The following is a 55418-nucleotide window of genomic DNA, read 5'->3' as shown; positions in this document are numbered from 1 at the left end:
GTGGATGTCATAAAGATCCCACAGGCTATCATCGCTCAGTGTCGCGGTGGCTGCCAGTTGGCTGGCAACGTCATTGGCCGCGTCAGCGTTGAGTGCTAGCAGCCAGCGCAGGGAGTCAATCTTGACCGCAGTACCACCTTGGATTGCACGGACATCGCCTTCGCCACCAAACAGCTGGGTGACTTGGGCGTCTGCATCGCTACCTGCAATACCCAGTAGAATATCAGTACTGGCTTCGATATCGACTTTGGAAAAAATGGCGTATTTCTTCAACTCAGGTAGTTGGGTATCCATAATGCTGCGGCGCTGCAAGAAACCATAGCCATCATTGTGGTGGAACAAACGAAATACGGTACGCAATTTACCTTTAGCATCACAATGACCGGCAAGGGTGCTTTGCTCTGCGGCAAGGCCCACCACATCACAGGTCACCTGACCTTGTAAGTACGATTTTTTGTCGTCGCCGATCAGGGTTACCAGCGCCCAGTTGGCAAGATCGACCAAGGCAAGAGATGGTAGGGCATCGCCGGTTGCTAGGGAAAGGCGATCAAAATTGAGGTTTTCAGACCAGTTGCTCATGGGACGTCCAGTTGAGAAATCATTTATGTCTATGTTAAAGCGCGGATTGTGATTTGTCAGCAATATTACTTGAGGAAGTTGGTCAGATATTGTCGTTCGTGTTTGCTTGCCATAACCTGCGCAGCAAAATAGATCCTAGCTCTCAACTCGGGGCAATGTTTGTGCTACCTCATGGTCGCTGGCAATACGGGCTGCTAGTATGGTGAGCATTGTTAACATCCGGGGCTACCTTCATCGGTTTAGGTCTTTTTACGGTCGCTCCGGGATCCAATCATGAGGTTGTAAAATGTTAAGTGCAGACGAAAAAGCACGGGTTAAGTGGGCTTGCCGCCGTGGCATGCTGGAGTTGGATGTGCTCATCATGCCGTTTTTCGACGAGTGTTTTGATGATCTCCCCGAGCAAGAGCAGCAGGATTTTATCTCGCTGCTGACGTGTGACGATCCCGATCTGTTTACTTGGATGATGCAGCATGGCCGCAGTGAAAACCCGGCACATGCAGCAATGGTCGATAAGATTGTTGCCCACAACAACAGCAAACTTCGCTGATCTTACCCTTACACCATCCTACCGCTTAATGTGCGCACTGGCATCGCTGTATGCCTGTGCGCTTGTTCTGTTATTGCTTTGTACCTTCCTCTCGCCTTTTCCCTGGCCTGTTTTTTTCGTTGTTGGCTGGTGGCTGTTTAATGAGTGGGAGCGGCGCTTTGCCGATATTTGCCAATTGGCTGGCCGGCTGCAGATCTCCAATCAAGGGGATATTCGCTGGCAGAAAAAGCAGTGGCGGCTAAAGACCGCACGAATCCGCACTGGCCTAATTCTTGTTTGGCACCTTGAAGGAGTCAGTGGCCAAATGATTTGGTTGCCGATATGTCCAGACGCATGCTCTGGTGCCTCCTACCGTAGCCTAGCGCTGTATTCCCATCATCACCGAACACTCTCTGGTTAACCCTGGTAAATAATTAATTCATACATTGGGTCAAAACTGGTCTATTTTTGCGTGTTTTGATGGCTTTTCGTGTGAACTGTTTCTCTTGGTCATGAAAGCGTCATCTTTTGTTTCAGAGAATAGCTATCGGGCCGATTAACATGAGTGGGTGCTGGTGAATCAGTGTTGAAACGCGGTGGAAAGGGTAATGAAAATAAAATTAAAATTGTTGGGGCTGACCCTGATTTCAGTCGTGGCATTGGGCGCTGTACTGTTGATCGGTCAGGTGGCGGGTGAGCGGGTGGTTCGTCTCAACCAAGCCAAGGTGACAGTCACAGAGATGGAAGTCGCGCTATTGAACCTACGCCGAAATGAAAAAGATTTCATGATGCGGATGGACATGAAATACCGTTCAACATTCGAGAGTAACTATACCCGTTACCAGGACTTGCAGGCAGAGCTGGCTAGTCAAGCTCAGTACTTGTCATTGTCTATTACGCAGTTGGAGCAATTTTCTGGCGTGATGGCCAAGTATCGCGAGGGGATGTTGGCATTGATGACTGGCTATCAACAGCTTGGGCTATCCAAAGATGAGGGGATGCTAGGCGAGTACTTTGCTGCAACGGATGCGCTTATCCATACTGCCAGCGTGCAAGGGGAAGGCCTTGGCCCGTTATTTTCGCTGGTAATGGCTAGCAAGGTGATGGTGCTGGAAGGAAACCAAGACAGTGTGGCGGATTATTTAGCATTGAAGCAGGCTCATGAAATGCAGCTGTCTGTGCTATTTGGCCAGAACTTTCAGCGCTACCAACAGGCTGCTGAGCAGGCTCGTTTGCAGTTGACACAGATTGGCCTGAGCCATAATCAAGGGTTGCTAGGTGATATGCGCAGCCAGGCCCACCAGGTTGAACAGATGTTTTCGACAGTCAAGCAGCAGTTGGATAAGACCGTGGCAGATGATCAGCAGCAGCTAACTGCGGTCTTGTCGGTAACCGTTGTACTGGTTGTGTTGGCCCTGTTGGGGTTGTCTGGGTGGATTAGCCAGTCCATCCACCGCCGCTTGGCAGGGATGAGCCAGCTGATGGCAGAAATTGCAACCAGCCATGATCTGACCCGCACCGCAGATCAGGTTGGTAACGATGAGATGGCGGAGATGGCGGTTAATTTTAACTATCTGCTGGCGAGCTTGCGCCAATTGGTGGGGGAGGTACAGGTAGCGGTTTCCGAATTGGGCGGTGCCTCGAATCAGCTTCAGCAACGGAGTAACGAGTCCGAACAAGCTCTACGTCAACAGCAAAGCGAGACCGAGTCTGTTGCCACGGCGGTGACGGAAATGGGGGCGACAATCCGCGACATTGCTGATAACACAGAAGTGGCCGCAGGGCATGCCGAGCGTAGCTTTCAGGGGGCGACCGATGGATTGCAGGAAGTGACGAATACCAAACATAAGATCGATACGCTGTCTGACGATTTAGCCAGCACCAGCGAGCAAGTGTCTAGCCTGTCTAACCTGTCGACTAATATTGGCTCGGTGCTGGATGTGATTAAAGATATTGCCGAGCAAACCAACTTGTTGGCTCTAAATGCGGCTATTGAAGCCGCCCGGGCCGGTGAACAGGGGCGCGGTTTTGCTGTGGTTGCTGATGAGGTCCGGACCTTGGCATTACGTACCCGTCAGTCGACGGAAGAAATTACGACTATTATTGGCTCCCTACAGGGGCAGACCGAACAAGTGGTGGAGCATATTAGTCATTGCCGCGAGCTGGGTGGCCAGAGTGTGACTCAGGCGGAAAGTGCGGAGCGACAAATCAACCATATCATGGCGAATATGCAGCAGATAATGGACACCAGTCACCAGATCGCCGCGGCGGTTGAGCAGCAGAGCTTAGTGTCGGGTGAAGTTGGGCAGAATGTCTCAGCTATCAGCGATTTGACTATACTCAACACCCAGGTCGCCCATGACAACGTACAAGCCGCTCAGGCTGTGGCCCAACAAGCAAAAGGGCTAGAACAAGCAATTGCCGGATTCCGGGTCTAACGAGCGCCAAATCACAATAAAGAAAAGCGAGGGCCAAATGGCCCTCGCTTTTTTGTTTTTGTTTTTCTGATATTACTGCTGGTCAGGGATCAGCACGGTTGGCTTGGCTTGCTCAACAGCTTCGGGGTAGTCGAGGGTATAGTGCAGGCCGATGCTTTCTTTCCGCTCGAGAGCGCAGCGAACCATGAGTTCGGCAACTTGGAGCAGGTTGCGCAGCTCCAGCAGGTTGTTCGAAACTTTGAAGTTGCTGTAGTACTCATCGGTTTCGTCTTTTAGCAGCTGGATCCGGCGCATCGCTCGTTCAAGACGCTTGGTGGTGCGGACAATGCCCACGTAGTCCCACATAAACAAGCGCAGCTCGTGCCAGTTGTGCTGGATCACGACTTCTTCATCAGAGCAGCTGACTTGGCTTTCGTCCCAGAAAGGCAGCGAAGGTGGAAGCTCGACGCTCTCCATTTTCTCGGCAATGCTTTCAGCGGCTGCCCAGGCGTAGACCACACACTCCAACAGGGAGTTAGAGGCCATACGGTTGGCCCCGTGCAGGCCGGTGTAGCTGACCTCGCCGATAGCATAAAGGCCATCGAGATCGGTCAAGCCTTGTTTGTCGACGACTACGCCACCACAGGTATAGTGAGCGGCTGGGACAATCGGGATCGGCTCTTGGGTGATATCAATACCGAACGTCAGCAATTTCTCGTAAATGGTTGGGAAGTGTTTGGTGACAAAGTCTGCTGGCTTGTGGCTGATATCGAGATACATGCAATCGGCACCGAGACGCTTCATTTCAAAGTCGATAGCCCGGGCAACAACATCACGCGGTGCCAACTCGCCTCGCTCATCGAAATCTTTCATAAACCGTGAGCCATCAGGGCGGCGCAGATACGCACCTTCGCCACGCAGGGCTTCGGTCAGTAGGAAGTTACGTGCATCAGGATGGAACAGGCAAGTAGGGTGGAACTGGTTGAACTCTAGGTTCGCGACCCGGCAGCCAGCGCGCCATGCCATCGCAATCCCGTCACCGGAGGAGACATCCGGGTTCGAGGTATACTGGTAAACTTTAGAAGCACCACCGGTTGCCAGCACCACAAACTTGGCGCGAACGGTTTCGACCGCTTCAAGGTTTCGGTTCCAGATGTAAGCACCTTGGATCCGGTTTGGCTGTTCGGTATCACCCAATTTGTGTGAAGTGATGAGATCCAATGCATTATGGCGCTCGAGTACTTCGATATTCGGGTGGTTGTGAACATTGTCTTGCAATGAGTTTTGCACAGCCATGCCGGTAGCATCGGCGGCGTGGAGGATACGGCGGTGGCTGTGTCCCCCCTCGCGGGTCAGGTGATAGCGTGGGGCTTCGTCGGTGTCGCTTTCTTCGCGGTCAAACGGCACACCGCCATCGATCAGCCACTGGACACAGTGCTTGGCATTTTCAGCGATGAAGCGGACGACGTCTTCATCACACAGGTGGGCACCGGCAATCTGGGTATCCTCGATGTGGGAATCAACACTGTCTGATTCATCAAAAACGGCGGCGATCCCGCCTTGGGCATAGAAGGTTGCTCCCTCGCTGCGCGGTCCCTTGCTCAGGACGATCACTTTACCCATGGGTGCGAGTCTAAGGGCCAATGACAGTCCTGCTGCACCACTACCGACAACAAGCACATCGCATTGATGTTCACGGTTTTCATTCATAATGATTTCATATCCCTGTGGTAATCCCGCTATATTACCAAATTCCGTTGGTTTTGTTCATTTTTGACGGATGGTTCACAAATCTCCCGCCTTAAACTATATAATGCACAAATCAGCGTGACCAAAGCGTGCATACAGCAGACATACTGCTTTAATACAATGGAAAAATCGCGCACTATTATTGAGAAATAATTTTTTCCTTGGGAACTTTGCCAGTTCCCCTAGGTCTTAAATAGTGCTCACGCTCATACATTTTTATCATACTGTTTTGATTGAGCATACTCGTCATAGCTAGGCGAGTTCGGCACAAGGTATACCAGCAAAAAGAGTTTGTTTTTGAGGGCCAGCCGGAACAACAGATAAAAATGCGGGTGAATTTGATATAGGAGTACACGCTCGAATGAGCGAGCAGCAAACTGATCAGGTATTAATTGAGCGGGTACAGCGTGGTGATAAGCAGGCATTCAATTTACTGGTAGTGAAATACCAGAATAAAGTCTGCAACTTAGTTGCCAGATATGTCAGCAACTCCGGCGATGTACCGGATGTCGCTCAGGAAGCATTTATTAAGGCGTACCGGGCACTGCCGACTTTTCGGGGTGAGAGTGCGTTTTATACATGGTTATATCGAATCGCTGTTAACACGGCGAAAAACTATTTGGTGGCTCAGGGACGTCGCCCGCCCGCGTCGGATGTGGATGCGGAGGATGCGGAATATTATGAAAGTGGTAGTGCACTGAAAGAAATTTCGAACCCTGAGAACCAAATGTTGTCTGATGAATTAAGGCGGGTAGTTTTCAGTACCATTGAAGGATTACCGGATGATCTTAAAACTGCGATCACCTTGCGCGAGCTGGAAGGCTTGAGCTATGAGGAAATTGCAGAGGTCATGGGTTGTCCGGTCGGTACAGTACGCTCCCGTATATTTCGAGCGCGAGAGGCGGTTGAAAAACGTATTCGACCTCTTACACAGCGATAGTGTTGGGCCAAACGGTGAAAAAGATGGCTGATAAAGAAAAAATCTCGTCATTGCTTGATGGCGAAGAGCTGGATCAGAGCATTATTAATGCATTGGCTGTCGATGACGATAGTCAGCAGACCTGGCAGAACTTCAACCTCATAGGTGATGTGATGCGCGGGGAAGCACCGCAAAACAAGGAATGGGACATTGCGGCTAAGGTAGCACTGGCGCTGGAGGATGAACCTGTTCATACGGGAATCGTACAGACAGAGCCTGCCTCTGTGGTCTCTATTGCAGCGGCGCGTGAGGCGCAGGTTGAAGAATCTCAGCCTACACCTCAGCAAGCCAAACGCAAGATGCCAGCTTGGCTTACCCAGTTTGGACAGGTAGCGGTCGCCGCTTCCGTGTCTTTGGCTGTGATTGTGGGCGTCCAGCAATACAATGGTGGTGAGAGTTCACTAACCACGTCATCTGGAGATGCACAGTTACCTGTACTGGAAACCATCCCATTTGCGGGAACGGCTGAACCAGTGAGTTTGACTCGTGATTCTGTACGTTCGAGCCGCCATACAGGTCCGAGCGAAGAGCAGGTGATGGAACAGCGTCGCCGCATCAATGCCATGCTGCAAGATTATGAATTACAGCTTCGCCTCAATGCTGAAGACGGCTCAATTGACCGTACAATGCTCGACGTGAATTAATCGATGGCGGAAAAATGAAGAGACTTCTGGTCGGTGTATTGACACTGGTCAGCCTCGCGAGCACGTCCCATCGAGATGAAGTCGTAATAGCCTGCCAACTCATTGATGTCGGTTTTCATTATTGGCGGCAGTGGGGCCACCATTTTATTGCTATCGATGGTAAACGGATCCAACCCCGGCTCGAAGTAGCTCACTTCATCACCACGCTGAATCACCTCTCGCGGAGGACCGCTGAGGTAAACAAGATGTGCAAAGGTCTCACCATCTTCCAGTGCATGACGATAGCGCAGCGGTTCAATACTGTTTTTCTTGATTAAGATATATGACAACTCATAACTGAGCTTTCGGCTCGCCTCGTCCATTTGATGCAACAAAGCCTCGGCAGAAGAAACCGGTTCTTCAGCAGAGGCTTGGTACGGCATCGCGAGGCTGACCAGTGTCAATACACCGACCAGAAGTCTCTTCATTTTTCCGCCATCGATTAATTCACGTCGAGCATTGTACGGTCAATTGAGCCGTCTTCAGCATTGAGGCGAAGCTGTAATTCATAATCTTGCAGCATGGCATTGATGCGGCGACGCTGTTCCATCACCTGCTCTTCGCTCGGACCTGTATGGCGGCTCGAACGTACAGAATCACGAGTCAAACTCACTGGTTCAGCCGTTCCCGCAAATGGGATGGTTTCCAGTACAGGTAACTGTGCATCTCCAGATGACGTGGTTAGTGAACTCTCACCACCATTGTATTGCTGGACGCCCACAATCACAGCCAAAGACACGGAAGCGGCGACCGCTACCTGTCCAAACTGGGTAAGCCAAGCTGGCATCTTGCGTTTGGCTTGCTGAGGTGTAGGCTGAGATTCTTCAACCTGCGCCTCACGCGCCGCTGCAATAGAGACCACAGAGGCAGGCTCTGTCTGTACGATTCCCGTATGAACAGGTTCATCCTCCAGCGCCAGTGCTACCTTAGCCGCAATGTCCCATTCCTTGTTTTGCGGTGCTTCCCCGCGCATCACATCACCTATGAGGTTGAAGTTCTGCCAGGTCTGCTGACTATCGTCATCGACAGCCAATGCATTAATAATGCTCTGATCCAGCTCTTCGCCATCAAGCAATGACGAGATTTTTTCTTTATCAGCCATCTTTTTCACCGTTTGGCCCAACACTATCGCTGTGTAAGAGGTCGAATACGTTTTTCAACCGCCTCTCGCGCTCGAAATATACGGGAGCGTACTGTACCGACCGGACAACCCATGACCTCTGCAATTTCCTCATAGCTCAAGCCTTCCAGCTCGCGCAAGGTGATCGCAGTTTTAAGATCATCCGGTAATCCTTCAATGGTACTGAAAACTACCCGCCTTAATTCATCAGACAACATTTGGTTCTCAGGGTTCGAAATTTCTTTCAGTGCACTACCACTTTCATAATATTCCGCATCCTCCGCATCCACATCCGACGCGGGCGGGCGACGTCCCTGAGCCACCAAATAGTTTTTCGCCGTGTTAACAGCGATTCGATATAACCATGTATAAAACGCACTCTCACCCCGAAAAGTCGGCAGTGCCCGGTACGCCTTAATAAATGCTTCCTGAGCGACATCCGGTACATCGCCGGAGTTGCTGACATATCTGGCAACTAAGTTGCAGACTTTATTCTGGTATTTCACTACCAGTAAATTGAATGCCTGCTTATCACCACGCTGTACCCGCTCAATTAATACCTGATCAGTTTGCTGCTCGCTCATTCGAGCGTGTACTCCTATATCAAATTCACCCGCATTTTTATCTGTTGTTCCGGCTGGCCCTCAAAAACAAACTCTTTTTGCTGGTATACCTTGTGCCGAACTCGCCTAGCTATGACGAGTATGCTCAATCAAAACAGTATGATAAAAATGTATGAGCGTGAGCACTATTTAAGACCTAGGGGAACTGGCAAAGTTCCCAAGGAAAAAATTATTTCTCAATAATAGTGCGCGATTTTTCCATTGTATTAAAGCAGTATGTCTGCTGTATGCACGCTTTGGTCACGCTGATTTGTGCATTATATAGTTTAAGGCGGGAGATTTGTGAACCATCCGTCAAAAATGAACAAAACCAACGGAATTTGGTAATATAGCGGGATTACCACAGGGATATGAAATCATTATGAATGAAAACCGTGAACATCAATGCGATGTGCTTGTTGTCGGTAGTGGTGCAGCAGGACTGTCATTGGCCCTTAGACTCGCACCCATGGGTAAAGTGATCGTCCTGAGCAAGGGACCGCGCAGCGAGGGAGCAACCTTCTATGCCCAAGGCGGGATCGCCGCCGTTTTTGATGAATCAGACAGTGTTGATTCCCACATCGAGGATACCCAGATTGCCGGTGCCCACCTGTGTGATGAAGACGTCGTCCGCTTCATCGCTGAAAATGCCAAGCACTGTGTCCAGTGGCTGATCGATGGCGGTGTGCCGTTTGACCGCGAAGAAAGCGACACCGACGAAGCCCCACGCTATCACCTGACCCGCGAGGGGGGACACAGCCACCGCCGTATCCTCCACGCCGCCGATGCTACCGGCATGGCTGTGCAAAACTCATTGCAAGACAATGTTCACAACCACCCGAATATCGAAGTACTCGAGCGCCATAATGCATTGGATCTCATCACTTCACACAAATTGGGTGATACCGAACAGCCAAACCGGATCCAAGGTGCTTACATCTGGAACCGAAACCTTGAAGCGGTCGAAACCGTTCGCGCCAAGTTTGTGGTGCTGGCAACCGGTGGTGCTTCTAAAGTTTACCAGTATACCTCGAACCCGGATGTCTCCTCCGGTGACGGGATTGCGATGGCATGGCGCGCTGGCTGCCGGGTCGCGAACCTAGAGTTCAACCAGTTCCACCCTACTTGCCTGTTCCATCCTGATGCACGTAACTTCCTACTGACCGAAGCCCTGCGTGGCGAAGGTGCGTATCTGCGCCGCCCTGATGGCTCACGGTTTATGAAAGATTTCGATGAGCGAGGCGAGTTGGCACCGCGTGATGTTGTTGCCCGGGCTATCGACTTTGAAATGAAGCGTCTCGGTGCCGATTGCATGTATCTCGATATCAGCCACAAGCCAGCAGACTTTGTCACCAAACACTTCCCAACCATTTACGAGAAATTGCTGACGTTCGGTATTGATATCACCCAAGAGCCGATCCCGATTGTCCCAGCCGCTCACTATACCTGTGGTGGCGTAGTCGTCGACAAACAAGGCTTGACCGATCTCGATGGCCTTTATGCTATCGGCGAGGTCAGCTACACCGGCCTGCACGGGGCCAACCGTATGGCCTCTAACTCCCTGTTGGAGTGTGTGGTCTACGCCTGGGCAGCCGCTGAAAGCATTGCCGAGAAAATGGAGAGCGTCGAGCTTCCACCTTCGCTGCCTTTCTGGGACGAAAGCCAAGTCAGCTGCTCTGATGAAGAAGTCGTGATCCAGCACAACTGGCACGAGCTGCGCTTGTTTATGTGGGACTACGTGGGCATTGTCCGCACCACCAAGCGTCTTGAACGAGCGATGCGCCGGATCCAGCTGCTAAAAGACGAAACCGATGAGTACTACAGCAACTTCAAAGTTTCGAACAACCTGCTGGAGCTGCGCAACCTGCTCCAAGTTGCCGAACTCATGGTTCGCTGCGCTCTCGAGCGGAAAGAAAGCATCGGCCTGCACTATACCCTCGACTACCCCGAAGCTGTTGAGCAAGCCAAGCCAACCGTGCTGATCCCTGACCAGCAGTAATATCAGAAAAACAAAAACAAAAAAGCGAGGGCCATTTGGCCCTCGCTTTTCTTTATTGTGATTTGGCGCTCGTTAGACCCGGAATCCGGCAATTGCTTGTTCTAGCCCTTTTGCTTGTTGGGCCACAGCCTGAGCGGCTTGTACGTTGTCATGGGCGACCTGGGTGTTGAGTATAGTCAAATCGCTGATAGCTGAGACATTCTGCCCAACTTCACCCGACACTAAGCTCTGCTGCTCAACCGCCGCGGCGATCTGGTGACTGGTGTCCATTATCTGCTGCATATTCGCCATGATATGGTTGATTTGTCGCTCCGCACTTTCCGCCTGAGTCACACTCTGGCCACCCAGCTCGCGGCAATGACTAATATGCTCCACCACTTGTTCGGTCTGCCCCTGTAGGGAGCCAATAATAGTCGTAATTTCTTCCGTCGACTGACGGGTACGTAATGCCAAGGTCCGGACCTCATCAGCAACCACAGCAAAACCGCGCCCCTGTTCACCGGCCCGGGCGGCTTCAATAGCCGCATTTAGAGCCAACAAGTTGGTTTGCTCGGCAATATCTTTAATCACATCCAGCACCGAGCCAATATTAGTCGACAGGTTAGACAGGCTAGACACTTGCTCGCTGGTGCTGGCTAAATCGTCAGACAGCGTATCGATCTTATGTTTGGTATTCGTCACTTCCTGCAATCCATCGGTCGCCCCCTGAAAGCTACGCTCGGCATGCCCTGCGGCCACTTCTGTGTTATCAGCAATGTCGCGGATTGTCGCCCCCATTTCCGTCACCGCCGTGGCAACAGACTCGGTCTCGCTTTGCTGTTGACGTAGAGCTTGTTCGGACTCGTTACTCCGTTGCTGAAGCTGATTCGAGGCACCGCCCAATTCGGAAACCGCTACCTGTACCTCCCCCACCAATTGGCGCAAGCTCGCCAGCAGATAGTTAAAATTAACCGCCATCTCCGCCATCTCATCGTTACCAACCTGATCTGCGGTGCGGGTCAGATCATGGCTGGTTGCAATTTCTGCCATCAGCTGGCTCATCCCTGCCAAGCGGCGGTGGATGGACTGGCTAATCCACCCAGACAACCCCAACAGGGCCAACACAACCAGTACAACGGTTACCGACAAGACCGCAGTTAGCTGCTGCTGATCATCTGCCACGGTCTTATCCAACTGCTGCTTGACTGTCGAAAACATCTGTTCAACCTGGTGGGCCTGGCTGCGCATATCACCTAGCAACCCTTGATTATGGCTCAGGCCAATCTGTGTCAACTGCAAACGAGCCTGCTCAGCAGCCTGTTGGTAGCGCTGAAAGTTCTGGCCAAATAGCACAGACAGCTGCATTTCATGAGCCTGCTTCAATGCTAAATAATCCGCCACACTGTCTTGGTTTCCTTCCAGCACCATCACCTTGCTAGCCATTACCAGCGAAAATAACGGGCCAAGGCCTTCCCCTTGCACGCTGGCAGTATGGATAAGCGCATCCGTTGCAGCAAAGTACTCGCCTAGCATCCCCTCATCTTTGGATAGCCCAAGCTGTTGATAGCCAGTCATCAATGCCAACATCCCCTCGCGATACTTGGCCATCACGCCAGAAAATTGCTCCAACTGCGTAATAGACAATGACAAGTACTGAGCTTGACTAGCCAGCTCTGCCTGCAAGTCCTGGTAACGGGTATAGTTACTCTCGAATGTTGAACGGTATTTCATGTCCATCCGCATCATGAAATCTTTTTCATTTCGGCGTAGGTTCAATAGCGCGACTTCCATCTCTGTGACTGTCACCTTGGCTTGGTTGAGACGAACCACCCGCTCACCCGCCACCTGACCGATCAACAGTACAGCGCCCAATGCCACGACTGAAATCAGGGTCAGCCCCAACAATTTTAATTTTATTTTCATTACCCTTTCCACCGCGTTTCAACACTGATTCACCAGCACCCACTCATGTTAATCGGCCCGATAGCTATTCTCTGAAACAAAAGATGACGCTTTCATGACCAAGAGAAACAGTTCACACGAAAAGCCATCAAAACACGCAAAAATAGACCAGTTTTGACCCAATGTATGAATTAATTATTTACCAGGGTTAACCAGAGAGTGTTCGGTGATGATGGGAATACAGCGCTAGGCTACGGTAGGAGGCACCAGAGCATGCGTCTGGACATATCGGCAACCAAATCATTTGGCCACTGACTCCTTCAAGGTGCCAAACAAGAATTAGGCCAGTGCGGATTCGTGCGGTCTTTAGCCGCCACTGCTTTTTCTGCCAGCGAATATCCCCTTGATTGGAGATCTGCAGCCGGCCAGCCAATTGGCAAATATCGGCAAAGCGCCGCTCCCACTCATTAAACAGCCACCAGCCAACAACGAAAAAAACAGGCCAGGGAAAAGGCGAGAGGAAGGTACAAAGCAATAACAGAACAAGCGCACAGGCATACAGCGATGCCAGTGCGCACATTAAGCGGTAGGATGGTGTAAGGGTAAGATCAGCGAAGTTTGCTGTTGTTGTGGGCAACAATCTTATCGACCATTGCTGCATGTGCCGGGTTTTCACTGCGGCCATGCTGCATCATCCAAGTAAACAGATCGGGATCGTCACACGTCAGCAGCGAGATAAAATCCTGCTGCTCTTGCTCGGGGAGATCATCAAAACACTCGTCGAAAAACGGCATGATGAGCACATCCAACTCCAGCATGCCACGGCGGCAAGCCCACTTAACCCGTGCTTTTTCGTCTGCACTTAACATTTTACAACCTCATGATTGGATCCCGGAGCGACCGTAAAAAGACCTAAACCGATGAAGGTAGCCCCGGATGTTAACAATGCTCACCATACTAGCAGCCCGTATTGCCAGCGACCATGAGGTAGCACAAACATTGCCCCGAGTTGAGAGCTAGGATCTATTTTGCTGCGCAGGTTATGGCAAGCAAACACGAACGACAATATCTGACCAACTTCCTCAAGTAATATTGCTGACAAATCACAATCCGCGCTTTAACATAGACATAAATGATTTCTCAACTGGACGTCCCATGAGCAACTGGTCTGAAAACCTCAATTTTGATCGCCTTTCCCTAGCAACCGGCGATGCCCTACCATCTCTTGCCTTGGTCGATCTTGCCAACTGGGCGCTGGTAACCCTGATCGGCGACGACAAAAAATCGTACTTACAAGGTCAGGTGACCTGTGATGTGGTGGGCCTTGCCGCAGAGCAAAGCACCCTTGCCGGTCATTGTGATGCTAAAGGTAAATTGCGTACCGTATTTCGTTTGTTCCACCACAATGATGGCTATGGTTTCTTGCAGCGCCGCAGCATTATGGATACCCAACTACCTGAGTTGAAGAAATACGCCATTTTTTCCAAAGTCGATATCGAAGCCAGTACTGATATTCTACTGGGTATTGCAGGTAGCGATGCAGACGCCCAAGTCACCCAGCTGTTTGGTGGCGAAGGCGATGTCCGTGCAATCCAAGGTGGTACTGCGGTCAAGATTGACTCCCTGCGCTGGCTGCTAGCACTCAACGCTGACGCGGCCAATGACGTTGCCAGCCAACTGGCAGCCACCGCGACACTGAGCGATGATAGCCTGTGGGATCTTTATGACATCCACGCTGCCATCCCGAGCATCAATGCGGCAACCGAGCTAGAATTCATCCCACAGGCGGTCAACCTTCAGGCCTTGGGTGGGATCAGCTTTACCAAAGGCTGCTATACCGGTCAGGAAACCGTGGCACGCGCCAAGTACCGCGGTATCAACAAGCGTGCGATGTACATTGTCAGCGGCCCAGCAAATCAATGCCCGCAAGCTGGCGACAGTCTAGAGCGCAGCGTAGGCGAAAACTGGCGCAAGGGCGGCACCATCGTCGCCGGTTACCAATTCGGCGATGGCCAAGCAACCGCATTAGTCGTATTGCCAAACGATCTGGACGAAGGTACGGCTTTCCGTCTGGCTGGTACCGAAGGTGTATGGCATCAGCAAGCGCTTCCGTACTCACTGGACGACAACAGCTAAGCCATGAATACCCCGGTTACCCATTACTTAGACAACGAAGGCGTGGAATATCGCCTTCTTCATCATAGCCAGCCGGCCAAAACCATAGAGGAAGCCGCCCGCGAAAGGGGGGTTGATCCCGAGCAGATGGTAAAATCCATCTTGCTCAGAGATATGGGAGGATTCCATGTGCTGGCGTGCGTGCCCGGCCCGGCCCAAGTTGATCCCAAAAAGGTCCGAGCGATGTTCGGCTGCCGTCGCATGACATGCGCCGATCCCAGTGATGTCGAAAAAGTCACAGGGCTGGTGATAGGAACAGTCGCACCGATCGGACTCAAGCGTCCTCTTCCGGTTATTTTCGATCACCAGATCACCGCCCACACTTGGGTCAATATCAGTAGTGGCGACCGAATGGCCGGCGTCGAATTAGCAACCGATGATCTGTTGGTACTGTGTGATCCTATGTTTGCCGATATCTGCCGTTAAATGGGAGCTGCATGAACAATATCAACTGGCGAGGCATTGACCTCAACCTGCTGGTCGCCTTTTCGGCTCTGATGGAAACTCGCAGTGTCACCAAAGCTGCCGCTAAGCTGTCCATCGGCCAATCAGCCATGAGCCATAACCTGTCACGGTTACGCGCCTTGCTTGATGATCCGCTGTTCGAACGCCGCGGCCACCAGATGATAGCCACCGAGAAAGCGATTGAGCTCACCCCGGTGGTCGAGCATATCCTCCAGCTGATCACCAGCGAAATCCTCCAGCCGGATAAGTTCTCCGCCGAAGACTATCAAGGCACTCTGAGGATCGGCCTGACCGACTATGCCGAATTGCTGTTCGCCCCAGCGTTGTTCGATGCTCTCCGCAAGGCGGCGCCGCACAGCCAACTCAGCTTCTGCAATGTTGACCGCAACAATTACCAGCAAGCAACCGAAAGCCAGAAAATCGACCTTATCATCGGCTCGATGACCAACTTACCCCATGAGTTCGATAGCCAGTACCTGTATACCGAAGACCATGTCTGTCTATTCGATGCTAAAGCGACCGGTTTATCCTCACCAATTGATCTGGCTAGGTATATCCAAACACCGCAGGCCTTGGTCTCCCCAGATGGCAAACTGATAACCAATATCGACAACCAGTTACAACAGCAGGGTTTCCAGCGCCATATTGCAGTAGGCTCCAGCAGCTTTCTGACCATCCGTCACCTGCTTAGTGGACGAAACTTGCTATGCGTGGTGTCGACCCTGATGGCCAGGCTTGATGTATTCAATGATGAGCTGAGCCAATGCCGTCCGCCGGTCGATATTCCCGACTTCGATATCAACATGCTATGGCTACGCCGCAATACCAACCACCCTCGTTTGGAATGGCTGCGCCAATGCGTCGGCGACGCCGTCACCCAACGGATTGAAGAGCTGCGTAAAGCTCATTGATATCGAGGAGCAACAGCGAAAGAGTGATACAAAAAAGCGCAGATGGGTATCTGCGCTTTTTCTTTACAACAGCGACTACAAGTTAGCGTTTTGATTCCGGCTCGCTGATTTGATAAAGCTTGTGCTCATCACAGGGCTCCTTACAGCCACACTCCTTGTCGACCCCGACATTGGCAAGCCCGCCACAGCTCCCCTGGATGGCTTTTTTGCGAAAGATCCAGCCAATAGCCATCGCCCCAATCACCAGCACAAAAATTAATACCGTCAACAAATAGGTCATAGCTTAAACCCTCCAATCTTGGTCAGCCCCTGCACATTGGCATTACCACTGGCTGTCATACCTATTTTAGCGGGCTTCACTGTTTTTTTGCTGCCGCAACCACAGCCACAGCCGCCTTTCTCGCGCTTGCACGGCCGCCCCTGCTCGGCAGTCAGCAACGGTTCACGGCCAACGCTGCCATCCAATACATCTTGCACCGCCGCACGGTTGGGAACCCTAAACACTGAAAAGCCCGCTCGTAGCAAGCGGGCTAGCGAACGCTGGCCGACATTGCCAAGCAATAACGTCTTAACATTATGCTCTGCCAATTGCGCCTGAAGCTGCTTTTTATGCTTGCATCCTACTTCTTTGCGGCCTTGGTTAATCAATTCGGCAATCAATTGTCCTTGTTCATCGTAAACAACAAAGCCGGCAGCTTTTCCGAAATGCCCTGCCACTTCATGATGTGGTGTGACGGCGATGGCTATTGACATGATGGCTCCTTTTCATTGTTTGGCTGGACAATAGTATCCAGCTCTAGTGCCATACCCTTGACCAAGGCGCTCGCCACTTTATGCCTTGCCGCAGCAACGATATTGCCCAAGGTCTGGCGGGATACCCCAAGCTCCTGCGCAGCAGCCTGCTGGCTGAGCCCATTGAGATCGACAAGTCTTAAAGCCTCTAATTCATCAGCTGCAAGCGAAAGGGAGGCGAGTTCAGACATTGGCACCCCATTGGGCTTGAAACAGCTATAAGCTGGGCGACAACGGATCCGCCGCTGGATTTTCGGTCTAGGCATAGTTCACTAATAATCTAATCGCTAAAAACACCATTATTGGCATATGCTAATAATAATCTTTGATCAAAAACAGTTTTCGAGCAGATCCGTCCAGTCGGGACAATCAGCATTTTCATCTGTTTAGCACAGCCTGCTACTTTTCAATTGGTTTATTTATGAACGATTTAGCTATTGGGATCTCCGCACTGGTTTTCCTTTTTAGGTCAGAATCAATATCTAAGTGACTAAAATCGTTTAACTAAATGCAAATCATGCAAAAAACAATGAATAATATGCCAGAGCGATAACTTAATTCACGATATAAAACAAAAGTATAAAACTCCATCCAACGCGCCAAGGGTAAAAGAAATAGTAGTTATTAAGTTATTTAACATCACTATTATGCTGAAGACATCACAAAAGCATAATGCGCATTGTTTTATAATTCCTGCCGTCAAATACAAAAGGAAAGGTTGGCTAACTATGCGGATGTTCAAACGCTACGTGCCGAAAATGATCGCAAAGCACGTAAGTCGTTTATTCAGTGGAAGGATCTACATTGATGGTCGAGGCGGCTATGAGTTCAACAACGGTCAATTGTTGGTGCCAGTGAAGGCCCAACATCGCCATTACCAAACGGTAAGTGAAATTAATCAGGAAATTCGTCGCCTTAAAGACTGCTAATCTCGCAGAAAAAGAAAAGCCCATTACGGGCTTTTCTTTTATCAAGGCATAGAAAGCTAATCAGGTCTTAGTCACTGTCTTCATCAACCAAGTCCGAGTAGCTATCAGCATCGAGCAAATCGGCAAACTCTCCCTCATCTTCGACCTTTATCTGGAACAACCAACCGTCACCATAAGGGTCACTATTGACCAGCTCTGGTGAACCTTCCAAGTCTTCATTGATGGCAATCACAAATCCGGATAACGGCGCATAAATATCAGACGCCGCCTTCACCGACTCTGCGACCGCACAATCTTCACCCGCTTCCGTTACGGCATCAATTTCCGGCAGATCAACAAACACCATATCACCCAGCAATGATTGGGCATGATCGGTAATACCCACCGTATATACCCCATCACCTTCGGGACGGATCCATTCATGGGTATTGGTAAACTTCAACTCAGAGGGAATATCGCTCATAGTGAAACTTCCTTATGAAAGCCTGCCTATCGCACTCTCAATGCGGCCAGCAGAATCAGTTATCGCAGGGAGAGCAAAAGCCAGTATTTGTTCGGCTAACAAGATGAAATCTAACGCCTGGGCCAGTTACTGCCAGCTCTGTTTTTTTCCTGATATTTAATGTAGGAGAAAATCACCAAATTGGATAACAATTTTTTGTCATTTCCGTGAATCCCCACCTTTCACCACGCTTTGTTTCCGAGCTGACTTCCTTAAGAGAACCAATGAATACAAAAAAGCCGCCCGTTTGAACTGGCGGCTCTTGGCTTGACTCGGCTGTTGGATATTAACTTAGTAGCGGGCTAACTCTGGTAGTTCACCACTGAGTCCCAAGGCCCGGCGCATAAACTCGTCCTTCACACCCGGCGCCTTGTCGGCAAACAGCATACCCAAATCGCGGACCAGCTTTTTGGCCGGATGACTGCCGTCGAACAGATCCCTGAAGCCCTGCATCGCCACGAGCATTTTCGCCGCTTCAGCTTTACGCCAACGCTCATAGTGGCGCAGGTGACTCTGACGACCGATATCTTTCTCTTCCAGCCACAGTTGCTTGAGCTCTTGCGCCAAGCTCGCCGCATCCAACAAGCCAAGGTTGACTCCCTGACCGGCAAGCGGGTGGACCGTATGGGCAGCATCCCCGACCAGAGCGACACGCTCACGGACAAAGTCACGGGCATAGCGCATCTTCAGCGGGAAGGCCTGTCGCTCACCTTCAACAGAACACAAGCCAAGGCGGTTATCAAACGCAGCGGTCAGATGTTTGTTGAACTCCGGCTCTGGCATTTCACACAACTGGTTTGCCTCTTCAGGCGGTAATGACCAAACAATCGAGCACAGATCCGGCTCAGCCAACGGCAAGAAAGCCAATGGCCCTTCAGGGCGAAAGATCTGGCGCGCCGTGTCTTGGTGCGGTTCACTGCATCGAATATTGGCAACAATAGCACTGTGGCCATAGTCCCAGTGAGTCAATGGTATATCTAGCTGCTGGCGCAACCAGGAATTGGCGCCGTCGGCACCGACCACCAGCTTAGCGGTCAAGTTACGGCCTGACTCTAAACTCAACCAAGCCTCACTCTCGCCAAAAGCAATGCTCTGGCAACGCTCCGGCGCCAGCAGAGTGACATTTGGCAGTTGCTTAACACAATCCATCAACGATAACTGAATGACCCGGTTTTCAACAATATGTCCCAAATCAGGCTGGGCCAGTCGTGCTGCATCAAAGGCAATATTGGCAAAGCTGTCCTGCTCCCATACCTGCATCTTGCTGTACGGCGCCATTCGGCGGGCAGCAATACCCTCCCAGGCACCCACTCGGCGCAGGATACGTTCACTGGCCCGACTCAGTGCCGAGACCCGGACATCCGGTAGCGGAGCAAGCTCCGTATCAGGTAACTTACCTTCAATCACCGCAACCCGTAGTTCGGTATCAGCAAAAGCAGCAGCCAAAGTAAGGCCGACCATACCGCCGCCAATAATAGCGACATCAACACTTTGCATCATGATTATCTATCTACCTGTCCCATCGCCCGCCGTACCAGCGGGGCTTTCAATACATCGACACATTCCATCGCCATCAAACCAAGGTTACGGCCGGCAACAAAAGGTATGCTATCGTTGGCAAAAATACCGACCAAGCCCGCGGTCATGCCAATCGTCGCTTCACGATCCGGCTCCCGACGCTGGCGGTAATGGCTCAATACCCGAGAGTGTCCAGCATCACCGGTGCGAGCCCACTCACGGCAGATTTCCTCGGCCAGACTCATCACATCACGCAAGCCAAGGTTGAACCCCTGACCAGCAATCGGATGCAGCGTCTGCGCCGCATTTCCCACCACGGCGACCCGATGAGAGGCTAGGCGAAGAGATTGGCGCAATAACAATGGATAGGCATGGCGTACACCGGCGTGGCTCAAGCGGCCGAGGCGCCAACCGAAGGCCTGCTGAAGCTTGGCAAGAAACGTCTCGTCACTCCAACCCATCACTTCAGCTTGATCGTCAGGGCGAATACACCACACCAATGAACTCCGACCTTCCGACATTGGCAGCAAAGCAACCGGCCCATGCGGGGTAAAACGTTCAAACGCTCTGCCCTGATGCGCCTCATCTGTAGTTACATTGGCGATCACCGCCACCTGTTCGAAGTCATATTCACTACGACCTAGACCCAGCATGTCGCCAACAGATGACTGGGCACCATCGGCGGCAACCACCAAACGGCAGTGCAATTGGTCGCCATTGTCCAAGATCAAATCAACACCATGCTGATGTCGTTCGATCTCAGCGATCTTGGCTGGACAAATCAGATCAATACGATCCAACTTTGCCAACTTGTGATGGAAGGCCCGTCCGGCATCAGTCAATTCAACCACGTAACCCAAAGCATCCACCGCCCGCTCACGGGCATCAAGGTGGACCATACCGGCGTGGCCACGATCTGAAACATGGATCTGGGAAATGGCGGTTGCCACACCAGAAAGTGCCTGCCAGCATCCGATACTGTCGAGCTGCTGGACCGAGCCTAGAGAAATGGCAATGCTTCGCGCGTCATAGCCGGGGTGCAGATCCAGCTTCGGCTCTACCGCTTCGACGACAGCAATACGAAGCTTTCCGGCCCCCAGTTTATCCAATGCAATTGCCAAGGTTGCGCCGGCCATTGCACCACCGGCTATCACGACATCGTACTGCTTCACATCTGTCCCTTAACTGAAAGTACTGTACTTAGTGAAGAACTGGCTTAGTGAAGAGTTGGCTTGTCAGCTAGGTCAGCCGTTTCATCTTCAGCTTCACCGCGCTGGCTCAGACCGATCAGGCACGTCAATACGCACTCCGGCACATAAGCCACCACGTTATCAAATAGCATCGCCTGCTCTTGCATATCTTCGTCTTCATCAACGCCAAGCTGGGCAATTTCTTCCAACGCAGCCACCGCCTCGGTGACATCGTCAGACAACTGCTGCTTATTCATCCCCATCAGACCGAGGCCAGAAATAAAATTGGTCACCCATTCACTCAGAGCCTCGGCACGGAGCATCAGCTCAGCGTCTTCGCCAGGAAGCAGCAATTCAACCGTGAAATCAACGTCAGCCAGTTCGGCAGCCGTCGAGGTGAAAAGGGTTTGGGTCAAGCCGCCCAGCTCGCGAGCTGCCGCGTCAAACACCGAGCGCACAACCGTTTTGGCACCATCGGTCATCGCGTCGCCCTGATTGGCATAGTCGCAAACTGGTGCCAGCCACTGTTCACCGTCAACAGCCATACCACCGCAAATCATCCCGCAGATCAGGCCATGCAGCTCTGACGGGGTAACGGCTAGGCCTTGCTCTTTCAGCATTGGCTCTAGGGTTTCATAGGCAGGAAGTTTTGGGTCGCTCATGGGCTATTCACCTTATTGTCATGGGGCTAAATCGTCTTTATGGTATGCTACCACTTATACAAAAGATCAGTCACTCGCCATTTCCCGTCTAATTTACCTCAATCTGGTTAATATCTGATTAATTAGACAGATTTAGGTCTAAAGCATGACGGGCTCACTTGCATGTTGATAGGGCTTTTTCTATATTGGGCCTCCTAGCGCATATCGCAGCGGAATGCCAAATTGGACGATCTGGCACGGAGCAGATTAAACATTTATGAGTAACCAGGCAGTAGAAATTCAGGTATATGGCCGCAGCTTCAAGGTGAACTGCCCAGCAGGCCAGGAAGACGCCCTGCGTGCAGCAGCCGCCGATTTTGATCAGCGCTTAAAAGATCTTGCCGAGCGAACCAAAATCACTAACGCCGAACAGCTGCTGATGTTTACCGGTCTAAACATTTGTAACGAGTTGCATAGCGAGCGCCAAGAACAACAGCGCAATGCTGAAAAACTATCCAATAGAATCAATGAGATGGAAGATTTATTGGAGAAAGCATTGCAATATCAGCCAAAGCGTTGATAATGAATTGACCCTGGGGTGTGCGTCAGCGGATTAACGTCCCCGAGCCGATAAGCAAAAACCCAGGATCAGCTTTGATTAGCTATTGAGCAAGCTCGGCCCGTACCGAGAAGCCTGCGGTTAATGTTGCTGATCCACCTTGAACATCTGGTTCAAGGGCCACAATGCGCAACGGCACCTTGGGGCATACCTTTTCAGATGCGCTTACGCAGCAAGTACTGCTGACAGCCATCGCCCTCTATTCCTCAGAACCTTTTGTCATTGGACGACCTATGAGATCTGCGGTACCTGCATCAGCCACCCGGCAGCAACTTCGCAAGCGAACCCGTGAACATCGACGTCAGTTAACATCCGTTCAGCAGACAGATGCCGCGCGCGATTTACTCGAACACTGCAAGCAGGCCAGCAGCCTACTACAAGCTCAGCATATTGCCCTCTATCTCGCCAACGATGGTGAGCTCGATACCACTCCTGTGATCGAATGGTTGTGGCAGCAAGGAAAAGAGGTCTACCTACCGGTACTCCACCCATTTAGCAAAGGCCATTTGCTGTTCCTCCACTACACGCCAACAACGAGGATGAACCGCAACTGCTATGGCATTCAAGAGCCAGTTTTGGATATCCGACTCGTCAAACCAGTCATTGAGCTCGATACTATCTGCACTCCTCTGGTTGCGTTCGACAATACCGGCCAGCGCCTAGGGATGGGAGGGGGGTATTACGACCGAACCTTGAGCCTGTGGCACAATGAACGACGTGGTCCGCGCCCCGTTGGTTTGGCCCATGATTGCCAACAAGTCGACAGCCTGCCGTTTGAAGCCTGGGATGTCCCGCTCCCCGAGATCATCACCCCGTCGTACCATTTTCACTGGTAAGTACCGATAAACAAGGCTTAAAAGCGGTGATATTGACAAAAAACCACCACCTAGACGCAATCGTTTGTCTTTTCTGTGCCACACCCCCCACCTTAAGCTTATGTTATTAATAGAATTGTCTTTTTCCTCCAACTTAGGTTGCATTTATCCGGCCAGATAAGGACTGACGCCAGACCGCTATTTGGCTATAATCAGCGCTCCGCGCAACGTTTGTCATCACTAGGAGATAAGCATGACACAAGATGAAATGAAGAAAGCTGCTGGCTGGGCTGCTCTAGAGTACGTAAAGAAAGGCAGCATTGTAGGTGTCGGTACTGGCTCGACGGTTAATCACTTCATCGATGCTTTGGCTACCCGCAAAGAAGAAATCAAAGGTGCAGTATCAAGTTCTGTCGCGTCTACCGAGCGTCTTGAGCAAATCGGTATCCCTGTATTTGATGCCAACGAAGTCTCTAGCCTAGATATTTATGTTGATGGTGCTGACGAAATCAACGGCGAATACGACATGATCAAAGGCGGCGGCGCAGCCCTGACCCGTGAAAAAATCGTGGCCGCGATTGCCAAACAGTTTATCTGTATTGTTGATGACACCAAGCAAGTTGATGTACTTGGTCAATTCCCGCTACCGGTTGAAGTGATCCCGATGGCGCGCTCATACATCGGCCGCGAATTAGTTAAACTTGGTGGTGATCCCGAGTACCGCGAAGGCTGTGTCACCGACAACGGCAATATGATCCTAGATGTCCACAACATGGCCATCACCGATCCGAAAGCAATGGAAGACTCAATCAACGCCCTACCGGGTGTCGTGACTGTTGGTCTATTTGCCCACCGCGGTGCTGATGTCCTGCTTGTCGGCAGCCCTGAAGGCGTGAAAAAATTCGAAAAGTAATCATCTAGCGCTTTTTTAGCTTGGTCTATAAGAAAAAAGGCGCTTTAAGCGTTACTCACTTTCAAAACGGCATAATATATGCCGTTTTTTATTATCAATCCTGTAATATTCTTACCCATTCTGGTCAATTTTTGATAACTTAACTGGCAGCATGTAAGCAAACCGAATGTGGTGCTCATGGATTGCCCGTATACAGGAAATCTATTCCTTCCTTTTCCTGCCTCTACCCAGCTCCCATGAGCCCCTCTGCCACCAGCGTTAAGGATGAGTATCAATGGCTAAAATTTCACTGGAAAAAGACAAAATAAAGATCCTGCTGTTAGAAGGCGTCCACCCTTCTGCAATTGAGGTACTACAGCAGGCTGGTTACAGCAACATCGAATACCACAAAGGCTCCCTTTCCGGTGACGAGCTGCTTGCCGCCATTGCCGACGCCCATTTCGTAGGCATCCGCTCCCGTACCCAGCTGACAGAAGAAGTCTTCAGTGCCGCACAAAAGCTGATTGCCGTCGGCTGTTTCTGTATTGGCACCAACCAGGTTGAACTGAGTGCCGCCGCCAAACGCGGGATCCCGGTCTTCAACGCCCCGTTCTCTAACACCCGGAGCGTGGCTGAGCTGGTACTGGGGGAGATCCTGTTACTGCTTCGCGGTATTCCTGAAAAAAATGCCAAGGCCCACCGTGGCGAGTGGTTCAAATCAGCTGACCAGTCTTTCGAAGCCCGTGGCAAGCGCCTCGGTATTATCGGTTATGGCCATATCGGTACCCAACTTGGGATCTTAGCTGAAAACCTCGGTATGAAGGTGTACTTCTACGACATCGAAAACAAGCTGTCACTGGGTAATGCGACCCAAATACCATCGATGACCGAACTGCTCAACAAATGTGATGTAATCAGCCTGCACGTGCCGGAAACCCCAGAAACCCAAGACATGATGGGGGTCGAGGAATTCGCTCGCATGAAACCAGGTTCTATTTTCATCAACGCAGCCCGTGGTACCGTGGTCGATATCGACTCACTGTGCAGCGCGCTGGAAAGCAACCATATTGCCGGCGCGGCAATCGATGTGTTCCCGGTTGAACCGAAAACCAACAACGATCCGTTCGAAAGCCCATTGGCCAAATTCGACAACGTATTGCTGACACCGCACATCGGTGGCTCAACCCAGGAAGCACAAGCGAATATTGGTATTGAAGTAGCAGGCAAGATGGCCAAGTACTCAGACAACGGCTCGACCCTGTCAGCGGTTGGTTTCCCAGAAGTATCCCTGCCTGAGCACAGAGAATGCTCGCGCTTGCTGCACATTCACGAAAACCGCCCGGGGATCCTCAACCAGATCACCACCATCTTTGCTGAAGAAGGGATCAACATCGCCGCCCAGTACCTGCAGACAGGCCCTGAGATCGGCTATGTGGTTATTGATGTCGAGACCGAACGATCGGAAGAAGCCCTGTCGAAGCTAAAACTGATCGACGGCACTATCCGCGCCCGTATCCTGCACTAATCACAAACGGTTACCAAGATCGAAAAAGGAGAGCTCAACGCTCTCCTTTTTACATCAAATCCTAGATGCGAGATCCTGGTTCCTAGGCGTAATATTCTAGGATCCAGACTCTAGGTTCTTTTACTCTTCCAGCTTAAACACCACTTCGACCCGGTCACGAATAATGATCTGGGTATCCTGGTAGCTGACGGCATTCTCCGGTGCAGCGTCCATCGCCATACGCATCATCATCGGGCGTGGTTGGCTTGCTTGATAAGAGATCTGCCATACCCCATCCAAGGATTCACCAAATCCTTTAGCCAGCGATTCCGCCTTGGCAATGGCATCTTTGATTGCCGCCTGGCGCGCTTGCTCCATATACTCGTTTTCGTTGCTAACCTTAAGCTCAATATTATTGATGCGGTTGATACCGTCGCCTAGAGCACTATCAAGATAGGTATTGAGGTTATCCAACGTATTAACCGTTACTGTCACATGGCGGCTGGCACGGTAGCCCTTGAGCTCCGGCTCTTTGTCTTTCGGATAGCGATACTGAGGTTGCAGGCTGATATTGGCGCTTTGGATTTGATTGCGATCCAGGCCCTGCTCAAGCAAGCGCGCCACAAATGCTTCAACGGCTTTATCCACTGCTTGCTTGGCGTCTTTTGCCGTTGGACGGATCTCTTCGACAGCAACGGCAAACACGGCCATATCAGGCTGTGCAGTGACCTCGCCGTTACCGGTTGTCTGCAAATGCGGAACACTCACCGTAGCTGCAGCCATGCCACTGGTACCCAACAAACCCAACCCTAACATTACTGTGACAAGTTGTTTTTTCATCTGGCCTATTCCTATTTTATTAATCTATTTTTTCATGCGTTGTCCATATGACAACGGTCAGAGACAAAAGATTCCCTTCTTTAGAATCTTTTTGTACATTGTTTTATATTTTATTGCGGCAAAACCTTCGCGGCGTACTGGGTCATCTGCTCAGATAAGTCAGACAATACCCCACTCTCCAATGCCCAGTGATGCCAGTACATTCTGCGGGTCAGGAAAATATCCGGAGTCAGGTTAACCAATGTACCAACATCAAGCTCCTGCTGGATTTGGATCCGAGGAATAAGACAATAGGCAATGCCTTCCACCGCCATCCTGACAAAGGCCTCCGACGAGCGTACCGTGTGCTTCATAACGCTGCCAAAAGGCAGATTGAAATGCTGATGGATAAATCGCTCGTGCATATCATCGTGATAATCGAATGCAACACCGGGTGCAGCCAGCAAGGTGTCACGGTTTACCCCTTGGGCAAAATACTTATTGGCAAAAGACGGGCTGGCCACACAGAGAAAATCCACCCTGCCAAGATAATCAGCCACACATCCCGGCATCGGGGTAGATTCCATACTGATCGCCCCAACCACCTCGCCACCGCGCAGTTTATCCAGTGTTCGGGATTCGTCTTCGATCATCAGGTTGAGCTCAATCCGCCTTGAGCGTAACAAAGGGCTCAGTGCCGGCAGCAGCCAAGTGGCCAGACTGTCGGCGTTGGTCGCGATAGACACCGACAATGGCTGACTGCTGTCATCCGGTGTCAGCTCGGGTAACAGCTCTTGCTCGAGCAGGCGCACCCGGCGATAAAGCCCCAGCATTTTCTGTCCAGCCGCCGTTGGCCGTGGCGGCTGCTCTCTGACCAGCATGGGTTGGGCCATCAACTTTTCCAACTGCTTGATCCGCTGTGACACCGCCGATTGGGTAATACATAAGTACTCTGCTGCCCGCTCAAATCCCCGTTGGGATATCACCGCATCAAGCGCTTCAATCCATCGATAATCCAGTCCTCGCATCTTTTTTTCACCTGCTTTGTATCTGCATCGCACGCTTATTAGAAAGTCTAATATTACATAAATCTTATTAGTTGTACTTAACAATAGCGGCAGGAGTATGCTTGCGCCAACACTTTCAACCCGGCCTCCCAGATACAGGGAGAAACCGAAATATTAATAAATAAGGTAAGCAGTAAAATGAGCATTTGGGCGTTATTACAAGGATTTGGACTCGGCGCATCGATGATTATTCCAATCGGAGCACAGAACGCCTTTGTCCTCAACCAAGGGATCAAGCGTAACCACCATCTCACTACGGCCACCGTCTGCAGCGTGCTTGATACCTTGTTTATCAGCTTAGGTATCTTCGGCGGCGGTGCTTTGCTATCCAGCAATGAAACCTTGCTGGCCAGTGTTACTGTCGGCGGGATCTTGTTCCTGACCTTTTATGGCTGCCTGTCATTAAGTAGTGCCCTGCGCAAGCCTTCCGAACAAGAGCAGAGCAAAGCGGTGTTGGCCCGCGGCCGCCGTGCAGTGATCCTCGGAGCACTGGCTGTCACCGTGCTTAACCCACACATGTACCTCGACACAGTGGTCATTCTGGGCTCTATCGGCGGCCAATTTGAAGGCAATGACCGAGTAGCCTTTGCCATCGGTACCATCTTGGCATCATTTGCCTGGTTCTATACGCTATCGCTGGGTGCCGCTAAATTAGGGCCGACATTGTCAAAACCCAAAGTAAAACGCGGAATCGACCTCGCCGTTGCCGCTATGATGTTCTTCATCGCCAGCCATCTGGTACAGGGATTATGGAGCCAATATGCAGTTTGAGAAGTTAGAACAAATTTACCTGAGTAATCTGGCCTTGTTTGGGCAAACCAGTGTCAGCTACCAACAATGGCAGCATGAAGCCATTTTGGATTATGAGACCGATGAGAAGATTGCTAACGAGCTTGGCTGGACAGCCGCTCCGACCAAGAGTCTGTTCATGCGCCTCAAGGGCGGTGGCCACAGCTTGTTGCTGACTCACCGCGACAGCCGGCTCGACAGCAAACTGGTCAAGCAGGTACTGGGAAAGAAAGTGTCAGTGTGCAGTCATGAAGAAATGGCTGAGGTGATAGGCTGTGTACCCGGCGCAGTCTGTCCGTTCGGCCTGCCAGAAGAGATCTCACTCTTGATAGATCCGATTCTTTACCAGCATGATGAACTGATGTTTACCCCGGGTAAACCGGAGCTAACCTTTGCTTTTGCCAGCCGCGATCTCGACAAACTGCTGGCGGCACTGCCCAATACAGTGATCCCATTGCCGACCGCTAAGATCGGATAAAAAATGGAGCCTTACGGCTCCATTTTTTATTGGTATCGATATTACTGCTCAAGGGCCTTGTTGAGGTGGACATCCATCTGCGGATACGGGATCCCGATGTTTTCTTTATCCAGTTCTTCTTTGATAGCCTGCATCAAATCGAAGTATACCGCCCAGTAATCAGCCGTATTCACCCAAGGGCGTACCGCGAAATTAACTGAGGAATCAGCCAGTGCCAATACACCAACCGTTGGCTCAGGATCTTTCAAGATACGCGCATCGGCTTCTATCACCCGAGTCAGCACCGCTTTGGTATGTTTGAGATCAGCATCGTAAGAAACACCTATCACCAAGTCGATTCGACGGGTGTTATGGCGTGAATAGTTGGTGATTGGGCCACCAATGACCCCCGCATTCGGTACTACCACCATTTTATTGTCTGGGGTTTTCAAGATGGTAGAGAACACTTGGATCGATTCAACCGACCCAGATACCCCACCAATCTCAACAAAATCCCCCGACTTAAACGGACGGAAAGCTACGATAAGTACACCGGCAGCAAAGTTTGACAGCGAGCCCTGCAAGGCCAAGCCAACGGCTAAACCAGCGGCACCGATCACAGCAACGACAGATGCCGTCTGTACACCGACACGGCCCAAAGCAGCAATCAGTACAATCACAAACAACAGATAGCGTACGAGCGATTGAAGGAATTCAACAACCGCCTCGTCCATATCTTTTCTGCGCAGCATTTTTGCCACGCCATTAGCAATACTCTTGGTGATGATATTACCAATAAACAGGATCAACAACGCAGACAGGATATTCACCCCGTACTGGATCAGTAATTCCTGATTGTCAGCGACCCAAGTGCCAGCACTGAGTACGCCATTGGTCAGATCATTATCTTTGATGGTATCCACTACCGTATCCGCAACATCTGTGACGGTATCCGTTACGGTATCTGTAACACTACTCTCACTCATACCTTTCTCTTCCTGCAAATATTATTTCCTTTCCCACAAAAAATAGCAGCGGGAGCACAAATAATCATAGGCTTAATTATGTAAATTACTTATGCAATCATCACTATAACAGTGATTTTCTATGAATAGGCCAGAATAACAGCCTTTTTTCGCGGCAAGATAATACTCCGGAGACTAAAAAAACACCAACAAAAATTTGCAGGCAAGCAAGCGTGAATGACAGGCACAAAAAAACCCGCCGAAGCGGGTTTTTTCTTAACTTAGCGCAGGACGTAAAATTAAAGTACGTCGATAGCGTTAAGGTCAGAGAATGCTTTCTCTAGGCGAGCAACCATTGAAGACTGACCAGCACGTAGCCATACGCGTGGATCGTAGTACTTCTTGTTTGGCGCAGCTTCACCAGTTGGGTTACCAATCTGGCCTTGTAGGAAGTCACGGTTTGCAGCTTCGTATTGACGAACGCCATCCCAGTTAGCCCACTGAGTATCAGTATCGATGTTCATTTTGATAACACCGTAACCGATAGACTCTTGGATTTCTGCTTCAGAAGAACCAGAACCACCGTGGAATACGAAGTTTAGTGCGTTACCAGCAATGCCGAACTTCTCTGCACAGTATGCCTGAGAGTCACGTAGGATAGTTGGAGTAAGAACAACGTTACCCGCTTGGTAAACACCGTGTACGTTACCGAAAGAAGCAGCGATAGTGAAACGAGGGCTGATAGCAACTAGTTTCTCGTATGCGTAAGCTACGTCTTCAGGAGAAGTGTACAGCTCAGATGCGTCCATATCAGAGTTATCAACGCCGTCTTCTTCACCACCAGTACAACCTAGTTCGATTTCTAGTGTCATACCCATCTTAGCCATACGCTCTAGGTACTTACCAGAGATCTCGATGTTCTCTTCTAGAGACTCTTCAGAAAGGTCAATCATGTGAGAAGAGAATAGAGGCTTACCAGTTTGTGCGAAGAATTCTTCACCCGCGTCTAGTAGACCGTCGATCCATGGAAGAAGTTTCTTAGCAGCATGGTCAGTGTGAAGAATTACTGGCACACCGTAAGCTTCAGCTACAGCGTGTACGTATTTAGCACCAGCAACAGCACCTTTAATCTGTGCTTCTTGACCTTCTAGCTTCAGGCCTTTACCAGCGAAGAATGCAGCACCGCCGTTAGAGAACTGAACAACAACTGGTGCTTTAACTTTTGCAGCAGCTTCTAGAACAGCGTTTACAGAGTCAGTGTTAACAACGTTAACCGCTGGAAGTGCGAACTTGTGCTCTTTAGCAATTTCAAAAACTTTCTGTACGTCGTCGCCAGAAATAACACCAGGTTTTACAAAATCGAAGATCTTAGACATAACAATAGTCCTATTTGCCTTGTTGTCTTATATAAACAAAAAACTGTGCAATCGTTTGCGAAGCGCCCATATTCTACAAAAACATGACATTATTCACAAACGATTAGTGCGGAAGTGCTTTGCCGGAACTCCCGCCCTCAAATTACTTAAGCTTTTGCACGCTCTTCTAGCATAGCAACAGCAGGAAGTACTTTACCTTCAACGAACTCAAGGAATGCACCGCCACCTGTAGAGATGTAAGAAACGTCAGCTTTGATACCGAACTTGTCGATAGCTGCTAGCGTGTCACCACCACCGGCTACAGAGAAACCTGCAGATTCAGCGATTGCTTTAGAAATACCAGCTGTACCCGCTTCGAAGTTCTTGAATTCGAATACGCCTACAGGGCCGTTCCAAAGGATAGTTTTTGCGTTGCCGATGATTTCAGCAAGAGCAGCTGTAGAATCTGGGCCAAGGTCGAAGATCATGTCGTCGTCTTGAACTTCAGAAACGTGCTTGATTTCAGCTTCGGCGTTTTCGTCGAATGCTTTTGCACATGCAACGTCAGTTGCTACTGGGATAGCACATTCTTTCATTAGTTTCTGAGCAGTTTCAACTAGGTCAGCTTCGTATAGAGACTTACCTACGTTATGGCCTTCAGCTGCGATGAATGTGTTCGCGATACCACCACCAACAACAAGTTGGTCAGCAATTTTAGATAGCGACTCAAGTACAGTTAGCTTAGTAGAAACTTTAGAACCACCAACGATAGCCACTAGCGGACGCTCTGGATTGTCCATTGCTTTGCCTAGTGCTTCTAGCTCAGCCGCTAGAAGAGGACCTGCACATGCTACTGGCGCGTGAGTACCTACACCGTGTGTAGATGCTTGCGCACGGTGAGCAGTACCGAATGCGTCCATTACGAAGATGTCACAAAGAGCAGCGTACTGCTTAGAAAGTGCTTCTTCGTTCTTCTTCTCGCCTTTGTTAAAGCGAACATTTTCAAGAACAACTAGCTCACCTGCGTTCAGCTCAAGGCCGTTCAGGTAGTCTTTTGCTAGTTTAACGTCGCAGTCAAGTGCGTCGTTTAGGTAGTTAACAACAGGCTGTAGAGAGAACTCTTCCGCGTACTCGCCTTCAGTTGGACGACCCAGGTGAGAAGTAACCATTACTTTAGCGCCAGCTTCTAGGCACTGCTTGATAGTTGGAAGCGATGCAAGGATACGCGCATCAGAAGTTACTTTACCGTCTTTCACAGGAACGTTTAGGTCAGCACGGATGAATACGCGTTTACCCGCAAGTTCCAGATCAGTCATCTTGATTACAGACATGGTTTGTCCTCTCAACATTAATTAATTTAAAATCAAAGTTTTTGTCGGCCCAGCGTCACTGCTAGGCCCTAATAATTCTTTATTGCTTATCGCAAACCGCTGAACTTTCCTCAATAACCACTTGGGTGGTTTCGGTCGCGTTCATTGCCAAGGCGGTGTCTAGCATCCGATTGGCAAATCCCCATTCATTATCACACCAGACCAACAGTTTAATCAGATGCTGGTTACTTACTCGGGTCTGAGTACCGTCGACAATCGCGCTATGGGGATCGTGATTGAAGTCTACCGAGACAAGCGGCACTTCGGTGTAATCCACTATGCCATCTAATGTACAACGAGATGCCTCGGCCAGTGATTGATTTACGTCATTAACTTTCACATTTGTTTTTACAGTGACACTCAAATCCATTGCGGTAACGTTAATTGTCGGTACGCGCACAGAGATCGCTTCAAATTTGTCAGAAAATTTCGGAAAGATACGACCAATACCCAGATGAAGTTTAGTATCAACAGGAATAATTGACTGGCTGGCAGCTCGAGTACGGCGTAAATCGCTGTGGTAAGCATCGATGACCTGCTGGTCATTCATCGCCGAGTGGATAGTAGTAATAGTACCGGATTCAATGCCGAAGGCGTCATCCAACACTTTAATAACAGGGACAATACAGTTGGTGGTGCAAGAGCCATTGGAGACAATATTGTGCTCAGGCTTGAGCGAGTCGTGGTTCACACCATAGATAATGGTATTGTCGATATCATTTGCAGCAGGATGGGAAAACAACACTTTTTTGGCGCCCGCTTTGATATGGGCTTCGCCGTCGGCGCGACTGCCAAAGATACCGGTGCAATCCAAGACAATGTCGACGTCTAGATCCTTCCAGGGCAGCAAGTGGATTTCGTTTTGGTGAAGAATACGGATACTGTCTTTCTCGCCGTTCCCATGAGCAATAAAAAGGTGCTCCTGGTCATGACTGACAGGCTTAAAAAAGCGTCCATGGCTAGTGTCATACTGGAGCAAATGAGCCATACCTTCAGGCTCAGCCAGTTCGTTGACCGCCACGACTTTGATGTGATGATCTTTACCGCTTTCGTACAGTGCCCGAAGCACACTGCGACCAATACGGCCAAATCCATTAATTGCGACTTTTAGTGTCATATCCGTGCTACAAAATTAATAAGCCGCGTTAGTGTATAACAAGCATCTCTGATAATCACCATAAATGTGAGCAGAGTCACCCATACCATTCATAATCTTTAATTTCAGAAGCTTAGTATCAAAACCTTGCAATTCAGCTGGTCATTACCAATAACCCTCAGCGTGACAAAGATCTCATTTCATATAAAAAAAGACCCCTGTTCGGGGTCTTTTTTTTAGCCTTCAAAATAAATCGCTACATGAACAGCACTCAGCGACTTAATTCTAATCAAGCTTATGCCAACACTTCTTTCGCCGTGTTAACCACGTTCTCGGTAGTGAAGCCGAACATCTTGAATAGCTCACCTGCAGGTGCAGATTCACCGAATGTCGTCATACCGATGATCTTGCCACCAAAGCCAACATACTTGTACCAGAAGTCAGCAATACCCGCTTCAACAGCAACACGTGCCGTTACGTCAGATGGCAATACTGCTTCACGGTAAGCCGCATCTTGCTTGTCGAACAAGTCTGTAGATGGCATCGACACTACGCGTACGTTCTTACCTTCAGCTGTCAGCTGGGCTGCAGCTTCAACCGCTAGCTCAACTTCAGAACCGGTTGCGATAAGGATAAGCTCCGGCTTGCCTTCACAATCTTTCAGGATGTAACCACCCTTGGCGATGTCAGCAACCTGTACATCTGTACGCTCTTGCTGTGCCAGGTTCTGACGCGAGAAGATCAGCGATGTTGGACCGTCTTTACGCTCGATAGCCAGTTTCCAAGCTACTGCAGATTCAACCTGATCACATGGACGCCATGTGCTCATGTTCGGCGTCAGGCGTAGAGAGGCAATTTGCTCAACCGGCTGGTGAGTCGGACCATCTTCACCCAGACCGATAGAGTCGTGCGTGTAAACCTGAATGTTCTGCACTTTCATCAGTGCCGCCATACGCATTGCGTTACGCGCGTACTCCATGAACATTAGGAAAGTTGCACCGTATGGTACGAAACCACCGTGTAGTGCAATACCGTTCATGATTGCGGTCATGCCGAATTCACGTACACCGTAGTGAATGTAGTTACCAGAGAAGTCATTTGCTTCTAGCGACTTAGAACCAGACCACATAGTCAGGTTAGAAGGCGCAAGGTCAGCAGAGCCGCCCATGAACTCAGGTAGCATCTGACCAAACGCTTCAAGCGCGTTTTGAGAGGCTTTACGTGATGCGATGTTGGCAGGGTTAGCTTGCAGATCAGCGATGATTGCGTTCGCTTTCTCTTCCCACTGTGCAGGTAGATCGCCATTCACACGGCGCTTGTACTCTGCAGCAAGCTCAGGGTGAGCCGCTTCATAAGCGGCGAACTTGTCGTTCCAAGCCGCTTCTTTCGCTGCGCCTGCTTCTTTAGCATCCCACTCAGCGGCAATGTTTGCAGGGATCTCAAATGGACCATGCTCCCAGCCAAGTGCAGCTTTCGTCGCGGCAATTTCTTCTGCGCCAAGCGGTGCACCGTGACAGTCATGCGTACCCGCTTTGTTCGGTGAACCGAAGCCGATAATCGTCTTGGTACAGATAAGAGTCGGACGTGGGTCCGCTTTTGCCGCTTCAATCGCAGCGTTGATCGCGTCAGCGTCGTGGCCGTCAACAGCTGGGATCACATGCCAGCCGTATGCTTCGAAACGCTTAGGTGTATCGTCAGAGAACCAACCTTCAACTTCACCGTCGATTGAGATGCCGTTGTCATCCCAGAAAGCAACCAGCTTGCCTAGGCCCAATGTGCCAGCAAGAGAACACGCTTCGTGAGAGATACCTTCCATCAAACAACCGTCGCCCATGAACACGTAAGTGTTGTGGTCAACGATGTCGTGGCCGTCACGGTTGAACTGAGCAGCAAGGGCTTTTTCTGCCATTGCCATACCCACACCATTGGTGATGCCTTGGCCAAGAGGACCCGTGGTCGTTTCAATACCCGGAGCATAACCGTACTCAGGGTGACCCGGTGTTTTTGAATGCAGCTGGCGGAAATTTTTCAGATCGTCGATAGACAGATCGTAACCAGTCAGGTGAAGCAGAGAATAAATCAGCATTGAACCATGGCCGTTTGACAAGATAAAACGGTCGCGATCAGCCCACTCAGGGTTTTGTGGGTTGTGGTTCATGTGGCCACGCCACAGTACTTCAGCGATATCAGCCATACCCATAGGTGCACCAGGGTGGCCAGAGTTAGCTTGTTGAACACCGTCCATGCTTAGGGCACGGATTGCATTAGCAAGATCTTTACGAGAAGACATGTCTGCTCCAGAAATTCGTAGACGTTGAGTATTCGGCTACCCTTACCATTAATGATTCAGGTTAACCGCAGTTCGGCGGGCGGGTATTGTCGCAAAGACTGGGCTATGACTGCAAACGATTTCCTGAGAAAAATAAGTTCTATATCAAGGTCATGGTAGCCGTATCACATCCGCATTCTAGGCAACTGACTGTAATAAAAGCGTTACAGGGGAAACGTTTGCTTTCTTTTAACAAAAATATCCCTACTCGTTGCAAGTTGATTTTTAACCAGCAAAAGGTATTATGGCCGTCTAGACGGAGGTAGCTCTATACATACAAACGTATATCCGTACGCAACTGCGTGATTGATATCATAAGCATATAGAGCTCGAGTTTTTTCAATTAACATATTTTTATGGGAGCGCTCATGGCGAAGCACCTGTTTACTTCTGAATCAGTATCAGAAGGCCATCCAGACAAAATTGCAGATCAGATTTCAGATGCAGTATTGGATGCGATCTTGGAGCAAGATCCGAAAGCACGTGTTGCGTGTGAGACTTACGTAAAAACCGGTATGGTGATGGTTGGTGGTGAAATCACTACTTCAGCATGGGTTGATATCGAAGAAATCACTCGTGAAACTGTACGTGAAATCGGTTATGTAAACTCAGAAATGGGTTTCGATGCCAACTCTTGTGCCATCCTAAGTGCCATTGGTAAGCAGTCTCCGGACATCAACCAAGGTGTTGACCGTGAAGACCCACGCGAGCTAGGCGCTGGTGACCAAGGTATCATGTTCGGTTACGCGACAAACGAAACTGAAGTACTGATGCCTGCACCTGTGACTTACGCCCACCGCCTAGTAGAGCGCCAAGCAAAAGTTCGAAAAAATGGTGCCCTACCTTGGCTTCGCCCTGATGCGAAAAGCCAGGTAACGTTTGCCTACGACCAAGGAAAAATCGTTGGTATCGATGCAGTCGTACTTTCGACTCAGCACTGCGACAGCATTGAGCTACCAGTACTGCAAGAAGCAGTAATGGAAGAAATCATCAAGCCAGTTCTACCTTCAGAGTGGCTAAACAAAGACACCAAGTACTTCATCAACCCAACCGGCCGTTTCGTAATCGGTGGCCCTATGGGTGACTGTGGTCTAACGGGTCGTAAGATCATCGTAGATACCTACGGCGGCGCAGCTCGTCACGGTGGTGGTGCATTCTCTGGTAAAGATCCATCGAAAGTTGACCGCTCGGCAGCATACGCAGCACGTTATGTAGCGAAGAACATCATTGCTGCAGGCATGGCTGACCGTTGTGAAATCCAGCTGTCTTACGCTATTGGTGTTGCAGATCCAACATCTATCATGATCGAAACATTCGGCACCGAGAAAGTGTCTCACGACATCATCGTTGAAGCCGTACGCCAGCACTTCGACCTGCGCCCATACGGCCTGATCGAAATGCTTGACCTACTTAAGCCTATGTATCAAAAAACAGCGGCATACGGTCACTTCGGTCGTGAAGAGTTTCCATGGGAAAAAACTGACAAAGCAGACATCCTACGCGACTTCGCTAACATCAAGTAAGCGGCGTAAGCGACAGTCTGATTGTAAAAGGGAAGCTTCGGCTTCCTTTTTTAGCATCTGGCTATTGGCTATTGGCTATTGGCTATTGGCTATTGGCTATTGGCTATTCAGAAGGATTAACTCCGAGCCATATCAAACCTATTGTTTTCCTTGGTCCCGCTTTTCCGAGGGCCTTGTGCCTCTAGCCTCTGGCCCGCTGACCTCTTATACTCTCCCCTTCCACCAGCAAGCCCTGAAGTTGCCATGACTCTCCTGCAAAACCAAGTTACCGAACGCGTAAAGCAATGTATCACCCAAGCCAACCAGCGCCTCAACAAGCGTTTAACCATGCCAGAGGTACGCTTTAGCCAACGCGGTAAGATTGCCGGTAGTGCCCGGCTGCAAGGGTGGGAAGTTCGCTTCAATCCGGTATTGCTCGAAGAAAACCCAGATGCTTTTTTAAATGAAGTCGTACCCCACGAAGTTGCCCACTTAGTGGTATTCAAACTGTTTGGCAAGGTCCGCCCACACGGCAAGGAGTGGCAGATCATCATGCAAGAAGTGTTCGGTGTTACCCCTCGCACCACCCACAGTTTTGATGTCAGTTCGGTACAGGGCCAGACCTTTCGTTACCGCTGCCAGTGCAATGAGTACCAAATGACAGTCCGCCGCCACAATAAAGTCCAGCGCGGGCAAGCCCATTACCGCTGCCGCCAGTGCGGTCATACACTGGCCTTACAGCAGCAGGTTCAATAGACAAGAGGTGATTACTCACGGGTGAAATCATCACGGAAGAAGACAGTGCTCAGCGCCTGCTGCGTGCTCTTCACCATCGGCTTGCCCGACACAAATCGGGACTGGGCCTCGCACCACCCAGTGCCGTAAGGCAGCAATTCAGCAGCCTCATCAATACGGCTAAATTCCGCTCTGAGATCGCGCATCAAGATACGCTCTGCGATTTGCTTCGCTCTCGATTTTACATGACTGTCTGCCAAGCGGTCACGCTGCCCCCAGCCTATCTTGTAATCATCACAATAGGGGTCTGTCATTGCAGGCTCAACAAGAAAGGCGACATCCGAAATCGCCTGGTATTGCTGGTGCATCATATAAGCTTCAAACAGCATCGCGACATCTTCAGCCTGACTGGAGTAGGCATAATAATCAGCCGCGCCATCAAACTCGAACTCGGCCCCTAAGGTTTCGGCTTCAAGCTGAGTCTGTGCCTGCGTAGGAGTTTCGCCGCGAAAAGAAGCCTGAGCCAAATCATGCAGCATAATCGAGCTTAGAGGCTGCTCCCGGTTAAGATCACTGTTCACCGGGATCCGTCGTTGAATATTCTGCCAAACCGTCAAGTTGGTATCCAAATCTGCCAATGTATCCTGCGGTAAATAGTCATTGGCATGAGCCAATTCATGGGCCAGCAAGCGGTATAACCCTCTGGTGATCTTATCTATATCCCGAAAGTAATTAACGTCCCTATCATAAGTATTGCTGGTCAACACATATTGGCCATAGGGATCGAGATAACGGTTGGCGGCAACAAATTTGAACTGTGATTGATAAGCATCACGAAAGTCATCCTGCTGATAGATATCCTGCCACTGCGTTTCTGTCTGCCAGAGGTAACGCGGGTCGATATACATGCTGGCCGTTCCGGAATGATAGAAAGAGGGGCGAATTTCATAGCTCAACACGACAGCATTAACAGAGCCGAATAAGTTCAGTAGATCCTGCGGCATCTCGCGCAGGGCCGCGATGAAGTTACTCCCCATCCACGCATGCGATACTACCAGCCGGGCGGCAATGTCATCGACCGTAACATCACCCTCAATGCCATAGCCTAGCGGTGCAATATCACTGACTAGGCAAGACCGCTGCTGTTTGTATAAGGGAACGCAGTCAAGAGCTGCTGACGCGAAAAGGCTATTGGACTGGTAAGCCTGCAAACTATCGAGGGCAGGATCACCATTAACGTTAGAACGCTCCTGCGCTTTTTCACCTCCGCCGCCACACCCAACAAGCACCAGCAAGCCGGTAACCACTACGGCTATCAACTTCTTTTCCATTGCAACATTCCTTGTTTTTATAAAGCAACTAAGCACATATGGTACAAAAACAGGCCAAACTCACAACAACCAAAGCATAAAAGTGCGACACATAAATACTCCACCAGGATTCGTTTAATTTCCTTTTTACCCTTGTTTTTCTCCCTTACCGCGTCCATCTCTTTATCCTATAGCCTGCATTCGATGACCAAGCGCCTGCAATCAGCAGCAGAGTTGATATAATGCAGCCAGACTACAACCAACAGGTTACAAGATAGCCATGAGAATCCCACGAATTTACCACCCGGAGTTATTGCCAAGCTCTGGAACCATTATGCTAAGCGAAGACGCTGCCAACCACGTAGGCCGTGTCATGCGTATGCAAGCCGGCCAAGAAGTCCTTCTGTTTGACGGCAGCAATGCTGAGTTTCCGGCAGTGATCACCAATGCCAGCAAGAAGAGTGTGGAAGTGGAAATCCAGGCGCGCGTTGAAAACAGTGTCGAATCACCACTGGATATTCATCTTGGCCAGGTTGTTTCTCGTGGTGACAAAATGGAATTTACCATCCAGAAATCCGTCGAGCTGGGCGTTAATACCATCACCCCACTGATTTCAGAGCGTTGCGGAGTAAAACTGAACGCCGAACGTTTCGAGAAAAAACTCCAGCAGTGGCAAAAAATCGCCATCAGCGCGTGCGAGCAATGTGGTCGTAACACCGTGCCGGAAATCCGCCCGATCATGAAGCTAGAAGAATGGTGTGCCGAAGAATACGACGGCTTGAAGCTGAACCTGCACCCTCGTGCAAGTTACTCGATTAACACCCTGCCAGAGCCAGTGACCAAAGTGAAACTACTTATCGGTCCTGAAGGCGGTTTATCCGCAGACGAAATTTCAATGACCGAGCAATACACCTTTGATGAAGTATTGTTAGGCCCGCGTGTGCTGCGTACCGAAACGACAGCAATGACCGCGATCACCGCATTACAAGTTCGCTTCGGCGATCTGGGCTAACCAAGAGGAATACAGCAATGATCAAACTGGGTATCGTGATGGACCCAATCGAGTCTATCAACATTAAAAAAGATTCCAGCTTTGCCATGATGTTGGAAGCCCAGCGCCGTGGCTGGGAAATCCACTATATGGAAATGAACGACCTGTCACTGGAGCAAGGAAAAGCCATTGCCCGCACCCGTGTCGTTAGCCTGAAGGAAGATCCAAACGGCTGGTTTGAATTCCACAGTGAACAAGAAATCGCGCTGTCAGATCTTGACGCGGTATTGATGCGTAAGGATCCGCCATTCGACACCGAATACATTTACGCGACCTACATTCTGGAGCGTGCAGAAGATGAAGGCGCCCTGATCGTCAATAAGCCACAGAGCCTGCGTGACTGTAACGAAAAGCTGTTTACCGCCTGGTTCCCTGAGCTGACGCCAACCACCATCGTTACTCGCCGTGCCGACAAAATCAAAGCTTTCCACCAGGAGCACGGGGATGTGATCCTCAAGCCACTTGATGGGATGGGTGGCTCGTCTATCTTCCGCGTAATGAAAGGCGATCCGAATGTCTCGGTGATCATCGAAACCTTAACCAATATGGGCCAAAATTACTGCATGGCTCAGACCTTCGTACCTGATATCAGCAACGGTGACAAACGTATCTTGGTGGTCGATGGCGAACCGATGCCATACTGTTTGGCTCGCATTCCGGCCAAAGGCGAAACACGTGGCAATCTGGCCGCAGGCGGTCGTGGTGAAGCGCGCCCTATCAGCGAGACCGATCGCAAAATCGCTGAAACCGTCGCCCCGGTACTGAAGGAGAAAGGCTTGATCTTCGTAGGCCTTGATGTGATTGGCGACAAGCTAACAGAAATCAACGTCACCAGCCCAACTTGTATCCGTGAAATCGAAGCAGCTTTTGATATCTCTATCACTGGCAAGCTGATGGATGCCATCGAGCGACGCATCAACGCGTAATTGGCGACTCAACGCAGCCCCACTCAATTAAGACAAGGGCTGCATTGAGTGGGCTGCATTAAATTTAAATTCCTCTCCCTTTAATACCAATTCTGTTAATTAGTCGGCATACTGTAAGTAATACGTTCGGTAGTAGGTATCTTTCCATGAACTTGACTAACCACTTTCTGCTAGCCATGCCAAGCATGCAAGATCCAAATTTCAAAGGAAGTGTTGTCTACATTTGCGAGCACAACGACGAAGGCGCAATGGGTATCGTCATCAACCTGCCGATTGAAATTTCGGTGGGCAACATGCTTGATCAAATAGAGATTGAACGTGAATTGCCAGTCAAGGATCCAGCCAGCCTTGAACAGCCCGTATTTAACGGGGGTCCAGTATCCTCCGATCGCGGCTTTGTTTTGCATAATCGGGTTGGTCGTTTGAGTTCAAGCATTGATGTCACCGATGATGTTTCCATCACCACTTCCAAAGACATCCTCTCACTACTCGGGACCAGTGAGTCGCCAGACAATTTTCTGGTTGCTCTGGGTTATGCAGGATGGGATTCAGGGCAGCTTGAAAAAGAGCTTATAGAAAATGTCTGGCTGACAACGGAAGCCAATACCGATGTGGTGTTCAATACCCCCATCAATGAACGTTGGAACAAGGCCATTGCCCAGTTGGGTATCAATGCCACTAACCTATCCACAGAACAAGGACATGCATGAGTCATTCTCGCAGCGTACTCGCTTTTGATTACGGTACGAAAAGCATTGGTGTCGCCATCGGCCAGGAGCTGACAGGCACCGCTAGCCCACTAGGGGCTCTGAAGGCTAAAGATGGGATCCCTAATTGGGACGACATTGAAAAAATCATCAAAGAATGGCAACCGGACTTGGTTGTTGTCGGCCTTCCGCTAGATATGCGAGGCGGTGAGTTGGAAGCCATCACACCAAGGGCCAAAAAGTTTGCCAACCGCCTGCACGGTCGATTCGGTTGCCAGGTTGAATTGCATGACGAGCGCCTGAGCACCGCTGAAGCCCGCTCCGATCTATTCGATCGCGGCGGCTACCGCAACCTCAGCAAAGGCAATATCGACTCCCAATCAGCTGTTGTGATCCTCGAAAGCTGGTTCGAGCAGCAGTACGGATAGCCATAAGATCCTGGGTTCTAGCGTCTAGAACCTAGGGATTATCTTCTCACCGCATTCCCCCTTTCAGACCCATTATCTTCCCTTTTTTATTGATTCTAGGTCTTTGGTTCTCGGATCCTATCACCTTATTCGTACAGCTTTCCCTTCTCTTTTCACCAAAAAGCGATCGCTTACCAAGATCTTGAAAAATGGATTTGACTGACCCCAGAAAGCTCAAGGGATGATCAGGCTGTACAGCTTTTGGGCTATTTGAATCCGAAAGCTCAGATACCTGTACATCGTGATCCTGACCATAACGAAAAAACATTAACTTCAATAGCTTATAAAATACGATCAACAAAAAAAGCATTAGGATCATAACACCCCCAATGCTTTTGGTTACCTACAGACTAATTGCTACGATCAATAAGATCAGCCCATATCGACGGTGACCCCAGACAATGCATTCGTACTTCGCTGACTCTTGCTTCCCACTTTAATCATCAAGCGCAGGTCGTTGGCTGAATCGGCATGGTGCAAGGCATCCTGCTCAGTGATCTTGCCAGTGCTGTAAAGGTCATAGAGCGACTGATCGAAGGTCATCATCCCCGATTCATTCGATTTGGCCATGGTGTCTTTGATCTCATGGAGCTCGCCGCGACGGATCAAGTCTGCGATCCTCGGGGTATTGATCAACAACTCAAAAGCACCATGTCTACCGATCCCATGCGCATCGGGGATCAACTGCTGGGCCAAGATACATTTAAGATTCAAAGACAGATCGAACAGGAACTGCTCGCGCCGCTCTTTCGGCACTAAATGCAAGATCCGCTCTAGTGCCTGATTGGCATTGTTGGCGTGTAGGGTCGCCATACACAGATGTCCGGTCTCGGCAAAGTTCATCGCATATTCCATGGTTTCGGGAGTACGGATTTCACCAATCAGGATCATATCCGGCGCCTGGCGCAGGGAGTTTTTCAAGGCCACTTCGTAACTTTCGGTATCCAGCCCCACTTCACGCTGGGTGATGATGCACTTATTGTGCTTGTGTACGAATTCAATCGGATCTTCTACCGTCAGGATATGACCACTGCGGTTGCTGTTGCGATAGCCGGTCATGGCTGCCATCGACGTTGACTTGCCCGATCCAGTCGCGCCAACAACCAATACCAAGCCACGCTTGGCCAGCGCCATCTTCTGCATATCCATAGGTAGGTTGAGTGAGTGAAACTCCGGGATTTCCGTTTCAATACGGCGGATCACCATCCCCGGTAATTCCCGCTGCCAGAAAGCGCTAACCCGGAAGCGATTCTCCCCCCTCACCAAGGCAAAGTTAGCCTCTTTACTGGCACGGTATTCAGCCTCTTGCTCACGGTCCATCGCCTCGCCAAACATTTGCTCGATGGCTTTAAGGTCGAGCATATCGCCAAGGGGATGGAGATTGCCATCAATGCGGAGTAAACAAGGAGAATCGACAGTAATATAGAGATCCGAGGCCTTGCGGCTGATCATCTCGTTAAGTGCGTGCTGTAATGTCATTCTATCTATCCCCACTAAAACGACGAAAAGCCAGAATCAACAACCCGGCGTCCTTCTTCGGCATCCACCAGCCCCTGGGCAACCAGCATCTTGACACTTTGATCCATAGTCTTCATTCCCATAGCCGATCCGGTCTGGATCATCGAGAACATCTGCGCCACCTTATCTTCCCGGATCAAGTTGCGAATCGCCGGTGTCGCCATCATCACCTCATGGGCGGCAATACGCCCGCCACTGGTACATTTGAGCAGGTTCTGTGATACCACCGCACGTAGCGACTCCGACAACATGGAGCGTACCATTGCCTTATCATTGCCCGGGAATACATCGATGATCCTATCAACCGTCTTTGCCGCCGAACTGGTATGCAAAGTCCCCAGCACCAAATGCCCGGTTTCTGCCGCCGTCAGGGCTAAGCTGATAGTCTCGCGGTCACGGAGCTCACCAACCACAATCACATCGGGATCTTCACGTAGCGAGGAGCGCAGGGCATTATGGAAACTGTGGGTATCGCGATGTACTTCACGCTGGTTGATCAGGCAACGTTTACCGGTGTGGATGAATTCCACCGGATCTTCAATGGTTAGGATATGGCAGTTTGAATTCTCGTTAATGTAATCCACTAACGCGGCAATAGTGGTCGACTTACCCGAACCTGTGGCCCCGGTCACCAGCACCAATCCACGTGGGAGTTGGGCGATCTGGTAAAACACGTCAGGCACACCCAGTGACTCCAGGGTCGGGATCTTGACCGGTATCGTTCTAAATACCGCTGCACTGCCCCTCGCTTGCTTGAATGCATTAACACGGAAGCGACCAACATCGGGTAATTCAAACGAGAAATCGACTTCTAGCCGCTCTTCAAACTCCCTGCGCTGGGCATCATTCATTATATCGAATACCAAACGATGTACTTCCGCATGCTCCAAAGCCGGTAAACTCAGCTTGCGCACATCGCCGTCAACCCGGATCATCGGCGGAACACCAGCAGAAAGGTGCAGATCAGAGGCGTTATGCTTTACACTAAAGTCCAGTAGTTCGGTGATATCCATAAATTTTCCCCACAGAATCAATTATGAATAGTATCAAGCAAAACATTGAACAGGTCATCACCCAGATCGGCCTGGCAGCAGAAAAATGCGGTAGAGATGCCGAATCAGTGCAACTGCTTGCAGTTAGCAAAACCAAACCTATTGCCGCGATAGAGGAAGCGATTGCCGCTGGCCATGCGACATTTGGCGAAAACTATGTTCAGGAAGGCGTAGAGAAGGTCCAGTACTTTGCCCAGCAAGGTCTCGCTTCGTCATTGAGCTGGCACTTCATTGGCCCGATCCAGTCCAACAAGACCCGTCCGATTGCCGAGCACTTCGACTGGGTCCATTCGGTTGACCGTGCCAAGATCGCCCGCCGCCTCAGCGAACAGCGCCCGGCAGAGATGCCGCCACTCAATATCCTGCTTCAGGTCAACACCAGCGGTGAAGACTCCAAGTCGGGACTGGCTTTTGATGACGTCGCGGCGCTGGCAGATGAAATCGCCGCCATGCCGAACCTGGTGTTACGTGGCCTAATGTCGATTCCGCAAAAAGCCGATGATTATGACAGCCAGCTAGCCGCATTTTCCAGCCTGGCTGAGACAATGGACAAGCTCAAGGCCAAACACCCGCAGCTTGACACCCTGTCGATGGGAATGAGTGGCGATCTTGATGCCGCCGTTGCCGCCGGTAGTACCATCGTCCGCATTGGCACAGCTATTTTTGGTGCCCGTGATTATTCGTAGTTCAGCGAGAATAACTTGGGTATATAATAGCCACACAATTATAACGTCTAGGAAGGACGTCATCGTCCCTCCCGGCCTTGAAAACACAAAGGATGTAACATGGAACAACGCGCGATTGCCTTCATTGGTGCCGGTAACATGGCCCGTTCTATCATCGCCGGCCTCGTTGCCAGCGGCTACGCGCCGGACAAAATCACCGCGACCGCACCAAGCTCAGCCCGCCGCGAGCCGTTGGCCCGTGATTACGGGATCCACACCACCGACAATAACCTCAGCGCCGCTTCCGATGCCGATGTCATTGTATTGGCCGTTAAGCCCCAGCTGATGGAAGAGGTGTGCCAACCGCTGCAGATCCTCGATTTTTCCGGCAAGCTAGTGATATCAATTGCCGCCGGGGTGAGTGCTGAGCGCCTCAACCAGATGCTGGCAACCAAGCTGAGCCTAGTGCGGGTAATGCCCAATACCCCATCACTGATTGGCAAAGGCATGAGCGGCCTCTTCGCCTCTAGCAGTCTCAACCCCAATGACCGTCAATTTGCCGAACACTTAATGCAGGCTGTCGGCGAAGTATGCTGGGTAGAGCAAGAGTCGGGAATTAACGGTATTATTGCCGCTGCCGGCAGTGCTCCAGCTTACTTCTTCCTGTTTATGGAAGCGATGCAGGACGAAGCCATCAAGCAAGGTTTCACCCCTGAGCAAGCCCGTATGTTGGTACAGCAGTCGGCGCTTGGCGCGGCAGAAATGGTCGTCGCTAACCCGGATACCGACCTAGCGACCTTACGTGCTCAGGTGACCTCGAAAGGTGGCACAACCGCCGAGGCAATCCGCACTTTCAACGAGTGCCAACTTAGTGATACCGTAGCAAAAGCAATGCGTGCTGCCGTTTCCCGCGCTGAAGAAATGGAAAAATTATTTTAAGGTTAGTATATGAACTCAATTGGTTTTCTTGTCAGTACCCTATTTGATCTCTACATTATGGTCGTGCTGCTGCGCATCTGGCTCCAGTGGGCGCGTGCCGATTTTTACAATCCGTTTTCGCAGTTTATCATCAAGGCAACCCAGCCGGTCGTCGGTCCGCTGCGCCGCATTATTCCGTCAATTGGCTCACTGGATGTCGCCACCCTGCTGTTTGCCTACATCCTGAGTATGGGTAAGTTCATCCTCCTACAGTTGGTGCTGGGCGGTGGCTTTATCTTTACCCCTGAGTACTTCTGGATTGGCGCCCTATCATTAGTGAAAGCCGCTGGTGGCCTGCTGTTCTGGGTACTGCTGCTACGCGCTATCCTAAGCTGGGTCAGCCAGGGTCGCAGCCCTGTTGAATATGTAATGCACCAACTTACCGAGCCATTGACAGCCCCTATCCGCCGTATTATCCCAGCAATGGGTGGCCTAGACCTGAGTGTATTGGTTCTGTTCCTTGGTCTGCAGTTTGCCAACTTCCTGATCGGTGACGTTGTCGGTCCGATCTGGTTCCAGCTATGAGCCAACAGGCCGTTTACCTTGATGGTGACGATCTGATCTTAAGGCTCTATATTCAGCCAAAGGCCAGCCGTGACCAAATGGTTGGCCTACATGGTGATGAAATCAAAGTGGCGATCACCGCCCCGCCAGTTGATGGCAAGGCCAATGCCCATCTGACTAAGTACCTGTCCAAGCAGTTCAAGGTCGCCAAGGGGCAAATTGACATAGAAAAAGGGGAGCTAGGACGTCACAAGCAAGTGCGTATCACGGTCCCCAAGGTTATCCCCGAGCCCATCAAAGCTCTGCTGTAATCGGTAACCACTCCCAGCCCGGCGTCCCCCAAGACGCCGGGCTGTTTTTCATCAGACTGTTACACCCGACTATAATGGAATTAAGCAATACCCACTATCGGTGCAGGGATAATCCCCGACCCAGTGCGTATAGAAGGATAATAAAATGACTCGTCTTTTCAGCCTATTTGCCCTGTTACTTACCAGCCTGGGTGCTAGCCTCCCGGCCCATGCCGAGCAATTCGAACAAGTCGGTAGTTTGGAGGTCCACTACTCCAGTTTCCCATCAACGTTTCTCACCCCAGACGTTGCCAGTACTTACAAAATCCAGCGCAGCCGCTATTCCGCGGTGATCAATGTCACTGTGCTTGATACAGGCAAGCCGGGGAAACCAGCAGTAACTGCGGTACTTAATGGTCAGGCTAAAAACTTACTCGGCAGCGTAAAGAACCTATCTTTCCGGGAGATCAGAGAAGGCGAGGCGATTTATTACATTGCCGAAATCAAACACGCCAATGAAGAGCGTTTCAATTTCTCCATCGACATGTCCCACAACGGCACCCGAGGCAACATCAAGTTTGACCAGACTTTTTATGTCGACTGACCCAACTCCAGTACCGGCATCTACACGGGGAGCCTAGCGCTCCCCTTTTAATTTCCGGGTAGTGAGATAAGATAGCGCCCTCTTTATTGTGAGGAACTGTGATGAGCAAATTAGTACTAGCTACTGGTAATCAGGGCAAAGTGAAAGAAATGGCTAGCCTGTTGGCAGATTTCGGCTTCGACGTGGTTGCCCAAAGCGATTACAACGTCTCTTCTGTGGCCGAGACAGGTACCACCTTTATCGAAAACGCTATCATCAAAGCTCGCCATGCAGCCAAGGAAACCGGTTTGCCAGCGATTGCCGATGACTCAGGCCTTGAAGTCGACTACCTCAAGGGAGCGCCGGGGATCTATTCTGCCCGCTTTGCCGGTGCTGATGCCTCTGACGAAGAAAACCTGCAAAAGCTGCTAACAAAAATGGAAGGGGTTGCGCCAGAGCAGCGTACCGCCCGTTTCCATTGCGTACTGGTCATGATGCGTCACGAGAATGATCCCACCCCACTCGTCTGCCACGGCAGCTGGGAAGGCCAAATCCTGACCGAAGCCCATGGTGAGAATGGCTTTGGCTATGATCCCATTTTCTGGGTACCTGAAGACCACTGCTCTTCAGCAGAGCTTGAACCCGCTCGCAAGAAACAACTATCACACCGCGGCAAAGCCCTCACCAAGCTATTTGCTGCCCTGAAGGAAGCATAAACCATGCTAGTACCACCACCACTGAGCCTGTATATCCATATCCCATGGTGTGTCCAGAAGTGCCCTTATTGCGACTTCAACTCCCATGCGCTGAAAGCCGATATTCCTGAGCTTGATTACATCGATGCCCTTATCGAGGATCTCGATACCGACTTGGCCAAATATGGTCTCAATCGCCAAGCCCGGGAGCTGCATTCCATTTTCATCGGTGGTGGTACCCCAAGCCTGATCTCCGCACCGGAAATCGGCCGCTTGCTTGAGGCCGTCAAACAACGGATCCCGTTTAGCAAGGATATCGAAATTACCATGGAAGCCAATCCGGGCACCGTCGAGGCCGGACGCTTCAACGCCTACCGTGCCGTGGGAGTCAACCGTATCTCAATTGGCATCCAGAGTTTCCAGGATGAAAAACTCAAACGCCTAGGCCGGATCCACGGTAGCAAAGAAGCCATTACTGCCGCAGGACTGGCCAAAGAGGCCGGACTCGACAGCTTCAATATTGACCTGATGCACGGCCTGCCGGATCAAAGCATCGATGATGCCCTGTCAGATCTGAAACAGGCGATAGCCTTGCAGCCACCGCACTTGTCTTGGTATCAGCTGACTATCGAGCCTAATACCCTATTCTACTCCAAGCCGCCGGTACTGCCAGATGACGATGATTTATGGGATATCTTCGAGCAAGGCCACCAGCTGCTGGCTGATGCTGGCTATGTCCAGTACGAAATCTCGGGCTACAGCAAAGCAGGCCGCCAGTGCCGCCATAACCTCAACTACTGGCGCTTCGGCGACTATCTGGGGATCGGTTGCGGTGCCCATGGCAAGCTGAGCTTTGCCGACGGCACTATCACCCGTACAGTGAAGGTCAAACACCCTCGAGGCTACCTCAACCCGACCAAGCCATATCTTGATCAGGAAAACCAGGTTGCTGCCAGTGAGCGTCCGTTCGAGTTCTTTATGAACCGCTTCCGCCTGCTAGAAGCCTGCCCGAAACAAGATTATGTCGATCGTACCGGCTTGCCGTTATCAAGCATTGAGGAGCCGATCAACTGGGCACTTAAGCAAAGCTACCTGGAAGACAAAGGCGAGCAGTGGCAGATCACTGAGCACGGTAAACTGTTCCTCAACGATCTGCTGGCGGCGTTTGTAGACGAAGACGAGCAAGATTAAGGCTCAGTGCAGATAGTACAAAAGAACGTAAAAATACCGCGAGTAGCTCTAGCTGGTATTCTAGGCCGGAGCTACACGCGTTTATGCTCTTTTGTTCGACGACTTTGGAAGAAGGGTGAAAGGCATCAATTTAGAGTGACGCTCTGCCAACGTTTAAGGGCAGGAATTTGAGATTGAATTTCGCTTTCCTTCGCTTGGCGCATTGCCACCTGATCGCACAGCTTTTGATCGATCAACTGTGAATGGGACAAAGTATAAGGCAAGTCATCCAGCATAAGGCGGTGATAGTCAGCGAGCAACATCGACTGATCATCACTGAGCTTGACCTTGTGGACCCCGAAGTAAAGTTGACCACTGGGTTTTATCTGAAAGTTTTCCCCTTCAAATTCGAGATTGAGCGCCCCGTCTTGCATACTCAGGCTGTTGTGCCACTCCAACTGACACACAGGCGCTTCATTGGCTTGAACGCCCAATGATAAGGCAAACCCGACAACCGCTAACTTGTACCCACAAACACGCAACAGCATAAGCCTTTCCCCGTAATCGGAGTAGGTTAGGATCTGCAGCCCTAAACGACCCCGTTAAAAAATTGAACGGCCGATCCGCTCAGCCAGCAATTCGAGGGCAGCTGTACCGGCCAGAGAGTTACCCGAAGGATCCAGCTCTGGCGACCATACCGCGATGGCCATTTCACCGGGAACGATAGCAATGATCCCGCCACCGACTCCTGATTTGCCCGGCATACCTACCCGATATGCAAATTCTCCGGCACCGTCGTACAACCCGCAGGTCGCCAGCAGTGCATTCATTTGCTTACACTGAGTTTGGGTGATAATTGTTTTTTTTGCGCCCAAAGGAAGCCCTTTATTTGCCAAGTAACTGAAAGTTTTGGCTAAATCAACGCAGCTCATTTTCAGGGCACAATAGCTGAAGTAATTAGTCAGCACCGGCATCACCTCATTCTCAAAGTTACCAAATGAACGCATCAGATAAGCTATCGAGGCATTACGATCACTGTGCTGCATCTCCGAAGCGGCCACGACCTTGTCGTAGCAAATATGCGGGTTTTGGGCCAGGCCGCGTACCAACTCCAGCATCCGGTATTGAGGGGCCGACAAACGGCTGTGCAGCAGATCAGAGACTACCAGTGCCCCGGCATTGATAAACGGGTTACGTGGTATGCCGTTTTCCAGTTCGAGCTGGATCATCGAGTTGAATGCATGGCCTGATGGCTCCTTGCCGACCCGCTGCCAGATTTCCTCCGGCTGGTACAAGGTCATCGCCAGTGTCAGGCTCAGCGCCTTGGAGATCGACTGGATCGAGAAGTCTTCCTTGCTATCACCAGCCTGAATAACTTCACCGTCGTTATAACACACAGCAATCCCCAATTTACTGGCCGGAACTTCCGCCAATGCCGGGATATAATCAGCCACTTTTCCTTTTCCGATCAGCGGTCTGACTTCATCTAAAATCTCGTTTAGCAACTGCTCTGTTGGTTTCATTACTTTTCTCCAAGGATAAAAAAGCCAACACGAGGTTGGCTTTTTTCGAACAACTGATGCACCCTGCGGTGCTTGGCAATACCTTGCCCAAATGCGCTTGAGACTTACTCAGTGCGCGCGTATTTCATGTCCCATACGCCGTGACCCAATCGGTGGCCACGAGCTTCAAATTTTGTCAGCGGACGATCTTCAGGACGCGGGATGTAAGCACCGTCTGTTGCCGTATTACGGTAACCCGGCGCAGCGTCCATCACTTCAACCATATGCTCAGCGTAGTTTTCCCAGTCTGTCGCCATGTGGAAGATACCACCGATTTTCAACTTTTTACGCAACATTTCTGCGAACTCAGGCTGAACGATACGACGTTTGTGATGACGCGCCTTATGCCATGGGTCAGGGAAGAACAGCTGCACGCAATCAAGGCTACCATCTGCAATCATGTGCTCGAACACTTCTACGCCGTCGTGACACATTACACGTAAGTTAGTCAGACCCGCTTCTTCTGCGCCCATCAAGCAAGCACCTACACCTGGGCTGTGAACTTCAATACCGATGAAGTTTTTCTCTGGGGAATTCTTGGCCATCTCAACCAGAGAGGCACCCATACCAAAGCCGATTTCCAGTGTAACTGGGTTATCGTTATTAAATACTTCTTTCCAGTCCAGCATCTGCTGAGCGAAGTCGATACCCATAGCCGCCCAGTTATTGTCCATGGCCGCTTCTTGGCCCTTGGTCAAGCGACCTTCGCGACGAACAAAGCTACGTACCTTACGTACCAGTTTGCCGTCTTCGGTAAATTCGTTCAGGGTAACTTCACCTGACTTTTTTGAAACTTCGCTCATGCTTACTATCCAAACAAAAAAGAAACGGAACGGCATTATCCAAAGTTACAGCGCAAGTGCAAGTCTATCGATTGCGACGACCCGGACTTTGTGGTGCAATCAGGGCCAAAAATAAGACAGACGAAGACGGCTGTCAGTAATGTGAGCTTGAAACTGTGACCAATACCTTCTCTGATGCCATTTTAGCGTGGTATGACAAATTTGGCCGGAAAACCCTGCCATGGCAACAGCAAAAGACCCCCTACAAGGTCTGGCTGTCGGAAATCATGCTACAGCAAACCCAAGTCGCCACGGTGATCCCGTACTTTGAGCGTTTCATCGAACGCTTCCCTACGGTCACCGCTCTTGCAGCCGCCGAACAAGACGAAGTGTTGCACCTGTGGACAGGCCTAGGCTACTACGCCCGGGCGAGAAACCTGCACAAAGCAGCCAAACACATCGTTGACCACCATAACGGCGTTTTCCCAACCGATATCGAACAAGTGATTGCCCTACCAGGGATAGGCCGCTCAACCGCTGGGGCTGTGCTGTCACTATCTCTCAAACAACATCACCCTATCTTGGATGGCAACGTAAAACGCACGCTAGCCCGATGCTATGCCGTTGAAGGGTGGCCAGGGAAAAAGCCGGTAGAAAACCAGCTATGGGAAATCGCCGAGGCCAATACTCCAGACCAAGGTGTGGAACGCTATAACCAAGCCATGATGGATATGGGGGCGATGATCTGTACCCGCAGCAAGCCTAAATGCGAATTGTGCCCCGTCGCCGAGCGCTGTGAGGCCAAAGCACAGAGTAGACAAACCGATTTTCCGGGCAAGAAACCCAAAAAAATCCTACCGGAAAAGCAAGCCTGGTTTGCCATTTTCCAGTATGGCGAATATGTCTGGCTGGAAAAGCGCCCACCCGCAGGGATCTGGGGCGGCCTGTGGTGCTTCCCGCAACAGGATCACGCCGACCTAACGCCGGTGATCGAGCAGCGAATAGGTCAATTAGAGATCATCAGCGATCAAGAGCAGCTGAACGCATTCCGCCATACATTTAGTCACTATCATTTAGATATCGTGCCGATAAAATTAAGCCTTTCCGCGCAACCCAACAGCATCAGCGAAGCCGGTAATGGCCAATGGTATAACCTCAACCAACCCGCAGAGATAGGGCTGGCGGCACCGGTACAGCAGATCCTCGAGAGCCTGCGCTACGAGCTAAATAGATAGAGTTTTTATAGCAAGTGACTTCAAGTAACATGCACCTTAAAGTTACGTGAGCATATTAAGCATGGTATAAATATACCCAAGTAAACGAATCAACGTTATAACGAAGGAGCTCCCCGATGAGCCGTACAGTATTTTGTGCCCGCCTGAAAAAAGACGCGGAAGGCCTTGATTTCCAACTTTATCCGGGTGAACTGGGCAAGCGTATTTTCGACAACATCTCGAAGGAAGCGTGGGCCGAGTGGCAAGGCAAGCAGACTATGCTGATCAACGAGAAAAAATTGAACATGATGGATCCGGAGCACCGCAAGCTGCTGGAAACCGAAATGGTGAACTTCTTGTTTGAAGGCCAAGATGTCATTATCGACGGCTACACGCCGCCGAGCGAATAATACCGCTAATGCTTCCCCCATGCTTGGTCGTTTAGCTCTAGGGAAACATATAAGTCATTAATTCAGGCATCTTTTGTAAGGTGCCTTTTTCTTATTCCGGGAACTATGAGATTACGCGCGCTGTTTTTGTCCCTGCTCCTACTGAGCGGCTGTAGCCGAGAGTTTATTGAAAAACTCTACGATGTCGACTACTCCACTACCAACCGTTTTGCCAACAACCTCGCCCCGCTGCCAGGTCAGTTCACTCAAGATACTGCCGCGCTCGATCGGCTAATGAACTCCTTCAACGGTCAGGTAAAACGCTATTGGGGAGATAACGACTCACTGGTCGCCAGCAAGCGTCAATACGTTAAGTACACTGATGGTTACCGTAGCCGCGCTCATGTTGATTTTGAACGCGGCATGGTTATCGTCGAAACCGTCGCAAAAACCGAACCGACCAAGCACCTCAAGGAAGCCATTACCACCACTTTGCTGACACCAGACAATCCGGGCGGCGTCGATCTGTATTCCGATTCAGCTATCGAGTTGAGCGGCAAGCCGTTCCTCTATGGTCAAGTGCTCGACAATGAAGGTAAGCCCATCGAATGGTCATGGCGTGCCAACCGTTTCGCCGATTATTTGATCGACGGTAAAATGAAAAAGCGCTCGGAGCGCTTCCACCAAGTCTATTATGTTGAAATCCCGATGGTGGCCGATCACGCCAACCAGCGTGGTTACAAGTATGCCAGTATTGTTCGTGATGCTTCCCGCCGTTACGGCATTGCCGAAGATCTGATCTATGCCATTATCAAAACCGAAAGCAGCTTCAACCCCTATGCGGTCAGCCACGCCAATGCCTACGGCCTGATGCAGGTGGTACCAAAAACCGCCGGGGCCGATGTCTTCAAGCTAGTGAAAAACAAGCCAGGCATACCGACACCTGAGTACCTGTTTGATCCTGCAAGAAATATTGATACCGGTACTGCCTACTTCTACATCTTGCGTACCCGGTATTTGAAAGACGTCCGTGATCCGCTGTCGCTCCATTACAGTATGATCTCAGCTTACAACGGCGGTACCGGAGGGGTGCTCAATACTTTCCACGGCAGTGACCGCAAACGGGCGATGAACGATTTGAACAGTTTGCAACCAAATCAAGTCTACTGGGCACTGACCAACAAGCACCGCAATGCCGAGGCCAGAAGGTATTTGGAAAAAGTCACCGCATTCCAAAAAGAATTTAACCAAGGAAAAATCTGATGCTATGACAAGGAAATAGCCATAATCGGCGTTTCCGGACGAAAAGCAGGCAACCGAGCGCGACAATGAAAATTTTCTAAAAAAATAGTTGACGAAAAGAACGAAAAACCGTTTAATAGCGCTCCGTTGCCTCGATAGCTCAGTCGGTAGAGCAGAGGATTGAAAATCCTCGTGTCGGTGGTTCGATTCCGCCTCGAGGCACCATCTCTTCTCTTTTGAAGAACATGGTGCAAGCAACGATATATAATTCCCCCTTAGTTCAGTTGGTAGAACGGCGGACTGTTAATCCGTATGTCGCAAGTTCAAGTCTTGCAGGGGGA

59 protein-coding genes, 2 tRNA genes, 1 other RNA gene and 1 pseudogene (1 of these 63 running past the window's edge) are annotated in these 55418 nt (G+C 50.5%); 35 read left to right on the top strand and 28 right to left on the bottom strand.

The window, feature by feature from the left end:
• Positions 1-579 carry the 5' portion of a tRNA-modifying protein YgfZ gene (gene ygfZ, locus ACVA58_RS23245; protein WP_446512713.1) on the bottom strand. Its footprint begins 402 nt before the window's first position, so the window shows 579 of its 981 coding nt (coding positions 1-579); the start codon lies at positions 577-579; the stop codon falls past the left edge of the window.
• Between the two features lie 286 nt (positions 580-865).
• Here ygfZ (ACVA58_RS23245) and ACVA58_RS23240 point away from each other — a divergent pair, with 286 nt between their 5' ends.
• From ACVA58_RS23240 to ACVA58_RS23230, 3 genes are all read left to right on the top strand, one after another.
• Positions 866-1126 (top strand): FAD assembly factor SdhE, encoded by a 261-nt coding sequence (locus tag ACVA58_RS23240; protein ID WP_446512714.1) that lies wholly within the window; start codon positions 866-868, stop codon positions 1124-1126.
• Positions 1050-1526 carry a protein YgfX gene (locus ACVA58_RS23235; protein ID WP_446512715.1) on the top strand — a complete coding sequence of 159 codons (477 nt, stop codon included), beginning with the start codon at positions 1050-1052 and terminating at the stop codon, positions 1524-1526. The genes ACVA58_RS23240 and ACVA58_RS23235 overlap by 77 nt, the downstream gene beginning before the upstream one ends.
• A 187-nt stretch (positions 1527-1713) precedes the next feature.
• Positions 1714-3543, top strand: a complete 1830-nt coding sequence (locus ACVA58_RS23230; RefSeq protein WP_446512716.1) for a methyl-accepting chemotaxis protein — start codon at positions 1714-1716, stop codon at positions 3541-3543.
• Positions 3544-3615: 72 nt separating this feature from the next.
• Here ACVA58_RS23230 and nadB (ACVA58_RS23225) read toward each other — a convergent pair whose 3' ends face one another.
• On the bottom strand, positions 3616-5232 hold the full coding sequence (gene nadB / locus ACVA58_RS23225) for an L-aspartate oxidase (RefSeq protein WP_446512717.1): 1617 nt from the start codon (positions 5230-5232) through the stop codon (positions 3616-3618).
• 400 nt (positions 5233-5632) lie between these two features.
• On the opposite strand from nadB (ACVA58_RS23225), the gene rpoE (ACVA58_RS23220) reads away from it, so the two are divergent.
• Both rpoE (ACVA58_RS23220) and ACVA58_RS23215 read left to right on the top strand, forming a co-directional pair.
• Positions 5633-6211 carry an RNA polymerase sigma factor RpoE gene (rpoE, locus tag ACVA58_RS23220; RefSeq protein WP_255041122.1) on the top strand — a complete coding sequence of 193 codons (579 nt, stop codon included), beginning with the start codon at positions 5633-5635 and terminating at the stop codon, positions 6209-6211.
• 23 nt (positions 6212-6234) lie between these two features.
• Complete coding sequence (locus tag ACVA58_RS23215) at positions 6235-6894, top strand: RseA family anti-sigma factor (RefSeq protein WP_446512718.1); 660 nt, start codon at positions 6235-6237, stop codon at positions 6892-6894.
• Between the two features lie 50 nt (positions 6895-6944).
• On the opposite strand, the pseudogene ACVA58_RS23210 reads toward ACVA58_RS23215, so the two are convergent.
• From ACVA58_RS23210 to rpoE (ACVA58_RS23200), 3 genes and pseudogenes are all read right to left on the bottom strand, one after another.
• Positions 6945-7361: pseudogene (locus tag ACVA58_RS23210) on the bottom strand (sigma-E factor regulatory protein RseB domain-containing protein); the annotation flags it as partial.
• 14 nt (positions 7362-7375) lie between these two features.
• Positions 7376-8035: an RseA family anti-sigma factor gene (locus ACVA58_RS23205; protein ID WP_446512718.1), complete on the bottom strand. Its 660-nt coding sequence runs from the start codon at positions 8033-8035 to the stop codon at positions 7376-7378.
• 23 nt (positions 8036-8058) lie between these two features.
• Entirely contained in the window at positions 8059-8637 is a 579-nt protein-coding gene (gene rpoE / locus ACVA58_RS23200; RefSeq protein WP_255041122.1) for an RNA polymerase sigma factor RpoE, read from the bottom strand.
• 400 nt (positions 8638-9037) lie between these two features.
• Between rpoE (ACVA58_RS23200) and nadB (ACVA58_RS23195) the strand changes: the two genes are divergently transcribed.
• On the top strand, positions 9038-10654 hold the full coding sequence (nadB, locus tag ACVA58_RS23195) for an L-aspartate oxidase (RefSeq protein WP_446512717.1): 1617 nt from the start codon (positions 9038-9040) through the stop codon (positions 10652-10654).
• A gap of 72 nt (positions 10655-10726) precedes the next feature.
• On the opposite strand, the gene ACVA58_RS23190 is transcribed toward nadB (ACVA58_RS23195), so the two are convergent.
• The 3 genes from ACVA58_RS23190 to ACVA58_RS23180 form a co-directional block, all read right to left on the bottom strand.
• The gene (locus ACVA58_RS23190) at positions 10727-12556 is read right to left on the bottom strand and encodes a methyl-accepting chemotaxis protein (protein WP_446512716.1); all 1830 of its coding nucleotides are present in this window, start codon (positions 12554-12556) and stop codon (positions 10727-10729) included.
• A 187-nt stretch (positions 12557-12743) separates the two neighbouring features.
• On the bottom strand, positions 12744-13220 hold the full coding sequence (locus ACVA58_RS23185; protein ID WP_446512715.1) for a protein YgfX: 477 nt from the start codon (positions 13218-13220) through the stop codon (positions 12744-12746).
• The gene (locus tag ACVA58_RS23180) at positions 13144-13404 is read right to left on the bottom strand and encodes an FAD assembly factor SdhE (RefSeq protein ID WP_446512714.1); all 261 of its coding nucleotides are present in this window, start codon (positions 13402-13404) and stop codon (positions 13144-13146) included. The genes ACVA58_RS23185 and ACVA58_RS23180 overlap by 77 nt, the downstream gene beginning before the upstream one ends.
• A gap of 286 nt (positions 13405-13690) precedes the next feature.
• Here ACVA58_RS23180 and ygfZ (ACVA58_RS23175) point away from each other — a divergent pair, with 286 nt between their 5' ends.
• The 3 genes from ygfZ (ACVA58_RS23175) to ACVA58_RS23165 are packed head-to-tail and all read left to right on the top strand — an operon-like array spanning position 13691 to position 16086.
• Positions 13691-14671 carry a tRNA-modifying protein YgfZ gene (ygfZ, locus tag ACVA58_RS23175; RefSeq protein WP_446512713.1) on the top strand — a complete coding sequence of 327 codons (981 nt, stop codon included), beginning with the start codon at positions 13691-13693 and terminating at the stop codon, positions 14669-14671.
• A gap of 3 nt (positions 14672-14674) precedes the next feature.
• Entirely contained in the window at positions 14675-15136 is a 462-nt protein-coding gene (locus ACVA58_RS23170) for an aminoacyl-tRNA deacylase (RefSeq protein WP_446512712.1), read from the top strand.
• A gap of 11 nt (positions 15137-15147) precedes the next feature.
• The gene (locus tag ACVA58_RS23165; RefSeq protein WP_446512711.1) at positions 15148-16086 is read left to right on the top strand and encodes a LysR family transcriptional regulator; all 939 of its coding nucleotides are present in this window, start codon (positions 15148-15150) and stop codon (positions 16084-16086) included.
• An 82-nt stretch (positions 16087-16168) separates the two neighbouring features.
• On the opposite strand, the gene nqrM is transcribed toward ACVA58_RS23165, so the two are convergent.
• Genes nqrM through ACVA58_RS23150 form a run of 3 tightly spaced genes read right to left on the bottom strand, consistent with a single transcriptional unit; the run spans position 16169 to position 17144 of the window.
• Positions 16169-16366, bottom strand: coding sequence for a (Na+)-NQR maturation NqrM (gene nqrM, locus ACVA58_RS23160; RefSeq protein ID WP_446512710.1), 198 nt, complete (start codon positions 16364-16366; stop codon positions 16169-16171).
• Positions 16363-16839, bottom strand: a complete 477-nt coding sequence (locus ACVA58_RS23155) for a NifB/NifX family molybdenum-iron cluster-binding protein (protein ID WP_446512709.1) — start codon at positions 16837-16839, stop codon at positions 16363-16365. The genes nqrM and ACVA58_RS23155 overlap by 4 nt, the downstream gene beginning before the upstream one ends.
• Positions 16830-17144, bottom strand: coding sequence for a DUF134 domain-containing protein (locus tag ACVA58_RS23150; protein WP_446512708.1), 315 nt, complete (start codon positions 17142-17144; stop codon positions 16830-16832). Before ACVA58_RS23150 ends, ACVA58_RS23155 begins: the two co-directional genes overlap by 10 nt.
• A 462-nt stretch (positions 17145-17606) precedes the next feature.
• Between ACVA58_RS23150 and ACVA58_RS23145 the strand changes: the two genes are divergently transcribed.
• Complete coding sequence (locus ACVA58_RS23145; RefSeq protein ID WP_107350108.1) at positions 17607-17807, top strand: DUF1107 domain-containing protein; 201 nt, start codon at positions 17607-17609, stop codon at positions 17805-17807.
• A 67-nt stretch (positions 17808-17874) separates the two neighbouring features.
• Here the strand turns inward: ACVA58_RS23145 and gcvH are convergent, their stop codons facing one another.
• The 4 genes from gcvH to ACVA58_RS23125 all read right to left on the bottom strand — a co-directional run bounded on the left by gcvH (position 17875) and on the right by ACVA58_RS23125 (position 21679).
• A complete protein-coding gene (gcvH, locus tag ACVA58_RS23140; RefSeq protein WP_446512719.1) occupies positions 17875-18261 on the bottom strand; it encodes a glycine cleavage system protein GcvH in 387 nt (128 codons plus the stop codon).
• Positions 18262-18600: 339 nt separating this feature from the next.
• The gene (locus tag ACVA58_RS23135) at positions 18601-19809 is read right to left on the bottom strand and encodes an FAD-dependent 2-octaprenylphenol hydroxylase (RefSeq protein WP_446512707.1); all 1209 of its coding nucleotides are present in this window, start codon (positions 19807-19809) and stop codon (positions 18601-18603) included.
• A 2-nt stretch (positions 19810-19811) separates the two neighbouring features.
• Positions 19812-20999 carry a 2-octaprenyl-6-methoxyphenyl hydroxylase gene (gene ubiH, locus ACVA58_RS23130; protein WP_446512706.1) on the bottom strand — a complete coding sequence of 396 codons (1188 nt, stop codon included), beginning with the start codon at positions 20997-20999 and terminating at the stop codon, positions 19812-19814.
• A 44-nt stretch (positions 21000-21043) separates the two neighbouring features.
• Positions 21044-21679 (bottom strand): UPF0149 family protein, encoded by a 636-nt coding sequence (locus tag ACVA58_RS23125; protein ID WP_446512705.1) that lies wholly within the window; start codon positions 21677-21679, stop codon positions 21044-21046.
• Between the two features lie 256 nt (positions 21680-21935).
• On the opposite strand from ACVA58_RS23125, the gene zapA reads away from it, so the two are divergent.
• The 5 genes from zapA (at position 21936) to serA (ending at position 25509) form a co-directional block, all read left to right on the top strand.
• On the top strand, positions 21936-22238 hold the full coding sequence (zapA, locus tag ACVA58_RS23120; protein ID WP_446512704.1) for a cell division protein ZapA: 303 nt from the start codon (positions 21936-21938) through the stop codon (positions 22236-22238).
• A 7-nt stretch (positions 22239-22245) separates the two neighbouring features.
• Positions 22246-22428: non-coding RNA, 6S RNA (gene ssrS / locus ACVA58_RS23115), on the top strand.
• An 82-nt stretch (positions 22429-22510) separates the two neighbouring features.
• Entirely contained in the window at positions 22511-23113 is a 603-nt protein-coding gene (locus tag ACVA58_RS23110) for a 5-formyltetrahydrofolate cyclo-ligase (RefSeq protein WP_446512703.1), read from the top strand.
• Positions 23114-23345: 232 nt separating this feature from the next.
• Positions 23346-24005, top strand: a complete 660-nt coding sequence (gene rpiA / locus ACVA58_RS23105) for a ribose-5-phosphate isomerase RpiA (RefSeq protein WP_446512702.1) — start codon at positions 23346-23348, stop codon at positions 24003-24005.
• A gap of 274 nt (positions 24006-24279) precedes the next feature.
• Positions 24280-25509 (top strand): phosphoglycerate dehydrogenase, encoded by a 1230-nt coding sequence (gene serA, locus ACVA58_RS23100; protein WP_446512701.1) that lies wholly within the window; start codon positions 24280-24282, stop codon positions 25507-25509.
• Between the two features lie 120 nt (positions 25510-25629).
• Here the strand turns inward: serA and ACVA58_RS23095 are convergent, their stop codons facing one another.
• Positions 25630-26328, bottom strand: a complete 699-nt coding sequence (locus tag ACVA58_RS23095; protein ID WP_446512700.1) for an oxidative stress defense protein — start codon at positions 26326-26328, stop codon at positions 25630-25632.
• Positions 26329-26438: 110 nt separating this feature from the next.
• A complete protein-coding gene (locus tag ACVA58_RS23090) occupies positions 26439-27335 on the bottom strand; it encodes a LysR family transcriptional regulator ArgP (protein WP_446512699.1) in 897 nt (298 codons plus the stop codon).
• Between the two features lie 177 nt (positions 27336-27512).
• On the opposite strand from ACVA58_RS23090, the gene ACVA58_RS23085 reads away from it, so the two are divergent.
• Both ACVA58_RS23085 and ACVA58_RS23080 read left to right on the top strand, forming a co-directional pair.
• The gene (locus tag ACVA58_RS23085) at positions 27513-28145 is read left to right on the top strand and encodes a LysE/ArgO family amino acid transporter (RefSeq protein WP_446512698.1); all 633 of its coding nucleotides are present in this window, start codon (positions 27513-27515) and stop codon (positions 28143-28145) included.
• Positions 28135-28641: a YbaK/EbsC family protein gene (locus ACVA58_RS23080; RefSeq protein ID WP_446512697.1), complete on the top strand. Its 507-nt coding sequence runs from the start codon at positions 28135-28137 to the stop codon at positions 28639-28641. The genes ACVA58_RS23085 and ACVA58_RS23080 overlap by 11 nt, the downstream gene beginning before the upstream one ends.
• A gap of 41 nt (positions 28642-28682) precedes the next feature.
• On the opposite strand, the gene mscS is transcribed toward ACVA58_RS23080, so the two are convergent.
• From mscS to tkt, 5 genes are all read right to left on the bottom strand, one after another.
• Positions 28683-29606 (bottom strand): small-conductance mechanosensitive channel MscS, encoded by a 924-nt coding sequence (mscS, locus tag ACVA58_RS23075; protein WP_446512696.1) that lies wholly within the window; start codon positions 29604-29606, stop codon positions 28683-28685.
• Positions 29607-29884: 278 nt separating this feature from the next.
• Positions 29885-30961, bottom strand: a complete 1077-nt coding sequence (fbaA, locus tag ACVA58_RS23070; RefSeq protein WP_446512695.1) for a class II fructose-bisphosphate aldolase — start codon at positions 30959-30961, stop codon at positions 29885-29887.
• A gap of 146 nt (positions 30962-31107) precedes the next feature.
• Positions 31108-32271 (bottom strand): phosphoglycerate kinase, encoded by a 1164-nt coding sequence (locus tag ACVA58_RS23065; RefSeq protein WP_446512694.1) that lies wholly within the window; start codon positions 32269-32271, stop codon positions 31108-31110.
• Between the two features lie 79 nt (positions 32272-32350).
• Complete coding sequence (epd, locus tag ACVA58_RS23060) at positions 32351-33427, bottom strand: erythrose-4-phosphate dehydrogenase (RefSeq protein ID WP_446512693.1); 1077 nt, start codon at positions 33425-33427, stop codon at positions 32351-32353.
• 274 nt (positions 33428-33701) lie between these two features.
• A complete protein-coding gene (tkt, locus tag ACVA58_RS23055) occupies positions 33702-35696 on the bottom strand; it encodes a transketolase (protein WP_446512692.1) in 1995 nt (664 codons plus the stop codon).
• A gap of 407 nt (positions 35697-36103) precedes the next feature.
• Here tkt and metK point away from each other — a divergent pair, with 407 nt between their 5' ends.
• Together metK and ACVA58_RS23045 are read left to right on the top strand one after the other, a co-directional pair.
• Positions 36104-37258 carry a methionine adenosyltransferase gene (metK, locus tag ACVA58_RS23050; RefSeq protein WP_446512691.1) on the top strand — a complete coding sequence of 385 codons (1155 nt, stop codon included), beginning with the start codon at positions 36104-36106 and terminating at the stop codon, positions 37256-37258.
• A gap of 243 nt (positions 37259-37501) precedes the next feature.
• The gene (locus tag ACVA58_RS23045) at positions 37502-37993 is read left to right on the top strand and encodes a SprT family zinc-dependent metalloprotease (protein WP_446512690.1); all 492 of its coding nucleotides are present in this window, start codon (positions 37502-37504) and stop codon (positions 37991-37993) included.
• Between the two features lie 11 nt (positions 37994-38004).
• Here ACVA58_RS23045 and ACVA58_RS23040 read toward each other — a convergent pair whose 3' ends face one another.
• Positions 38005-39303, bottom strand: coding sequence for a hypothetical protein (locus ACVA58_RS23040; RefSeq protein ID WP_446512689.1), 1299 nt, complete (start codon positions 39301-39303; stop codon positions 38005-38007).
• Positions 39304-39562: 259 nt separating this feature from the next.
• On the opposite strand from ACVA58_RS23040, the gene rsmE reads away from it, so the two are divergent.
• The 4 genes from rsmE to ruvX all read left to right on the top strand — a co-directional run bounded on the left by rsmE (position 39563) and on the right by ruvX (position 42394).
• A complete protein-coding gene (rsmE, locus tag ACVA58_RS23035; protein ID WP_446512688.1) occupies positions 39563-40294 on the top strand; it encodes a 16S rRNA (uracil(1498)-N(3))-methyltransferase in 732 nt (243 codons plus the stop codon).
• Between the two features lie 17 nt (positions 40295-40311).
• The gene (gshB, locus tag ACVA58_RS23030; protein WP_446512687.1) at positions 40312-41259 is read left to right on the top strand and encodes a glutathione synthase; all 948 of its coding nucleotides are present in this window, start codon (positions 40312-40314) and stop codon (positions 41257-41259) included.
• A 146-nt stretch (positions 41260-41405) separates the two neighbouring features.
• Positions 41406-41969: a YqgE/AlgH family protein gene (locus tag ACVA58_RS23025; RefSeq protein WP_446512686.1), complete on the top strand. Its 564-nt coding sequence runs from the start codon at positions 41406-41408 to the stop codon at positions 41967-41969.
• On the top strand, positions 41966-42394 hold the full coding sequence (gene ruvX / locus ACVA58_RS23020; RefSeq protein ID WP_107349959.1) for a Holliday junction resolvase RuvX: 429 nt from the start codon (positions 41966-41968) through the stop codon (positions 42392-42394). Before ACVA58_RS23025 ends, ruvX begins: the two co-directional genes overlap by 4 nt.
• Before the next feature lie 411 nt (positions 42395-42805).
• On the opposite strand, the gene ACVA58_RS23015 is transcribed toward ruvX, so the two are convergent.
• Positions 42806-43912 (bottom strand): PilT/PilU family type 4a pilus ATPase, encoded by a 1107-nt coding sequence (locus ACVA58_RS23015; protein WP_446512685.1) that lies wholly within the window; start codon positions 43910-43912, stop codon positions 42806-42808.
• A 14-nt stretch (positions 43913-43926) separates the two neighbouring features.
• Positions 43927-44964 carry a type IV pilus twitching motility protein PilT gene (locus ACVA58_RS23010; RefSeq protein ID WP_446512684.1) on the bottom strand — a complete coding sequence of 346 codons (1038 nt, stop codon included), beginning with the start codon at positions 44962-44964 and terminating at the stop codon, positions 43927-43929.
• A gap of 23 nt (positions 44965-44987) precedes the next feature.
• Between ACVA58_RS23010 and ACVA58_RS23005 the strand changes: the two genes are divergently transcribed.
• From ACVA58_RS23005 to hemW, 7 genes are all read left to right on the top strand, one after another.
• Positions 44988-45689, top strand: coding sequence for a YggS family pyridoxal phosphate-dependent enzyme (locus tag ACVA58_RS23005; RefSeq protein WP_446512683.1), 702 nt, complete (start codon positions 44988-44990; stop codon positions 45687-45689).
• Positions 45690-45788: 99 nt separating this feature from the next.
• On the top strand, positions 45789-46607 hold the full coding sequence (gene proC / locus ACVA58_RS23000; RefSeq protein WP_446512682.1) for a pyrroline-5-carboxylate reductase: 819 nt from the start codon (positions 45789-45791) through the stop codon (positions 46605-46607).
• A gap of 9 nt (positions 46608-46616) precedes the next feature.
• On the top strand, positions 46617-47171 hold the full coding sequence (locus ACVA58_RS22995; protein ID WP_446512681.1) for a YggT family protein: 555 nt from the start codon (positions 46617-46619) through the stop codon (positions 47169-47171).
• A complete protein-coding gene (gene yggU, locus ACVA58_RS22990) occupies positions 47168-47461 on the top strand; it encodes a DUF167 family protein YggU (protein WP_446512680.1) in 294 nt (97 codons plus the stop codon). The genes ACVA58_RS22995 and yggU overlap by 4 nt, the downstream gene beginning before the upstream one ends.
• 145 nt (positions 47462-47606) lie before the next feature.
• Positions 47607-48044, top strand: coding sequence for a DUF4426 domain-containing protein (locus ACVA58_RS22985; protein ID WP_446512679.1), 438 nt, complete (start codon positions 47607-47609; stop codon positions 48042-48044).
• A 101-nt stretch (positions 48045-48145) separates the two neighbouring features.
• Positions 48146-48739: an XTP/dITP diphosphatase gene (locus ACVA58_RS22980; RefSeq protein WP_446512678.1), complete on the top strand. Its 594-nt coding sequence runs from the start codon at positions 48146-48148 to the stop codon at positions 48737-48739.
• A 3-nt stretch (positions 48740-48742) separates the two neighbouring features.
• Positions 48743-49909 (top strand): radical SAM family heme chaperone HemW, encoded by a 1167-nt coding sequence (hemW, locus tag ACVA58_RS22975; protein ID WP_446512677.1) that lies wholly within the window; start codon positions 48743-48745, stop codon positions 49907-49909.
• A gap of 125 nt (positions 49910-50034) precedes the next feature.
• Here hemW and ACVA58_RS22970 read toward each other — a convergent pair whose 3' ends face one another.
• From ACVA58_RS22970 to trmB, 3 genes are all read right to left on the bottom strand, one after another.
• A complete protein-coding gene (locus tag ACVA58_RS22970) occupies positions 50035-50436 on the bottom strand; it encodes a hypothetical protein (RefSeq protein WP_446512676.1) in 402 nt (133 codons plus the stop codon).
• A gap of 54 nt (positions 50437-50490) precedes the next feature.
• On the bottom strand, positions 50491-51411 hold the full coding sequence (gene glsB / locus ACVA58_RS22965; protein ID WP_446512675.1) for a glutaminase B: 921 nt from the start codon (positions 51409-51411) through the stop codon (positions 50491-50493).
• Between the two features lie 104 nt (positions 51412-51515).
• Positions 51516-52253 carry a tRNA (guanosine(46)-N7)-methyltransferase TrmB gene (gene trmB / locus ACVA58_RS22960; protein WP_446506258.1) on the bottom strand — a complete coding sequence of 246 codons (738 nt, stop codon included), beginning with the start codon at positions 52251-52253 and terminating at the stop codon, positions 51516-51518.
• Between the two features lie 155 nt (positions 52254-52408).
• Between trmB and mutY the strand changes: the two genes are divergently transcribed.
• The 5 genes from mutY (at position 52409) to ACVA58_RS22935 (ending at position 55418) form a co-directional block, all read left to right on the top strand.
• Positions 52409-53467 carry an A/G-specific adenine glycosylase gene (gene mutY / locus ACVA58_RS22955; protein WP_446512674.1) on the top strand — a complete coding sequence of 353 codons (1059 nt, stop codon included), beginning with the start codon at positions 52409-52411 and terminating at the stop codon, positions 53465-53467.
• A gap of 116 nt (positions 53468-53583) precedes the next feature.
• Entirely contained in the window at positions 53584-53856 is a 273-nt protein-coding gene (locus ACVA58_RS22950; protein WP_107300870.1) for an oxidative damage protection protein, read from the top strand.
• A gap of 105 nt (positions 53857-53961) precedes the next feature.
• Positions 53962-55098 (top strand): membrane-bound lytic murein transglycosylase MltC, encoded by a 1137-nt coding sequence (gene mltC / locus ACVA58_RS22945; RefSeq protein ID WP_446512673.1) that lies wholly within the window; start codon positions 53962-53964, stop codon positions 55096-55098.
• A gap of 128 nt (positions 55099-55226) precedes the next feature.
• Positions 55227-55302: transfer RNA gene (locus tag ACVA58_RS22940), tRNA-Phe, on the top strand.
• A gap of 44 nt (positions 55303-55346) precedes the next feature.
• Positions 55347-55418: transfer RNA gene (locus tag ACVA58_RS22935), tRNA-Asn, on the top strand.

The organism is Photobacterium sp. DNB22_13_2 (assembly GCF_052873915.1).
Note: the sequence above shows the minus strand (reverse complement) of the source record. Positions and strands in the feature narration are given on the sequence as shown.

Coding starts and splice junctions, on each gene's coding strand:
- proC (WP_446512682.1), top strand. CDS start 45,789: ATGGAACAACGCGCGATTGCCTTCATTGGTGCCGGTAACATGGCCCGT.
- ACVA58_RS23205 (WP_446512718.1), bottom strand. CDS start 8,035: ATGGCTGATAAAGAAAAAATCTCGTCATTGCTTGATGGCGAAGAGCTG.
- ACVA58_RS23155 (WP_446512709.1), bottom strand. CDS start 16,839: ATGTCAATAGCCATCGCCGTCACACCACATCATGAAGTGGCAGGGCAT.
- ACVA58_RS23010 (WP_446512684.1), bottom strand. CDS start 44,964: ATGGATATCACCGAACTACTGGACTTTAGTGTAAAGCATAACGCCTCT.
- rpoE (WP_255041122.1), top strand. CDS start 5,633: ATGAGCGAGCAGCAAACTGATCAGGTATTAATTGAGCGGGTACAGCGT.
- rpiA (WP_446512702.1), top strand. CDS start 23,346: ATGACACAAGATGAAATGAAGAAAGCTGCTGGCTGGGCTGCTCTAGAG.
- ACVA58_RS23110 (WP_446512703.1), top strand. CDS start 22,511: ATGAGATCTGCGGTACCTGCATCAGCCACCCGGCAGCAACTTCGCAAG.
- rsmE (WP_446512688.1), top strand. CDS start 39,563: ATGAGAATCCCACGAATTTACCACCCGGAGTTATTGCCAAGCTCTGGA.
- nqrM (WP_446512710.1), bottom strand. CDS start 16,366: ATGACCTATTTGTTGACGGTATTAATTTTTGTGCTGGTGATTGGGGCG.
- ACVA58_RS22995 (WP_446512681.1), top strand. CDS start 46,617: ATGAACTCAATTGGTTTTCTTGTCAGTACCCTATTTGATCTCTACATT.
- ACVA58_RS23165 (WP_446512711.1), top strand. CDS start 15,148: ATGAACAATATCAACTGGCGAGGCATTGACCTCAACCTGCTGGTCGCC.
- zapA (WP_446512704.1), top strand. CDS start 21,936: ATGAGTAACCAGGCAGTAGAAATTCAGGTATATGGCCGCAGCTTCAAG.
- gshB (WP_446512687.1), top strand. CDS start 40,312: ATGATCAAACTGGGTATCGTGATGGACCCAATCGAGTCTATCAACATT.
- ACVA58_RS23025 (WP_446512686.1), top strand. CDS start 41,406: ATGAACTTGACTAACCACTTTCTGCTAGCCATGCCAAGCATGCAAGAT.
- serA (WP_446512701.1), top strand. CDS start 24,280: ATGGCTAAAATTTCACTGGAAAAAGACAAAATAAAGATCCTGCTGTTA.
- ACVA58_RS23015 (WP_446512685.1), bottom strand. CDS start 43,912: ATGACATTACAGCACGCACTTAACGAGATGATCAGCCGCAAGGCCTCG.
- ACVA58_RS23040 (WP_446512689.1), bottom strand. CDS start 39,303: ATGGAAAAGAAGTTGATAGCCGTAGTGGTTACCGGCTTGCTGGTGCTT.
- ACVA58_RS23080 (WP_446512697.1), top strand. CDS start 28,135: ATGCAGTTTGAGAAGTTAGAACAAATTTACCTGAGTAATCTGGCCTTG.
- ACVA58_RS23235 (WP_446512715.1), top strand. CDS start 1,050: ATGGCCGCAGTGAAAACCCGGCACATGCAGCAATGGTCGATAAGATTG.
- tkt (WP_446512692.1), bottom strand. CDS start 35,696: ATGTCTTCTCGTAAAGATCTTGCTAATGCAATCCGTGCCCTAAGCATG.
- ACVA58_RS23135 (WP_446512707.1), bottom strand. CDS start 19,809: ATGATGCAAAGTGTTGATGTCGCTATTATTGGCGGCGGTATGGTCGGC.
- ACVA58_RS22985 (WP_446512679.1), top strand. CDS start 47,607: ATGACTCGTCTTTTCAGCCTATTTGCCCTGTTACTTACCAGCCTGGGT.
- ACVA58_RS23045 (WP_446512690.1), top strand. CDS start 37,502: ATGACTCTCCTGCAAAACCAAGTTACCGAACGCGTAAAGCAATGTATC.
- ACVA58_RS23240 (WP_446512714.1), top strand. CDS start 866: ATGTTAAGTGCAGACGAAAAAGCACGGGTTAAGTGGGCTTGCCGCCGT.
- glsB (WP_446512675.1), bottom strand. CDS start 51,411: ATGAAACCAACAGAGCAGTTGCTAAACGAGATTTTAGATGAAGTCAGA.
- ACVA58_RS22950 (WP_107300870.1), top strand. CDS start 53,584: ATGAGCCGTACAGTATTTTGTGCCCGCCTGAAAAAAGACGCGGAAGGC.
- ruvX (WP_107349959.1), top strand. CDS start 41,966: ATGAGTCATTCTCGCAGCGTACTCGCTTTTGATTACGGTACGAAAAGC.
- ACVA58_RS23150 (WP_446512708.1), bottom strand. CDS start 17,144: ATGCCTAGACCGAAAATCCAGCGGCGGATCCGTTGTCGCCCAGCTTAT.
- ACVA58_RS23065 (WP_446512694.1), bottom strand. CDS start 32,271: ATGTCTGTAATCAAGATGACTGATCTGGAACTTGCGGGTAAACGCGTA.
- nadB (WP_446512717.1), top strand. CDS start 9,038: ATGAATGAAAACCGTGAACATCAATGCGATGTGCTTGTTGTCGGTAGT.
- ACVA58_RS23085 (WP_446512698.1), top strand. CDS start 27,513: ATGAGCATTTGGGCGTTATTACAAGGATTTGGACTCGGCGCATCGATG.
- ACVA58_RS22980 (WP_446512678.1), top strand. CDS start 48,146: ATGAGCAAATTAGTACTAGCTACTGGTAATCAGGGCAAAGTGAAAGAA.
- ACVA58_RS23230 (WP_446512716.1), top strand. CDS start 1,714: ATGAAAATAAAATTAAAATTGTTGGGGCTGACCCTGATTTCAGTCGTG.
- fbaA (WP_446512695.1), bottom strand. CDS start 30,961: ATGTCTAAGATCTTCGATTTTGTAAAACCTGGTGTTATTTCTGGCGAC.
- ACVA58_RS23190 (WP_446512716.1), bottom strand. CDS start 12,556: ATGAAAATAAAATTAAAATTGTTGGGGCTGACCCTGATTTCAGTCGTG.
- ACVA58_RS23170 (WP_446512712.1), top strand. CDS start 14,675: ATGAATACCCCGGTTACCCATTACTTAGACAACGAAGGCGTGGAATAT.
- yggU (WP_446512680.1), top strand. CDS start 47,168: ATGAGCCAACAGGCCGTTTACCTTGATGGTGACGATCTGATCTTAAGG.
- mltC (WP_446512673.1), top strand. CDS start 53,962: ATGAGATTACGCGCGCTGTTTTTGTCCCTGCTCCTACTGAGCGGCTGT.
- trmB (WP_446506258.1), bottom strand. CDS start 52,253: ATGAGCGAAGTTTCAAAAAAGTCAGGTGAAGTTACCCTGAACGAATTT.
- epd (WP_446512693.1), bottom strand. CDS start 33,427: ATGACACTAAAAGTCGCAATTAATGGATTTGGCCGTATTGGTCGCAGT.
- rpoE (WP_255041122.1), bottom strand. CDS start 8,637: ATGAGCGAGCAGCAAACTGATCAGGTATTAATTGAGCGGGTACAGCGT.
- ACVA58_RS23185 (WP_446512715.1), bottom strand. CDS start 13,220: ATGGCCGCAGTGAAAACCCGGCACATGCAGCAATGGTCGATAAGATTG.
- ACVA58_RS23145 (WP_107350108.1), top strand. CDS start 17,607: ATGCGGATGTTCAAACGCTACGTGCCGAAAATGATCGCAAAGCACGTA.
- ACVA58_RS23005 (WP_446512683.1), top strand. CDS start 44,988: ATGAATAGTATCAAGCAAAACATTGAACAGGTCATCACCCAGATCGGC.
- ACVA58_RS23125 (WP_446512705.1), bottom strand. CDS start 21,679: ATGAGCGACCCAAAACTTCCTGCCTATGAAACCCTAGAGCCAATGCTG.
- ACVA58_RS22970 (WP_446512676.1), bottom strand. CDS start 50,436: ATGCTGTTGCGTGTTTGTGGGTACAAGTTAGCGGTTGTCGGGTTTGCC.
- mscS (WP_446512696.1), bottom strand. CDS start 29,606: ATGAGTGAGAGTAGTGTTACAGATACCGTAACGGATACCGTCACAGAT.
- nadB (WP_446512717.1), bottom strand. CDS start 5,232: ATGAATGAAAACCGTGAACATCAATGCGATGTGCTTGTTGTCGGTAGT.
- ygfZ (WP_446512713.1), top strand. CDS start 13,691: ATGAGCAACTGGTCTGAAAACCTCAATTTTGATCGCCTTTCCCTAGCA.
- ACVA58_RS23180 (WP_446512714.1), bottom strand. CDS start 13,404: ATGTTAAGTGCAGACGAAAAAGCACGGGTTAAGTGGGCTTGCCGCCGT.
- metK (WP_446512691.1), top strand. CDS start 36,104: ATGGCGAAGCACCTGTTTACTTCTGAATCAGTATCAGAAGGCCATCCA.
- ACVA58_RS23090 (WP_446512699.1), bottom strand. CDS start 27,335: ATGCGAGGACTGGATTATCGATGGATTGAAGCGCTTGATGCGGTGATA.
- hemW (WP_446512677.1), top strand. CDS start 48,743: ATGCTAGTACCACCACCACTGAGCCTGTATATCCATATCCCATGGTGT.
- ACVA58_RS23215 (WP_446512718.1), top strand. CDS start 6,235: ATGGCTGATAAAGAAAAAATCTCGTCATTGCTTGATGGCGAAGAGCTG.
- ACVA58_RS23095 (WP_446512700.1), bottom strand. CDS start 26,328: ATGAAAAAACAACTTGTCACAGTAATGTTAGGGTTGGGTTTGTTGGGT.